We start from the raw sequence: 47,748 nt of genomic DNA, 5'->3' as shown, positions 1-47,748 counted from the left end.
CCCCCCCGCCACGACTCGCCCGCGGGGGCGGACGATCATAGCCCCGCGTACGCGTCGGGCGAAGCGCCGGGGTGCTCGCCCGCCGACACGCGCGCCACCTCTTCGGCGAGTTCAGGATCCGCGCACTCCTTCGCGCGCATGGCCCTGTCCTTCGCGACCACGCGCTTGCGGAACACGAGGCTCAACGCCGTGTAGAGGGCCACCGTCATCGGCGCCACGAGCAGGAACGGCACGGCGAGGTTCCCCGTCGCGTACAGCGTTCCCGCGACGAGCGTGACGATGACGATCGTCGAGACGCCCCGCCAGTTCACCGCCTCGATGTACTTGAGCGACACGATGCCGCGCGTGCCGATCTTAAGGCCTCCGCGCACGATGTAGTAGTCGGTAATGAGCAGGAAGCACCACGACATCGTGAGGATGCTCCCGATGCCCATGAACGCGTTCACGCGGTCAAGGATGTTGCCGAAGATGAACACCAGGCCGATCAGGTTCACCGCGACCACGGCAGCGGGCCATTTCAGCTTGATGCCGAACAGGCTGTCGAACAGGTTCGATATGGCGTTGCTGCTGCTGATGGAGTTCGACGTCTCCACTTTGAGCTGCGAAAGGCAGATGATCACCAAACCCACCAGCCCGAGCGAGAGCACGAACGTGATGCCGGGGTTGGTGATCGCCGCATTCGCAGCGGCCACCTCGTCCAAACCCTGTCCGAGGAAGTACTCGTAGGACACGTTGAAGCCGTAGTAGGCCAACAACGCGCCGAACACGTAGGTGAGCACGGCGAACACGCTTCCGACCACCGAGATGGCGGCCATGTCGCGCTCGCGCTTGACGAACCGCGTGAAGTCCGACGAGAAGAGCGCCATCAAACCCGACGTCATGATGCTGTAGTTCACCGCATAGGCGAAGCCCTCGAGCTGCCCCACGTGCGGGATGAGCACCCCGTGCGTGAGGGCGTCGACGAGGTGCCCGTCCTGGGCGATGCTCGCCGTCACGAACAGGAGCGCGAGGAACAGCAGCACCACGAACACCATGTTGAACCGCGCGATGAACTTCATGCCGAAGAGCGACATCAGCACCCACGCGGCCGAAATGGCCAGGTACAGCACATGCTTCACGATCTCGTCGGTCCACCCGAAGTAGTAGATGATCGCGTTGCCGAGCTGTACGGTGCCGATGGCGAGCGTCCCCACGAGGAGGAATATCCAGATGAGCGAATCGAGAGCGGAGCCCTTGGTACCGAACACGTACAGGCGCGAGGTCACGTTGCTCGGCAGGCCCTCGCGAAGCGATATCCGCCCGACGAAGAACGTCAGAAAGACGCTGAGCGCGAACATGATGGCAGCCGCACCGAGGCCGAAGTAGCACCCGGCGTAGTACGCGACGATGCCGCCGCCCATGAGCTTGGTCAGGCTCGAAACGACGCCCGAGAGTATCGCCGCGACACCCGTCCAGCCGATCTTCTTGTCCTCGGGCACCTTTTCGAACAGGGACACCTGCTCGGTCGCAGAGCCCTTTCCCTCAGGTGATTCCATGGTAACCCAGCCTTCCCCCGTGCGATGCAGAAAGCGCGATTGCCGTTTCGGGCAGTTGCGCTGCCTGCATGCAAGTTAAAAGTCCAAAACCGTACGGCCCCCGCGCAACGCAAGACGCGCGCAGGACCCCGCCCCGTCAAAACCCGATCCGAACGACCTCGCGGCGCAGAACCGACGCCTTCCCGCGCGGCCTTGAGCCGCGGGGCCCCGCACCGCCATGCGGGGCCCCGCGAAAAACGCTTAGACGATGCCGATGTTCGCCATGATGATCATGACCACGAGGGCGCAGAGCCCGGCTCCGATCGAGATGGCGGCGATGTGCTTGTAGGAGTTCTTGTGATTCAAGCCCATGGCGGCCAGCATGCCGAACATAGCGCCGGAGTTCGGCAGCGCGCCGCCGATGGTGGCGGAGGTAGCGATGATCTTAGCAAGCGCCGCCGGATCGACGCCGGTCGCCAGATACGGAGCGAGGAAGTTGGCCGAGATGATGCCGACCGCGCCCGAACCGGATCCCATGACGCCGCCCAGAACAGCTGCCATCATAGCGGCCGAGACGTACGCACCGCCCGGCATGTTGAAGATGGCTTCGTAGATCGCCGTGAAGCCCACCGAAGCGGCGGCGACGGTGCCCACGCCAACGGCGGCGGAGGTGAACAGCGCCGGCCCGAGCGAGTTCTTGGCACCGGCGCCCATGACGTCGCGCTGGCTCGCAATATGCTTGTTGAACACGATCATCGATGCGATGACGGCGACGATCATGGCGATGTACACGACGTTGGCAACCTGCAGCTGCGATCCCACGATGATGATGACGATGAGCAGGATGAGCGGAAGCAGGGCCAAGAACAGGTTCGGAAGCTCTTTGTCCTCGGCAACGACGCCGTCTTCCTCGGCTGCCTGGTATCCCTCGCCTTTGGCCTGGGCGCGCTTGAGCGCGAACTTGATGTACAGGCACGAAACCACGATGGCGATCAGCGAGCCGACGATGCCCATGATGGGAGCCGCGGTCAGCGAGACGCCGCATCCGTTCGCAGCGTTGATCCATGCGATGGCCGGAACGCCGGGGATCATCGCCATGGTGAACGAGCACGCCGCAAGCGACCAGGCGGCGGCGAACAGATGCCACGGGATGTTACATTCCTTGAACAGCGGCCGCGCCAGCGGGATGAGCGCGAACATGGCCACGAACATCGATATGCCCGCGTAAGTGAGGATGGCGCCTACGGCAGCGATACCCAGCAGCACCAGATACGGGCTCTTGGTGCCCACCTTGTTCATGATGGCCTGGGCGATGGCTTTAGCGGCACCCGACTTGTCGATGTATTCGCCCAGAATGGCGGCGCCCATGAAAATGAGCAGGTTCTTCTGGACGAATCCAGCCAAACCGGTCACGTACGACGATTCGTTGCCCACCATGGCGGCTCCGATGTCCATGCCGTTGGTGAGCGCGATGATGATAGCGGTTACGATGGATGTGATGAGAACGTTCCAGCCCTTCATGGCTGCAATGACGAAGAACACGAGGCCGACGATGATGCCGACGACTCCTATCCACTCCATGAAACTCCCCTTTCGTTTCTCGTCCGCCCATGGCGGACGTTCCGATTCGTTGGCGCCCGTGCGGGATGGCCCGCAGGGGCGTCCGGTCCGTTTCCAAAACCGGCATTCGCAGTCTGGCGGAAGAGCGCCCTGCACGCTTTGGAAGCGAATCCCCACGTTGGCAGCGGCGGAAACCGCCGCTGCCGCTCGCAAGCAAAACTGCGGCCGCGCGTTCGCCGATCACGTTGGCCGCGAATCGGCGAACGCCCCTGGCCCGATGGCCGGCAGGGCCTTACGCCATGTCGTTGCGCGTAGCGCGCATGAGCTCGGCCATGCTCTCATGCTTCATGCGAAGCTCGCTGCGGCCGATGGTTCCGCTCTCGAATTCCGTCAGATCCTCCTTCGTTTCGAACATCGTTCCCAGATCGCCGCGCTGGCGGTTAAGCTCGATGGCCCGCTCGGCATCGAAGGGAACGAGCGGCTCCTTCTCGCGCTGCGGCCAGATGAGGTAGGCCGGCTCGGTGATCTCGGGAGACGGCATCCCCTCCGCCCAGCGGATGTCGGTGTACTTCTCGATGAGCTCGTCGAGCGGACCGAAGTCGAACGCCCGCAGGGGGCACGACGCGGCGCACAGGGGCTTAAGGCCCTCCTCCAGACGGTCGATGCACATGGTGCACTTGCTCATCTTCTCTCCCGGATCGTCGGAAGCGAACTTCGGCGCGCCGTAGGGGCAGGCGTCGTAGCATTTGCGGCATCCCGTGCACTTGTCCTGGTCGACGAGCACCGCTCCGTAGGTCTCCTCCTTGTAGATCGCGTTCTCGGGGCAGGCGGGAATGCACGAGGGCTTCTCGCAGTGAGCGCACGAGTACGCAAGCGGATGGATGCGGATGTTCGGGAACGTACCGCTCTCCCACTCGTACACGGTCAGCCATTTCTCGGCGCCCGGGTCGATCGAGTTCCAATCCTTGCACGCGATGCTGCATGCCTGGCAGGCGTAGCAGCGGTTCTGATCGAAGTGGAATCCGTACTGCGTCATTACAGGGCCTCCTTCTCTCCCAGCGCTTTGCGCGAGGCGATCGCCGTCGCCGCACCGCGCATGCCCGAACGCTCGGCCTCGGGACCGTAGCCCTCGACATCGCCGTCGGCAACCTTCTCCACCTCAACGAGTCCCGCCGTGAGCAACGTGCCCAGGATGTTGGGAAGATGCACGTCGTCGAGCAGGATGTTGGGCGCGCCGCGCATGTCCATGCCGTACGGGTTGCGCTCGGTTTTCTTGCCGCCGCCCTGGAACCATGCGCCGTGGTGCACGGCGGCCGTTCCCGGCATCATGCGGTTGGTCACGTAGGCGGCGAGCTCCATCTCGCCCGTCTCGCTGAACACGCGCACCAGATCTCCGTCCTTGATGCCGCGCGCCTTCGCGTCGACGCCCGAGATCCAGACGCCATGTCGGTAGCAGTCCTCACGCAGAAGCGGGTTGTTGTCGTTCGAAGAATGCTGGCGGTACACCGAAACCGGCGTGACGAGCGACAGCGGGTACTCCTTGGCTTTCGGATTGTAGAAGCCGTCGGCCGCCGCAGTGGCGATATCGCCCTCGACGTAGCTCGGCTCCCACACCGGCATCGGATCGAAATGACCGCGCCACCTGGTCTTGGTGAGATCGTTGTTCTTCACGTAGCTCGACACGAACTCGATTTTGCCCGATTCGGTCTGGAAGGGATTCATACCCGCTTCGAGGCAGGTTTTGTACGGGTAGTACGGCGTATCGATCGGGATGCGCACGACGGGGTTCTCAACGAATTCGTCCCACGGCTTGGGATCGATGCCCATGCGCTTGAGAACGCCGGATTTGTCTTCGGCCCACTCCTCGTACGCCTCTTTGTAGATGGCGCGCTGGGCGGCGGTCCAATCCTCCCACGCGACGTCGACCATGCGCGGGTTGTACTGCTCGGCCACGCCGAGGCGCTTGGCGATCTGGGTCCACACCCATTCCTTCGAGCGTACCTCGCCGGGATACTCGCAGCCCGCGTCGCTGAACACGAAGTAGTTGCGCATGCCCGACGGGCCGCTCACGAAGCGCTGATGGCCGTACATGTACTGGTCCATGCCCTCGAACTGCCACACGGGCGCCGGCAGCACGATGTCGCAGAACTCCATCGACGGCTGGTTCTTGTGCCACTGGAAACCCCAGTTGAACTCCGTCGAGGCGAAGCCTTCCATGCGCTTGTTCGTGTCGTGGTGGTTGTTCACGTAATTGTTCTCGATGATGAGCATCTGGATGTTGGGAAGCGGCGAATCGTCGGTCGGCGCACCGATGCGGTGGCGGAACTCGTCTTCGCTCATGCGGCCTTCCCAGTAGTCCTTCTGGCAGGCGAGCGTCTCGGTGAGTTTGTTGTTGTTGCAGAGCACCGGGATCGTGTAGTCGGAGGGCGCCTGCTTAAAGTCGGCGAAGGGCGTGGGGATGCGGCCGGGCGTAGGCAGGGCCGAGCCGGTCTGGCATCCGCCCGGGCACGCGATGTTGCCGGTCATCGTCTGGAGCAGCATGGCCGCCGCCGCGCTGTACTCGCCGAGATGGCGCTTCGCGCAGGAGTAGAAGTACTGCAGATGCACCGGTTTGGTGGTGCCGTAGAGCCGCGCGAACTCGCGGATCGTCTCGGCGGGAACCGCGCAGATGGCCTCGGCCCACTCGGGCGTCTTCGCCACGCCGTCCTCGCCCTCACCCAGGCAGTAGGCGCGCCACTCCTTGAAGCCCTCGGGCTCGACCCACTCGGCCACGTACTCGTGGTCGTAGAGGTCCTCTTCGAAGAGCACCTGCGCCATGGCCAAGAGCATCGCGAGATCGGTACCGGGACGGATGGGAATCCACTGGTCGGCGAGCACTTCGCAGCTCGCGGTGTAGCGCGGATCGACGACGATGGTCTTCACACCGTACTCGTGCGCAAGCTGCATGTAGTAGGACGTCGGGCCGAACCAGTCGACGACCGGATCCATGCCCCACATGATGATGAGCTTGGAGTTGAACACGTCGGACGCCTCGAAGCCGGGAAGCGCCGGGCTCGTGCCGCTCACCATCGATTTGGTGAGGTCGAAGCCCAGGTGGAAGTTCTCGCCTGCGGTGTGGCCCGAGGTCGAATGGTCGCCCCAGAACCCGAAGCTCGCCGGCCACCACTTGGCAAGCGGGAAGCCGTTCTTGCTGAAGCTGCCGTACTGGGTGTGGAAGATGCCGAACTCGCCGTACTTCTCTTTGATCTCGATCATTTTCTCGGCAATGGTGTCGAGCGCCTCTTCCCAGCCGATCTCGACGAAGTAACCCTTGCCGGGGCCCTTCTCGCCGATGCGCTTCATAGGATGGGTAAGGCGCGTCTCTCCGTAGAGCTCTTCCTTCCACGCGTGCCCCATCGAGCAGGGGCGCATCTGCACCATGCCGCGCCAGATGCTCTCCCACTCAACATCTTCGCGGCACATGCCGGCATTGACGGTGTCGTCGGGTTCGACGGCGATGAGCTTGCCGTCCTTCTCGTGGCATTTCAGGATGCAGGCGGAATCCCAGCACCCGTTGTTCGGGCACGACGTATAGAAAATCCGCTCGCCCTTGCGTGCCTCTCGTCTCGCATCGATGATATCTTGTTTATCCACCGATTCCTCCTCGTCTTGCGTCGCTGATACGGCGACTCGATTGCGGTGTCGGATCGCGGAGGCATCGATCATGCAGTGCGGGGTCCCCATCGGTGCGCTCCGGTTCTGACCATGGGGCAAAGAATACGGCGGTTTACGGCGATCGGAAACGTCACCCGCCGATTCGCCGTCGCAATCGGTTTCCGCCGCTGTAAGGTGCGCTTACATGCAGGTTTTGCTTACCGCGGCTGCATAGCGGGCTTGACGGCGGGGCGGCCTGCGAAGAAAACGCTGCGACCCGAGCGTCAGAAAGGCGGCGCCTGCGAAGCGGGAAACGGGAAGCGGGCGCACGGCGGCAACGGGCGGCCACAGCGCGTTCGGATCGCACTGGCTGCGGTGCTCAGGCGTGTTTCCCGAAGTAGCCCTCAGGAACGTTCTCCCTGATGAATTCCATGAATAAACGCGCTTGGTCGGACATGATGTGGCCCGTATGCCACGTAAGATCAACCGGGTAGCGCATGGGGTCGGTATCGACCTTGAACCAGATGAGGCCCGGCTCGTTGCGATACCGCTCCGCAACGCATTCGGGAACGCTCGCCCACCCGAGCCCCGCCCGGGCGCCGTTCACCATGGCCTCGTGCGTATCGAACTGCGCCACCATGTTGTGATCGGTCAGCGATATGCCGTATCGCTCGCGAAAATGGCGGTTGCCCACCATGTGGCGGCCCGAATTCCATTCGTATATGATCATGGGCCACTTGAGCAGCGTTTCGATCGAGACCGGCTGCGGAACCGAATTGAACGGGGGCTTGTCGGGTGCGCAGTACAAAAGGCGCTTGTAGCCGAGCGTTTCGCGCGACAAGCCGTCTTCGAGCGGCTGGTTTTCGAGTATGGCGAAATCGAGCTTGCCGGCTTTGAGCTTCTCCATAAGCTCGGGCTCGTAGCCCGCATCGAGGTGCACGAGGGCTTCGGGATGATCGTCGTGGAATTTCTTGACGAGGCCCGGCAAGAGCGCAACGCCGTCGTTGAAGCTCATGCCCACCTCGATGGTGTTGTCGAAATGCTCGTCGACCGCCGCGAGTTCCGACGCGAGCGCGTTTTCGAGCGTCGATATCTTCTTGGCGAATTTCGTGACGATCTGGCCCGCCGCCGTGGGAACGACACCCGTCGAGGTCCGCTCGTAGAGCTTCGTGCCATAGCGCGCTTCGATGGCGGCGATCTTCTGCGAAAGCCCCGGGCGCGACATGTACAGCCGCTCCGCCGCTTGCGAGAGGCTCTTCGTCTCCGATATGACCATGAATATCTCGATGTCGTCCAGAAGCACGCGGCAACCCCCTTGTTCGAACCGCTCGGGCGGAAAGCATGCCCATTGTACCCTTTCTTGCCGAGACAGTCATACCTTTGGGGTTTCGCGAAGAGAAGCACACCGAAGCCCCAGAATCGGTAACGTACGTTCAACATCTTGGAACATTCGCCCGATTCGATACCGGTATACAATTACCTGCATGTATACTGCCAAGTATCGCTTAGTTCGCATACCGCGCTTCGAATACGCTCAAAGGAGGCAAGACGATGTCGTATCCGCACAGGTTCTACCTGTCGTTTTACTCGTGCGGCTACCGCATCATGCCCGACCCCGAGATAGACGGTGCGCACGTCGAGGCGCCCCGTCCTCAAACCGTGCCGTGCGGCCCGACGCCTCCCGACGAGCCCGAGCCGAAGCGCATCAGCCGCTTCAACTTCACCGGAACCGCGCGCCCGGACAATCCCGCCCTGCTCAGCCCGATCGAGGCATACCGCCAGCGCAGGCGGGCAGGACGGCGGCGCACCGTCGGAGCGTTCGTCGTGCTCGTCCTGCTCATTTGCTTCGGCATCGGAACGGTGGCCTTGGGAGTCGCGCAAAGCAGCGCCGACGCGCTTGACGAATCGAACGTTTTCTCGGGAGCGCTGCCCTTGCTTCCCTTCTCGGACGACCCCAAGGCGGCGAGAGCCGCTACGAGCACGCCGCAGCAGGATTGGAAGCAGGGTACGGTACCGAGTCTGTACCAGAACGATCCGCAGTGGTCCGCCAAGCCCTACGCCTCGTCCACCCTCGGCGCATGCGGGCAGGCTCCGCTGTGCATGGCCATGGTCAACGTCGCGCTCACGGGGTCGCACGACGTCCTTCCCATGGATGCCGCCAAAACGATCGAAGAAGGCGGGTTCGCTTCCAACGGCGCAACCGATGCCTCTTTCATCCCCGAAACGGCAGCCGCCCTCGGTCTCGACGCCGTCGAAGTTTCGGCTGACGAATCGAGCGTGCGCAGGCAGATCATAGCGGGCAAGCCCGTCATCTGCGTTATGGGACCCGGCGATTTCGCCGAAACGCAGAGTTTCATCGTGCTTTCGGGCATCGACATGGACAGCAAGCTCGTCGTCCACGATCCCGCAAGCGACTCGCGCAGCAAAGGCTGGGATTTCGAGACGATTCTCGGCCAGGCCGAGTCGTTGTGGGCGATATCGGCGCCCGCCGCTTCGGCCTAGCGGACGCAAGCGGGCCACCGCGGTTTCGCAAAGCAGGCTGTGCGGCGATGGTACAATGGATATCGGCCGCCGGAAGGCGGTCGCGCCGTAGCCTTGCCACCGATCGCGAAAGTCAACGATATGATTTACGATAACGTCCTCGACGCCATGGGCCGTACGCCTATGATCCGCCTCAACCATCTCTCGGAACCCAACGCCGCGCAGATCCTCGTGAAATACGAAGGCATCAACATCGGCGGATCGATCAAAACCAGGACGGCGTTCCAAATGCTTGCTGCCGCCGAAAAGCGGGGAGAGATCGGACCCGGTACGATCATCGTCGAACCGACGAGCGGAAACCAGGGCATCGGGCTCGCGCTCGTGTGCGCCGTCAAGGGGTACGCCGCCAAGATCATCATGCCCGATTCGGTGAGCATCGAACGGCGCAAGCTCGTACGCCACTACGGCGCCGAGGTCATCATCGTGCACGACGAGGGCGATATCGGCAAATGCATCGCCGAGTGCATCGCCACCGCCGAGCGCATGGCCGAAGAGGATTCCCGCGTCTACATCCCCCAGCAGTTCGAGAACGTCGACAACCTGCTCGCCCACAAGTACCACACCGCGCTTGAAATCCTCGAAGACGTCGAGGGGCCCATCCACGGCTTCTGCGCCGGCATCGGAACAGGCGGCACCATTTCGGGCGTCGGCCAGGTTTTGAAGGCTCTCTACCCTGATGTTTCCATCTGGGCGGTCGAACCCGAAAACGCCGCCATCCTCTCGGGCGGGGGTATCGGCACGCATCTGCAGATGGGCATCGGCGACGGGCTCATCCCCGATATCCTCGATCAGGACATCTACGACGACGTATGCGTGATATCCGACGAGGAGGCGCTTGAGACCGCACGCCAGCTCGCCCGCGAAGAGGGCCTCATGGTGGGCGTGTCGAGCGGAACGAACGTAGCCGCGGCACGCAGGCTGGCGCGCAAGCTCGGTGCGGGCAAAACCGTGGTCACCATCCTGCCCGACACCGGCGAGCGCTATTTCTCGACCGAGCTGTTCGACGAGTAGGCAGTTATGGATCGTCCAGCGTTCATCCCCGCGGAAGAGAAGAAGCGCATCTACCTCATCCTTGCGGACGAATTCGGATTCGGAAACGACACGCCGATGGCAACCGTAGCGTTCTCCCTCATGAACGCAGGCGTCGAGAAAGAATCGTACGGCTATGCCAAGCTCAAGGCCTTTCTAGCCGATCTCGGCGAGTTCCTCTCGTTCACCGATATCGTCGCAGGCGGCGTACCTCAACGCCTGGTTACCATCGTTAAGCGCGAGGAGTGGGAGGCCGAGCGTCTGAAGAGAAACCGAGCGGCAGCTGACAAGGACGGCGAGCGCTCGTCGGCCGTCGACATCACCGCGAGCGCTTCGCCGGAGGAAAACAGCACCATCCGCCAAACGCAGGGCGCACCGGCACGCACCCTAGCCCCGAGCAAAGAACTCGAACGGTTCGCCTGGCTCGGGCCATGGGACGATCTTCTCGAATCGCTCGCCGATATCGCGCTGCCCGAGGTGTGGGAATTCGAATCAGCTTCAGCCGACCCGCGTCGCAAGAGCATTCTGCGAAGCTACCTGTCTACCACGTTCTACCGCCTGAAACTCGAAGACAAAGTGTGCATTGACGAGGATGCGGGGTTCGCGGCGTTCAACACGGGGCTCGTAAACGGCCGCTACGATGACATCTACGCCTGCTTTACGCCCGGCACCGGACAAAGCGCATGGCGTTTCGCGGGATTCTGCACCAGCGGCGCCCGCGGCCTCGGCAAACGGCTCGTCAACCTGTTCAACCCCCTGCCCGAACCAGCCTCCTATTTCAAATGCAAGGACGATCTGCTGTTCGATCTCGAAAAGAACCTTATCATCGATTTCGATCACATCGTGATCGACAACATCCATCGACTTCCGCATTCGCTCCTTGAAGACGAGCTGAGAAGCAATGACGAAGCGCTCCGTTTGCTCGCGGACGCAAAACCCATCGGCAGCGACTCCGAACGGAAAGCATCCTATGCAAAGCTGCGCGAACTCCTGGAAGAAGAAGACCGGTTGTTCAAACGACTTCGGCTGCGCGTCAGCGAAGCGGTGGAAATGGCCCGACGGAGGGTGCGGTGGAATTTCAGGACCGCCATCCCCTCGTACTATCCGCGCATGAATGCGATGAGCCTGCTGCTCCCCCTCTGCCTCGTCGACGAGCTGCACGCCGATGCTGCGCTCGTCGTGCAGCTCATGGCTTCGGGCAATTATCAGGGGCAGACGATCCTCACGATGGAGCAGGCCTACATGAACGCGCGTCTCATCTGCCGCCCCGACAGCGATTGGCTTACCACGCTGCCTTTACGGGAAGAAAACTGAACCGGCGAATCCGATAGGCCGAAAGCGGCTATTCCGCGCTTATCCGCATGTGCTGGTACGCCACTTGAACCCTTGCCGCATGATGGTTGCGGGCAACGATCTCGGCGAGCGCGTCGAGCGGTAGGCGGTACGTGTTGCTGTTCTCGGAAACATGCATGCCAACGACCTGCTCGAGTTCGTTGCAGAGCAGCCGTTCGAGTAGCTCGGCCGATTGTGCGTTGGAAAGATGCCCGCCGTCCGAGGCGATCCTGCGCTTGACCGGATAGGGATAGGGCCCCTCTAAGAGCATCTTCGCATCGTGATTGCTCTCGATGGCGAGGATGCGGCATCTCTCGAGATGCGCGTACGCGGCATCGGTCACGATGCCCGTATCGGTCATGAACCCGAGCGCATCGTCGCCCGATCCCTCGATGCGGAACCCGAACGACTCGACCGAATCGTGCGAGGTGGCAAACGGATGAATCAGCATGCCGCCGAGGCCGATCGCGCCTTCGTCGGAGAACGGTCGGATATCGGCCACCGCATCGAGGGCCCGCACTTCGGAGCTCTGCGCATGCACGCGTTCGCTCACGAATACCGCAGGCTCCAAACCGAGCTTTCCCATCCCGCGCAGCACAACGCCGAGCCCTTTCGTGTGGTCGGTGTGCTCATGTGTAATGAGAATGCCCGCTATATCATCGAGCGCAATCCCCGCCTCGTCGCATCGGGCAAAGAAATCGCGCTTGCAGATACCGCAGTCGATGACGGCGGCTTTGCCGGCGGCGTCGTCGACGACAACCGAGGCGTTGCCCCCGCTCCCGCTCGCGAGCACATGGAGTGAGAGCCCCATGCTACATCCGCGCCACGATGCCGGTTATCAGGCGCTTGAAATCGCCTTCGCGCATCTTTGCGCAATCCATGACTTCCTCGCCGTTCGGGGAGGCGCCGCCGACGCCGTCGACGGATCCCACGCCCGCAGCCATGTTTGATACGAGCGAGATACCGAGCACTTTCATGCCCAGATGGCGCGCCGCTATCACCTCTTCGCACACCGACATGGCAACCGTATCGGCGCCCCATGAGCGAAACGCGCGGATCTCGGCGGGCGTTTCGAAGCTCGGACCCAAGAGTCCCAGGTACACACCCTCCTGTACGCGCACATCGCCCTCGCGAGCCGATTCATGCGCCAGAGCGCGCAATTCGGGATCGAACGAGTCGGTCATGCTGAAGAAGCGCTCCGCCAGCTCGGCCGCTTCGGGAGCAGCTACGGGGTTTCGCCCCGTCATGTTGATCTGATCGGCCATGATACAGAAATCACCTTCACGATAGCTCTCGTTGATGCCGCCCGCCGCATTGGTGGTGATCATCTGCTCGATGCCGAGGCGCGCCATGAGCCAGATCGGAAAGGCAACCTCCTGAGCCGAGTTTCCCTCATAGGCATGCAAACGGCCCTGCATGGCGAGTACCTGCTTGCCGGCCAGCTCGCCGCTTACGAAGCGACCCACATGGCCCTCCGCCGTGCTCTTCTTCATATGGGGGACCTCGCCGAACGCCACGTAGATCGGGTTTTCCATCTCGTTGGCAAGCGGGTTCAATCCCGAGCCCAAAACGATGCCGATCTTCGGCGTACGGCCGTTGAGGCGCTCGCCGACGAACGCGGCGGCTTCTTGGAGGTTTTGGGCGAGAACGTTTTCGGACACGGTTGGCTCCTCTCAGCGGCGAACGTAGCGGATTGCGCAGCGGTCGTCGCCACGCGCAATGGTCTTGGGCAGATCGAGCTCTACGCCGTGCGCTTCGCCGATACCGCGATCACCGCACATGGCGATATCGCACAGTTGGGCGATGCGCTCATCGGAGAGACCCTGCTTCTGCCACGCCTTGACAAGCGGGCAGTAGTGAAAATCGATCGAGAGCTTGTCGTCGGTGCATTCCACCACATCCATCTCGAACACGATTTGCGCGCTCTTGGTAAACAGCACCTTCCTCAAACCCTTAAGGCTCTTGGTTTTGCTCTTCGCGATGATGTCGGCACCCTGGGACAGCCCGCAACGTTTGACGGCCTGCGCAGCGAAATCGTCGGCATCGAGACCCCGTTTCTCGGCTTCTTCCACCAAAAGAGAAAGCCAGAGCGCTCGATGCTCAAGCTGTTCACGCACTTTGACGAACAGCGGAAACTTGTTCTTCGGCTCGTTCACGATCCTGCTCATCGCCCATCCTCGCATTCCCCGCAACCCTTGCGCGCAACCAATACGCGCGGCCTGCCCGTCAGATCCTCGACGATCGTCGTCACCGCAAACCCCGCGTCTTTCGCTGCGGCAGCCGCTTCGTCCAAGCACGTTTCATGCAGCTCGACCGCCAGGGTGCCGCCGGGCCTCAGAGCGCGCGCCGACCACAGAGCGAGCGGCCTGAACAGATCGAGGCCGTCGTCTCCCCCGTCGAGCGCCAACGAAGGCTCGAAGTCCGCTACCTCCTTCGGGATCTCGGCGAGCACCGCGGTGGGAATGTAGGGCGGATTCGAGATGACGAGGTCGAACGAACCCACAAGCCCGCTCGGCACCGCTTCGCCGAGGCTGCCCTCGAGAACCTCGATGCGGTCGGACAGCCCGAGCGCCTCGGCGTTCTCGCGCGCAAGAGACACGGCCTCGGAAGCGATGTCGGTGGCGATCACCCTCGTCTCGGGGTGCTCGTAAGCGATCGAACAGGCAATGCATCCCGACCCGGTGCACAGGTCGGCCACAAGCAGCTCGCGCCTTTCTTCGGGAATAGCCTCATCAACCGGCTGCGCCTCAGGTGCGTCTTCGGGTGCACCGTCCTCCCCGCCGCCATGCAGGCCGCTGCCTGCGAGCCCATGGGCCGCATCAGGTCGCCCATCGCTCTCGCGGAGCGCGTCGGATTCGAAAGCGTCGGCGGCGATCCGCTTCGGCGGAGCCGGAAGCGCGGCCAACCCCTCGCTCACGAGCACCTCGGTTTCGGGCCGCGGGATGAGCACGCCGGGCTTCACCTTCACCGAAATATGGCGAAAACCCACCTCGCCGGTGATGTACTGCAACGGCTCCCCACTGCCCCGCCGCGATACGTAGGCGCGCAGCGTATCGCGCTCCCCCATGCTCAACGGTTTGTCGAAATGGGCGTACAGCTCGATGCGCGAAAGGCCGGTCGCCTCGCTCAAGAGCCATTGCGACGAAAGCCGCGGATTCTCGTCGCCCTTGCGCTCGAGGTAGCCTTGCGTCCAATCGAGCGCTGCTTGTATGGTCCAGGTATCATTCATACATCGATTGTAGCAAAAGGCGGCAGAAAGGACTCAGAGAATCGCAAAGCAGCAGGCGACGTCGACGAATGCCGAGGACCGCCCCGCAAGAACGGCAGCAGGCATCGCAATCACGTTTCATCGTCGATCGCGAACCGCCATGCACAGCTGCACGCCTCCTCGACGACATCGGGAAAACAGCTCACGCATTCGCAGGTTATACGCTCGTCGATCGCGTTCGCAAATCCGGCGTACTCGATCAACCCTACCGATTTGCACGGATGGAATGCCATGCCCTTGCGTGCGCGCGCCGCCTGAACGCGGCACTCAACGACGCGGTAGACGAGCGCATCGCCCTCGTATCGCACGTCGGCCGCACTCGACAGCGTATTGAGCTTGAGGGCCAGTGCGGCTTCGAGGCCGTCGAGCCCCGCCCGTTCGGGCAGGTCGAGGAACCTCTTGAGACGTTTCGCCTCGCTTACCGTGAAACGCTGCCATGCGCGTTCGTCGTGATGCATGGCGGCGTCCATGCCGCACTCGTCCTCGACGGATTGAAACCACGTGCCGTCGATGGCTATGAGGTTCTTCGAGCACAGTTCGACAAGCTCGATAAGCTGTTCTTTGGAAAGGGCTTCGAGAGCCGTGTTCGTGCTCGCAGGATCGCTACCGCATTCGGGCGCAACCACTACACGGCCTGCTCGAGCTTCTTTGCGCGGTCTGCCGCCTGCAGCGCCGTGATGAGTTCGGCGAGGCCCGCGCCGCCCGCACCCAGAAGCACGCCGTTATACGTGCCGTTGTAGCCGATGCGATGATCGGTCACGCGGTCTTGCGGACCGTTGTAGGTGCGGATCTTCTCGGAGCGGTCGCCCGTCCCGATCTGGCTGCGGCGCTCGGCGCCCTCGGCCGCCTGCTGTTCGGCGAGCATCTTCTCGTAAAGGCGCGCGCGCAAAACGCTCATGGCCGCGATCTTGTTCTGCAGCTGCGATTTCTGATCCTGCGATTGCACGACGAGACCCGAGGGGAGGTGCGTGATGCGCACCGCCGAGTCGGTGGTGTTGACGCACTGGCCGCCCGGTCCGCCCGCGCGGTACACGTCGATGCGCAGATCGTTCTGGTTGATCTCGACCTCGACCTCGTCGGCTTCGGGCAGCACGGCCACGGTCGCCGTGGAGGTATGGATACGGCCCTGGCTCTCGGTCTTCGGAACGCGCTGCACGCGGTGCACGCCGCTCTCGAACTTCATGACCGAATACACTTTGTCGCCCTTCACCTTGAACTGGATCTCCTTGAAGCCGCCCGCCTCGGAAGCCGATATGTCGAGCGTTTCGGTCTTCCAACCCTGCTCGCCCGCGAACCGCTCGTACATCTTGTAGAGGTCGCCCGCGAAGATGGCCGCCTCGTCGCCGCCCGCTCCGGCGCGGATCTCGACGATGATGTCCTTGTCGTCGGCAGGATCGGCGGGAATGAGCATGAACTTGATATCTTCTTCGAGCTGCGGAAGCCTCGCTTCGATACCCGCGATCTCTTCCTGTGCGAACTCTTTCATATCGGCATCGGAGAGCATCTCCTTCGCCGCTGCCAGATCCTCGGTTGCCTGCACGTATTCGCGCGCCTTCGCAGCGAGCGGACCCTGGCTCGAGAACTCCTTCGCAAGGCGGTTGTACTCCTTCTGATCGGCGAGCACGGCAGGATCTCCCAGCCTTCGCTCCAGATCTTCGTACGCCTCGATTATCTTTCCAAGCTTCTCTATCATCAATATTCCTCTTTGGCTTCATGCATGGTTGAACGACGCGGGCGGGATACGCCTGCGCGCCCGGCACAGCCCGACGAAACCGGGCTCAAACCGCAACTGGATATGGTATCACGAAGCCAGGTACTCCGCAGCACCCTCCGCAGTATTCGCACCATCGGATACCGCAGTGGTAACCTGGCGCAGCGCCTTCGTACGCACGTCGCCCGCTGCGAACACGCCGCAGACCGAGGTATGTCCCAACTCGTCGGCCACGATGTAGCCCCCGTCGAGTTCGAGTGCGCCGCCGAGGAATTCGGTGTTGGGCTCGGTGCCCACCGCCACGAACAGCCCCGAGCAGTTGACCTCCTCGGTTTCGCCCGTATCGTAATGCTCGATGATGACGCCGCCGAGCATGCCGTCTTTGGCCAAGAGCTCCTTTACGCCCGAGTTCCACACGAACTCGACCGTATCGATCTCCTCGAGCATCTTGTGGTAGATCGCCGTCGCGCGCAACGTATCGCGCCGGTGCACCAGGTACACCTTACGTGCGATGCGCGACATGTAAATGGCATCGGCAACGGCGGTGTTGCCGCCTCCTACGATGACCACATCGCGGTCTTTGAAGAAGTTCCCGTCGCACGTTGCGCAGTAGGAGATTCCGCGACCCTGCAACTCCTCTTCGAGCTCAAGGCCGAGCTTGCGCGGCTTGGCTCCCGTGGCCACGATGACGCTCTTCGCCCGATACGTCGCGAACCCGCTGTTCAGCACCTTGGGGGACGCATCGAAATCGACCGAGAGGATCTCCTCTCCGATATTGTACGCACCGAACCGGTCGGCTTGCTGCTTCATGGAAAAGGCGAGGTCGAACCCGTTGATGCCGTCGGGGAACCCCGGGTAGTTCTCGATATGCTCGGTTTGCCCGAGTTGGCCGCCCGGCGTGATGCGCTCGAACACCGCCACGCTCAAACCCGCGCGTGCAGCGTAGAGCGCCGCCGTCATACCGGCAGGACCGGAGCCGATCACCGCAACGTCGAATACCTTATCCTGAGCTTCCGCTTCCATATGCGCTACGCTCCTTTGCAGACTGTCGTCCATACTGTTGGCTTGCCTATACCTTACCCCGTTTCGCACCGCTTTGCCAACCGCCGACCTCAACGAACGCGTAACGATTCGGGTGAATGGGCGAAGATGCCGCAACGCCAAGGTAACGGTTCCCGCCGCCCGGCCGAAAGACGGTTTAGATAGAAATACGAATCAAAATCACGGAACAGAAGCGCGAACCTGCGGAAAAAGGAGCCTCCATGATGCCCGAGCGATCAACCGCCAAAACCGACGAGGTACAACCGCCCGTCAATCGTCATATGATCTACCTTGCCGGAGGCTGCTTCTGGGGCCTCGAGGCGTACCTGAAACGCCTGCCCGGCGTCATCGAGACGCAGGTGGGCTACGCGAACGGGTCCACCGAATACCCGTCGTACCGCGATGTCTGCACCTACAACACCGGCCATGCCGAAACGGTTGCCGTCGTCTACGACCGCACGGTCCTTCCCACCGCCATCCTCCTCGAAGCCTTCTTCGAAGCGATCGATCCCACCTCGATCGATCGGCAGGGCAACGATACGGGCACCCAGTACCGTTCCGGCATCTATTACGTTGACATGAACGACGTATCCATCATCGAGACCAGCCTGCGAGAACTGCAGAACCGCCACGAAAAGCCCCTCGCCATCGAAACCGAGCCGATCGACGGTTTCTATCCCGCCGAAGAGTACCACCAGGCCTACCTCGAAAAGAACCCCGGCGGCTACTGCCACATCGACGTGCATGCAGCCGATGAGTTCGCGAAACGCAAGGGCCTCGGAAACCGTACCGTGCTGCCGCCCGAGTTCTACGCCGAGGCACTCGACGACGATGCCGATCCGGCCGAATCGGCCCAGGTACCCGACCTCGCCGACACCGAACCGTCCGCAGACGGCCTCATCGACGCGGCGTCTTACCCGAAGCCCGCAGACAGCGAACTGCGCCGCATGCTCACGCCGCTTGCGTACCGCGTCACGCAGGAAAGCGAAACCGAGCGTCCCCACACGGGAGCCTATGCCCGAACGTTCGACAAGGGCATCTACGTCGACATCACCACCGGTGAGCCGCTGTTCACCTCGATCGACAAGTTCGAATCGGGCTGCGGTTGGCCGAGCTTCACGCGGCCCATCGCCAAAGAAGTCGTTACCGAGCGCATGGACACGAGCTTCAACACGCTGAGAACGGAGGTGCGCAGCCGCGCAGGAGACGCTCACCTCGGACACGTCTTCCCCGACGGCCCCGAAGAGGCGGGCGGCATGCGCTACTGCATCAACAGCGCCGCGCTGCGCTTCGTCCCCTTCGACGAACTCGACGACGAGGGTTACGGCTATCTCAAACCGCTGTTCGACGAGTTCGAAGCAGAGGAAAGCGAGCTGCGCGGGCTGACGGCGTAGCATACCCGCGACCCGTCGCTCGATAGCGGACGACCTGGGGCGTCTTGGGAAGCGCGATGCCCGACGAAAGCGGGTGGTGCCGCATGCCGGCGAGACGGGCGAATCCGGCAACGCGACGCTGGCCTCGAACATCCGACTACGATCGCAGACAGCGAAAGAGGCCAGGGCAAAGAGCCGCTGGCCTCCGATTGAACGACGTTTTCCGCAGCCGGGCTTTCTCGGCCCGGCCCCATGGCATTGCCTAGTCGAACATCGCCATGATCTGAGCTTTGGGCTGAGCGCCAACCGTCTGCTTCTTAACCTGGCCGCCTTCGAACAGGATCAGGGTGGGAACGCTCATCACGCCGTAGCGCGAGGCGATCTCGGGGCTCTGATCGATATCGAGCTTGTAAACCTTGGCCTTTCCGTCCATTTCCTTAGTGATCTCCTCGAGCGTCGGCGCCAGCATCCGGCAAGGACCGCACCACGTCGCAAAGAAGTCGACCAACACCGGCTGCTTTTCGTCAAGCACCTTGCTCTGGAACTCAGCCGAAGTGATAACCTCGCTCATTACAACCTCCTTAAGCTGCGGGTCTTTCGTTCCCGCTCGCACGCTCACCTCGCGATTCGCATGCTCATCTTGTATTGAGTCCATTGTAACGGTTCTCTTGTCCCGAGGATACTAGTGTTGCCATTTGGGAAACAAATCGACGTTTTTCCGACGAACGGTAAGAAACGCTATACTATTCGATTGACAGAAGGGACAAGACAGCATGCAAGAAACACCGAAGCCCACACCCGAACAGCGCGTCTGGCAATCGAACCTCCACGAACCCTCCTACATCGGCTGCGAGGTTTCTCCGGTAAACCTCGTGCTGGAAGGCGGCGCCATGCGCGGCCAGTTCACCGCAGGGGTGCTCGACTTTTTCATGGATCAGCGATTCTGGGCGCACCACGTTATCGGAACCTCGGCCGGAGCGCTCAACGGTTACAATTACGTCGCAGGCGAAGACGGCAGGACGTGTTACCTCAACACCAAATACTGCAGCGATTGGCGCTATCTTTCGATGAAGAGCTTCGTGCGCACCGGCAACGCCTTCGGCGTCGAGTTCACCTTCGATACGATTCCCAACGAGCTCGAGCCATTCAATTACGATGCGTTTCGCTACTCCCCCATGAAGCTCACCACCGTCGCAAGCAACCTTGAAACGGGCGAAGCCGACTACTTCACATTCGGAGATCCCAAAGAAGACCTCCCCTACCTCATCGCCTCGTCGGCTATGCCCCTCGTCAGCAAGATCGTCACGTACGACGGAAAGAAAATGCTCGATGGCGGAACATGCGACAGCGTACCGATCCTGTATTCGATGCTCACCGGCGTGAAGAAGCACGTGGTCGTGCTCACCCAGCACGACGGCTACGTAAAGGAGCCGAACAAGCTCCAAGCGCTCGCCTCCCGCCAGTACAGCGATTACCCCCACTTCGTCGAGCGCATGCGCTACCGGCACTTCGAATACAACCGCCTGTACCGTGCGCTGCCGAAAATGCACGATGACGGCAGCGTGTTCGTCATACGTCCGCCCGAGCCCGTAACCATAGGGAGCATGGAAAAGGACGCAGACAAGCTCTTTGCGCTCTACGAGCAGGGCTACGAGACCGCAGCGCATGCCTGGCCCGCCTTGAAACGGTACCTCGGAAGCGATCTTCGCCCGGTCACGGCATAGCCGCTATTCCCCCTCGTGCTCGCCGTCCGTCGGCTCGCGCTTCGCATCTCGCTTTCGATCGGCGGCGTTCGCATCGTCTTCCCTGAACTGCGCGACGAAGCCGGCAGAGAAGATGCCGGCGGGAATGGCAACGACGGCGATCGAGAGCACCATCGTACAGAACCCGATGAACCGGCCGATCGGCGTGATGGGCACCAGATCGCCGTAGCCGGTCGAGGTGATGGTGGTCATGGCCCAGTACATGCCCGTGAACACGCTGTCGAACCTCTCGGGCTGCACGGGGTTCTCGACCTGGAACATGAGCACGCTCGCCGTTACAGTGAGCAGGGCGAGTACCATGAACGCGGCGACGATCTCGTGGCGCCGCTTCTCGAACACGCGGCTGATCGAGCGAATGCCCTTCATGTAGCGGGATATCTTGATGAGACGCACGAGGCGGATGATGCGGATGCCCGAGAGCATCTGAGCCGTTACCGGAACGAACCAGGAAACCATGCCGGGCAACCACGCGAGCAGGTCAATGATGCCCATGATCGACATCGCGTAGCGCATGCGCGCCCGCGCCGGCGTCATATCGGGATGGGCGATATCGGCTACCCAGACCCTCGTCGCGTACTCGATGCCGAAGCATACCGTCGATGCGATGCCGAACACCCAGAACGCGGTGTACACCCAAAGGGGGAACCCCGGCTGCGCCTCCGCGAAAACCAGCAGCGCGTTTGCCACGATGAGCACGAAGATGAGCGTGCCGAAGATGCGGGCGGCAACGCCGCCGCGGCGAACGTCATCGGTCGCGAAGAAGGCGCGCCGTTTCAGCGCAGATGCCTGTGATAGCCGCACGTTATCCGGACCCGCTGCAGTCAACGCCCTACCGTCCCGTCTCTTGTGGGGGCTGCTCGTCGCGCAGCCGGTCCACCAACTCGTCAAGCGCATCGATCAATGCCGTCTGATCGCCTTCCATACAGTATATGGTATCCTGCGCGATAATCGCCATGCCGTCGCCGGGGAACCCCGGATCGAATTGTATTATCCCGCAGCGCGACCCGCTCTCGTCGAAGAAGGAAACGGCCGAGCTGTATCCCCCCACGTAGCCTTCCCGGGATTTGTTCCAGGCACTCACGGATTGGGCGGCGGTAAACGTTTTCCCGTTAACGAGGCCGATCAGGTTTTTTACAGCTGCGGCATCGTTCAGCGAACGCGTACCGCTCGGCCCGAACGTCGGATAGTTGTACACCTCGGCATACGAAACCGAATCTTCGTCGATCTCCACCGTCAACGCATCGCCTTCCAAAGAGAACCATGCGACGGCAGAATCGCCTCCGCGAGCCCCATCGCTCGCTTTCGGCAATCCGTCGGAACGGGGTTGCGAAGGCTCTTGCCCCGTCATCGGCAGAACAGCCCATACGAGCACGGCACCGAGAACAACAAGGCAGGCGCACGCGGCCGCCAAGCCGATCGCCGCACGTTTCAACTTCGATGTTTGCATAGAGGCGAACCTTCCGAAAAAACGCGCTTCGGGCTCGAAGGCCCCTTACTTCGCCGCGAGCGTCACGGCCGTGCCCGAAGCGGTCACCATGAGCATGTTTCCCTGGCCGAGCACCTCGTAGTCGACATCGACGCCGATAACCGCGTGCGCACCCATTCCCTGAGCGCGCTGCTCGAGCTCTTGGAGCGCCTCGGTGCGCGCCTGCATGAGCTCCTCTTCGTACCCGGCACTGCGGCCTCCGACGAAGTTGCGAATCCCTGCGCCAAAATCGCGAAGGAAGTTGATACCCGTGATGACCTCGCCGAACACGATGCCGTAATAGCCGGTAACGGTATAGCCCTCGACTTCGGGTGTTGTGGTAACGATCATGGTTCGTCCTTTCATCCTGTTGCGCTATCGTAAACCATCTCTGGCACCGAGTGCCCCGACCTTATGGCGTTTCACGAAACCCGCAGGGTGACGGTGTATAATCTCCAAACACGCCCGAACCAAGACCGGCCAGAAAGGCTCATCCAGCATGCCCGTCGACCTCATATCGCTCGCCGTCATCGCACTCGTCGCCGCCGTCTCCCCCATGATCGCCCAGCTGATTCCGGGAAAACCGATTCCCGAAGTCGTATTCCTCCTGGTTGCCGGCGCACTCCTCGGCCCCTACATGGCGGGGCTCATCGACATGACCGATTCGGTAGAGCTGCTCTCCGACCTCGGTCTTGCGTTTCTGTTCTTGCTTGCGGGATACGAGATCAATCCCAAGCATCTGACCGGCTCGCAGGGCAAGCGCGGCCTTGCAACGTGGATCGTCACGCTCGGCCTCGGGTTTCTCGCCGTCAGGCTCACCCCGTACTTCTCGATCAGCCACGTTGACGGCATCGCCGTAGCCATTGCGCTCACCACCACGGCGCTCGGCACGTTGCTCCCCATCCTCAAGGAGCGCAATCTCATGGATACGCGCGTCGGCGAATCGATACTAGCCTACGGCACGTACGGCGAGCTTGGACCCGTTATCGCGATGGCGCTTCTCCTTTCGTCGCGCGCCGAATGGAAAACCGTGCTCATCCTCGTCGCCTTCATCGGCGTCGCAGTGCTTGCGGGAGCGTTTTCGGCAAAAGCCAAGAAAGCGGGCGGCGCTGTATTCAGGTTCCTTACGGCCAACGCCAACACCACTGCGCAGACCGCTATGCGCGTCACCGTCTTGCTGCTCGTCGCGCTCGTCGCGCTTTCGGCCATCTTCGACCTCGACATCGTACTCGGCGCGTTCGCAGCCGGATTCGTCCTGCGCTACGTGATACCCGAGGGCGATCACGACCTCGAGATGAAGCTCGACGGCATCGCGTACGGGTTCCTCATCCCCGTGTTCTTCATCGCTTCCGGCGCGAAGATCAACCTATCCGCCGTATTCACGCAACCGGCCCTGCTCGTCGGTTTCATCTTCATGCTGCTGCTCATCCGGGCTGTGCCGATCTTCATCGCCCTCTCGACCGGCAAAGATACGCGCGATATGTCGCCCAACAGCCGCTTGACCGTAGCTCTGTACTGCACCACCGCTCTTCCCATCATCGTTGCGGTCACGAGCGTCGCTGTAAAGGTGGGAGCGATGCCGCAGGACACCGCCTCGGTACTCGTATCGGCCGGTGCGATCACCGTGTTCCTCATGCCGTTTCTCGCATCCATCACCTACCGCGTCGTCGACGCCCAGCCCATCGTCGCGGTTAAGGAGATCAGCAAGAACCCGCGCGAGATCGGCAGCATCCTGCGCGATCACCTGGCCCTCGAGCGTATGCTCGCCAAGCAGGATACGGCCATGCGGGCCGCATCGTTCGGACGGGCGAAAGCAGCCGATTTCCTCGCCCACCATACCGGGCGCGGACCCATGGAGACCTGGCTTCCGAACGATCACATCGACCGCGCGAACGCCCTCATCCAAGGAACCGAGCTCGACCCCGCGCTCTGGGAGGAAATCAAGCGCCAGGGCGATACCGAATGGTCGGCCGCAAAGCACAACGGCGACAAAGCATGGGAGCACCTCAAGACCGAAGGCGACCTGCGGTGGTCTGCCGTTAAAAAGGTGGGAGATCAGACCGTGGAAGCCCAGCAAAGCGGCAACTGGCAGGACAAGGCCGCTGCCCTGCAGAGCCGAACGGCTCTGCGCAACGCTGCCGAGGAGAAGCGCGACGAGCTCGCCCGCAGGGCTTCCGCAGCCCGCGCAGCCCACGCCGATCGCGTGGCACTGCTGTTCGCCGAGGAGCAGAGCAGGCGCCTCGCAGAATTCGAAAAGCTCGGCGATGAGGAGCGGGCGCAAATCGAAGCTGCGCGCGCCAGTCGCCATACGGATCGCCATACGGCTCGCGAAGTGCGCCGCTCCCTCAGGAAAGAGGAAGGCCGCCGGTTCGGGCGTGGCTACGGATCGTGGGGCGCAGGCAGCGGCGAGGGCGACGAGGACGGGCTCGGAGCAGACGATGGGATCGAACGCAAGGCCGATACGCCCGACGGGAGCGCCGACAGGGGAAAAGGCCGCGAAGGCAGATAGGATGCGGGCCGATCTCCGGCGATCGTCCGCCTCAGCGGTGCCCGCCGGAGCGGCACCGTCAAACGAAGCCGTCGGCTCGCGGCTACTTTCTCAACCGAGACGCCTCGGGATGAGATTCGAGGCAGAGGTCGAGCATCGCCTCGAGGTTGTCGGTCTGGTCTTCCGCAGGATCGTCGTATTCGAGCAGCTCCTCGACCGTCATCGAGAACCCGACTGCCCCGTGCTCGTTCCAAAGCCCCTGTAAAGCTTTGTTGGGATAGCTCCCCGCGTCGAGTTTGAATCCGAGGCCGTTGATGAGCGCGGCGGTATCGGTGGCAGACCCGAAGAAAACATCGCCGGTCGCCGCGCACTCGATACGCACGATGCCCATGGGCGGCTTGCGCATTCGGTAGTCTTTGAGCATCTGTCTTCTTGTCTGCCGGTCCATGTCGTTCGCATCTCCCGTCGATTCCCGCCAGTGCGGTTCATTATTCCGCAGGCCGCGCATACGCGCAACAAACGCTCCGTAGAGTCAGCCGTACACCCGCCGAACCAGGTCCTCCTTGCGATTGACGCCCGTTTTCCGGTAGATGTGGCGCACATGGGTTTTCACCGTATTGTCGGAGATGAAGAGTTCCCCCGCAATCGACGCGAAGCTCCTGCCGTCCAACAGCAGAAGGAGAATCTCCTCCTCTCTGCGGGTAAGATCGAAATCACGCGCCGCCATGGCGCACACGATAGCGGGATCCCGTTCCGAAACGAGATCGTCCGATTCGCCGGCCGCACGCGCATCGCCCGCAGCCTTCCCCGCTCCTCCGTCCCCCGCATCGGCAGCAGCCCCGCCCGGAGCACGATGGGCGTCGGGCGCCCGCATGCGGCACATCTGCAGATAGGCCACCGCAGCAGCCGCATCCCGACCCTCCCACCAGCGGGAAAGGAGCAGGTACAGCACCGACGTGGCGAAGCAGAGCACGACGACGAGCCCAGCCGCCCCCGCAGTGCCGAAAGAATCCGATGCAAGGGGACATCCGACCACCGCCGCAGCGAAGGACACGGCCCACAAAGCAACCGCACGATATGCGGCCCTGCTGGGCGATTTCGAGAAAAACGCCCGAACGACCGCCATGCAGAGTCCGGCGAACAGCGCGGTCGCACCGAGCAGCATCAAAGCCAGCCAGCCATCGAACAACATGCACCTCCTGCATTCGCCCTCGCATGTCGGAAGAACAGCGTACCAAAACACCGCTTCGAATGGGACTGGATTCGGGGTGATATAAATCATCATTGCCCGACTTTCCCCGTTCGTGCTAGGGTTTTCGGTGCGAAACAAGCCCGATTTCTGCGGTGCCTGCAAACAGGCAGCAACCGCGAACGACCGATACGGCATCCACGAGCAACCTCGAAGGAGCAGTAGATGAACAGGACCCGAAGAACGGCGCGAACCGCAATCGGCCTATGCTGTCTGGCGATTTCCGTCCTCGCACTCGGATGGCTGGTAGGCCGCTATATCCCCGGCGAACCACGCGAACCGCTTGCAGCCGCACACGACTCCGGAGGCGGTGCGAAGTACTACGGTAGCCTCCTCGAAGCCGACGAGATCGTCGACGTCGACGCCGGAACGGTTTACGCCGTCGACGCGCTGACGTTCGGAAAGAAATACCGCACGGGCGAAAGCGGACTCGCCCGCATGACCGATGCCGAACGGCAGAACGTAACCGCTGAAGAGAGTTGGGAGTTCGATTACCCGAATCTCGAATTTTCGGTCGTTGGCGCCAAAGCGGTGAGCATGGACGCGTTCAAAGAATGGTATCCCCACTTCGCAGCCGTCGAGCAGCGGGCGCTTGACTCCACCCGCCCGACGGCTCGCCCCGAAGCCCGCGTGATTCTCGTCGAAGCGACGGTCACCAACACCGGCGCCGAGGCGGCCGCACTGCCGGATCCCCTTCTATGGAGCGGCGATATAGCCGGAGCCGACGATCGCCTCCTCAACGGAAAGCCGTGCAACCGCGATCTGATCGTCGAGCTTTACGGCGAGCCGTCCGACGAGTTCGTATCCTATACCGTGCTCGACAGCTGGAACGTCATCGAAGCGGGTGAAACGCAGACGCGAACCTATCCCTACGTCGTCTGCCGGGGCGATCTGGCAAGCAGCGCTTCGCTCGACGATCTCGACCTGGCGAATTACTGCCTTGCATTTTCCGACTACGATCCGGCAACGATCTACCGCTTCTGGCTCGCATAGCAAAGGAGCCCCGGAAGCATCCGGGGCCCTTGTCCGTACGCAACAGTCCAAGCAGCCCTTACAACGCCGCCTCCGCGATGATGCCGATGAGCTTCTGGGTATCCCAGCTGCCCAGGTCGCCCTCGTGGCGCTCGCGCACGCTCACGGTGCCGTTCTCCACTTCCTTGTCGCCGAGCACGACCATATAGGGAATCTTCTGGCTCTGGGCCTTGGCGATCTTCACGCGCATCGGCTCGTTCTGATCGTACACCTCGACGCGGCCGCCCGCCGCCTTGAGTTTCCCGACCAGATCGGCCGCCGCATCCTTGTGCCGATCGGCGATCGGCAGCACGGCAACCTGCACGGGTGCAAGCCACAGGGGAAGCGATCCGGCGTAGTGCTCGATGAGGATGCCGAGGAAGCGCTCGATCGACCCGAAGATGGCGCGATGGAGCATCCAGGGACGCTCTTCGGTGTTGTCCTCGGTGCGGTACGTCAGGTTGAAGCGCTCGGGGAAGTTGAAGTCGACCTGCACGGTCGAACACTGCCACGTACGCCCGATGGCATCTTTCACCTTGATGTCGATCTTCGGGCCGTAGAACGCGCCATCGCCCTCGTTGATCTCGTATTCGAGGCCGTGGCGGGCGCATGCTTCTTCAAGCGAGGTCGTCGCATGCTCCCACATATCATCAGAACCGATGCTCTTCTCGGGACGCGTCGAGATTTCGGCCGTGTACTCGAATCCGAACGTGGTCATGATGTGATCCACGAGATCGAGGATGGCGACCACCTCGTCGACCACCTGATCTTTCGTGCAGAACACGTGCGCATCGTCCTGAGTGAACCCGCGGGCGCGCAACAGACCGTGCACCACGCCACTCATCTCGTGACGGTAGACCGTGCCGAACTCGAAGTAACGCAGCGGCAGATCGCGGTAGGAGTGCAGATCGGCCTTGTACAGCATGACGTGGCCGGGGCAGTTCATGGGCTTGACGCCGTACTCGCTCATGCGCGGGTTCTCGTCGTCGCCTTCGTTGATCTCGAAGAAGTACATGTTCTCGTGGTAGAAGTCGTAATGACCGCTCATCTTCCACACGTCGGCGTTGTAGATATGGGGCGTGATGACCTCCTCGTAGCCGCGCTCGTACAGGTCGCGGCGCAGCCACTCCTGCATCGTTCGGATGATGCGCGCGCCCTTGGGCAGATACATCGGCAGGCCCACGCCGGCGAGCGGATCCATCGTGTAGATGCCGAGCTCGCGCCCGAGCTTGCGGTGATCGCGCTTCTCGGCTTCTTCGAGGTTCGTGAGGTACGTCTCGAGTTCCTTCTTGCTGAAGAACGCCGTGCCGTACACGCGCTGGAGCATCTCGCGATCGCTATCGCCGCGCCAGTACGCACCCGCAAGCTTCGTGAGCTTGAATGCGGGGACCTTCGACGTGTCGGGAAGATGGGGGCCGCGGCACAGATCGGTGAACTTTCCGATCGAGTACGTGGTGATGGCCTCGTCCTCGGGCAGCTCCGCAATGAGCTCGAGCTTGAACGGCTGATCGGCGAACAGCTCTTCGGCTTCTGCGCGCGTGACCACGCGACGCTCAAACGGTTCGGCGGCGGCGATTATCTCGGCCATACGGGCCTCGATCGCAGCCAGGTCATCGGGGCCGAGGCTCTTGTCCATCTTGATGTCGTAGTAAAAGCCGTTCTCGATCGCAGGTCCCACGCCGAACTTCACATCGCCGTACAGATCGACGAGCGCAGCTGCCATGACGTGGGCCGTCGAATGCCTGAGGATGTCGATCGCTTCGGGGGTCTTATTCGTGACGATGGCCACCTGCTGGCCCCCGTGCACCTCGCATCCGAGATCGACGGCGACTCCGTCGACGATGCCGGCAAGCGCCGCCTTCGCGAGGCCCGCGCCTATCGACGCGGCCACATCTCCAACCGTAGCGCCGCTCTCAAGCTCCTTACGCGATCCGTCGGGCAAAATGATTTCCATATTTCCAATCCTTTCCTGTGCCGGGTGCATACAAAGCACCTGCACGATCGTTGTGGTGCCGCCTTAGGCAAGCACCGTCACACGAGCCTTGTATCGAGGCCCTATGAACAACGAAGCCGCCAACAGGGCGGCTTCGCGTTGCATACAGTTACGGTTACTGTGCGCTGAGCTCGTCGGCTGAGCGCGAACGTGAGCGAGCCGGCCTCGCTTGCTGGGGAGCCGCAGAATGCGGCGTGGTAGTTGTCGCACCCGAACGGGGCCGCACGGCGCCGCGGCGCGGAGCTCCACCGGCAACCGGGGTGGCGCAGTAAGGGCATACCGTCCAGGACGGGTCGAGCGCATGGTTGCAGGTCATGCACAGGTTCTTCAAGCGCTGATGGCAGTTCGGGCACAGCACGAAATCAGCCTCGACGGGGTATCCGCAGTTGGCGCATTCACCGTACTTCATGAGTTCGCGCTGCTTGAGCGCGATCTCGAGTTCCTGCTCGTCGCGATCGATCTGCAGCAGCGGCGGACGGAGCAGGCAGTAGGCAATTACGCCCACAAGCGGCACAAGCGCAACGATAGCCCAGATGTACCAGAATGACCCACGCAGGTAGGCGTCGCGCACTACCCACACGATGGACAGCACGTAGAGAACAACCAGCAGCACGACCACGATCGTGAACGCCGATTGCAGCTCGGGTGTCCACAGCTGGGACAACAGTTCGTTCATGGTAACCTCGTTTTCCTCGGTCAGCACGTGCGGCAACCTGCCTGATTACACGCGCGAGTCGGCCATCTGCGCCGACACAATGCCCTATTGTAACAAAGAACCTATGCACGCCAAGCAGATACCCCTAATTTCCTCGGAAAACCGATGCCGGAAATGCGCTGCCCATCGAGGGTCACCCAAAACGTTGCAGCGGGCCTTGCCGGACGGCGGAATACGGCGGATCGTCGTACGACGGAATACGGCGAATCGTCGAACAGCGGCGAAGCACAGGCGTCGAATGCGAGCGGCGAGCGGCCCGATAGGCATTGTCGGCCGAAAAACACGGTTTTTGCCCCGAATCCGTGTTTTTCGGCCGACAATGGGCACGCACCGCGCGAAACACGGCCGTCGGAAGCCATCGAACCGCCGAAAGCGCGAAGGTCGGTCTTGCGGGCTTTCGCGGCAGCTTCGGGCGCGTGCAGCTCACGCAAGAAAAAAAAACGGCTGCACCGTCGCCGATGCAGCCGCTCCTTCCTCCGGTCGGCAGCGCGCGCTACCCTATCTCGGCCAGCTGCTCTTCGATGCGGGCAAGCATATCGGTAAGCTCGGCGCACTTGGCGCGATCCTTCTCGACGATCTCGGGAGCCGCCTTCGCGAGGAACCCGGGGTTCGAGAGCTTCTTTTCGAGCTTCGCGGCGTCGGCGGAGACCTTTGCGCGCTCCTTCTCGAGCCGTACCCGCTCGGCCTCGAAATCGACGAGGCCCGAAAGCACGATGTACACCTCGAGCCCCGCCGCTAGCGCGATGCTCGACTCGGCGGGCTTGACCGCATCGGCCGCAATCGTCAGCTCGCCGAGGTTCGCCATGTCGATGAGCAACCGACGCTGGGCTTCGAGCAGCTCGACGTCGTGCGCATCGGCCTTGACCGCCACGGAAAGCTCGGTCTTCGGCGAGATGCCGTAACGCGAGCGGGTCGAGCGGATACCCGACACCGCTTCGGTCACCATCTGGATCGCGCGCTCTGCATCGGCGTCGACGTAGTGCGCAAGCGCAGCGGAATCGGGCCACGATGCAACGATCAGGTACGGTGCGCCGTCCTTGTTGACGGGCAGATCGCGATAGATCTCCTCGGTCACGAACGGCATGATGGGGTGCAGCAGGCGAAGCGCGGTATCGAGCACGAACACGAGGTTGCGCTGGCATGCTGCACGATCCTCGGCCGATCCCCCAAGGCGGCTCTTCGAGAACTCGATGTACCAATCGCAGAACTCGTTCCAGAAAAACGAGTACAGCTCGCGCGTGATCTCGCCGAACTCGTAGGCTTCGAACGCCTCGTCGATGCGCGCGACCAGCCCCGCCAACCGCGAGAATATCCACTTGTCGGCAGGCGTCACCGGCTCGGGATCGCCCGGCACGTACCCGTCGAGGTTCATCATCACGAAACGCGCCGCATTGCGGATCTTGTTCGCGAAGTTGCGGCTGCTCTCGAGCTTCGCCTCGTTGAACTTGAGGTCCTGAGCGCCCGTCACCTGCATGAGCAGACCGAACCGCATGCCATCGGCACCGTAATCCTCCATGAGGCGCAGCGGGTCGACGCCGTTTCCGCGCGATTTGCTCATCGGCTTGCCGTCGGCCGCCATGACGGTCGGATGGATGATCACGTCCGAGAACGGGATCTCCTTGCAGAAGTACGTCGAAGCCATGACCATGCGCGCCACCCACAGCCCCATGATGTCACGGGCGGTCGAGAGCACCTGCGTGGGATACGCGAGCTTGATCTCGGGAGCTTCCATACCCTCATCGGGCCAGCCCATCGTGGCGAACGGCCACAGCTGCGAGGAAAACCACGTGTCGAGCACGTCGTCGTCCTGGCGCACGCGAGCGCCGCATACGGGGCACACCTCGATGTCCTCGACGCTCGCATCTTCCCAACCGCACTCGTCGCAGTAGAACATCGGGATGCGATGGCCCCACCACAGCTGGCGCGAGATGCACCAGTCCTTGAGGTTGCCCATCCAATCGAGGTAGACCTGCTTCCAGCGCTCGGGGTAGAACGTCACCGAACCGTCCTCCACCACGCGGGCAGCCTCGCCCTTCAAGCCGTCGACGGCGACGAACCACTGTTCGGAGAGCCACGGCTCGAGCTTGGTGTGGCAGCGGTAGCACGTCATGACCGAATGGTCGTGGTCTTCCACGTGATCGAGCAAGCCGAGCTCCTCGAACCTGGCAACCACGGCCTCGCGCGCCTCGTCGCGCGTCATGCCCGAGAACTCGCCGTATCCCTCGACGACCACCGCGTGCTCGTCGAAGATGTTGATGCGCTCGAGGCCGTTGCGCTCGCCCATCGCGTAGTCGTTCGGGTCGTGCGCGGGCGTCACCTTCACAAAACCCGTGCCGAACTCGGGGTCGACGTGAAAATCGCTGAAGATGGGGATCTCGCGGTCGACGATCGGCAGCTTCACCGTCTTTCCTACCAGGGACTTCTTAGAAGCATCCTTCGGGCTCACCGCCACGCCGGTGTCGCCGAGCATGGTTTCGGGGCGCGTGGTGGCGACCACGATGTAGTCCATGCCGTCCACCGGCTCGGTAAGCGGGTAGCGCAGATACCACAGGTGGCCCGCCTCGTCCACGTACTCGGCCTCGTCGTCGGCGATGGCGGTCGTGCAGCTCGGACACCAGTTCACGATGCGCTTGCCGCGGTAGATCAGATCGTTGTGGTACCAGTCGACGAACACCTGGCGCACGGCTTTCACGTAGGCGGGCTCGAGCGTGAAATGCTCGTCGGAATAATCGCAGGAACAGCCCATGCCCTTGATCTGGTTCACGATGGTGGCACCGTATTCGCGATACCAGTCGTAGCATGCCTCGACAAACGCCTCGCGGCCTATCTCGAGACGCGAAATCCCCTCGTCGGCGAGCTTCTTGTCCACTTTGGTCTGCGTGGCGATGCCCGCGTGGTCGGTGCCGAGCACCCAGCGGGTCCGATACCCCTGCATGCGCGCACGGCGAATACACGTGTCCTGGATGGTGTCGTTCAGGGCATGGCCCATGTGGAGCGCACCGGTGATGTTCGGCGGCGGGATGACGATCGTGTACGTGTCGTCGGCGTGGCGGCCGAATCCCGGCGTGCGCTTGAAGTACCCGTTGTTCTGCCACGCCTCGATGAGGGGGCGCTCGTGAGCGGCAAAGTCGTAATCGATTTTCTTCTTCGCCTGCTCGTTGTTCTTCTCTTCGGACATAAGTCTCCTCTTATCCCTGAATGCAAAAGGCGGGCGCCAGCTTATACGCCGCGCCCGCCCGTTCTCGCTTTGCTGCTAGGCGCTCTGCTTGGACTTGCGTTTCGATTCCTTGACGGCGACGATCTCGGGACTCGTTTCTCCCGTGATATCGGTTGCCCGCACGGCGACGCGCGACGAGCCTTCCTGTTCGGGAAGGTCGTACATCACGTCGAGCAGCACGCGCTCCATGATGGAGCGAAGACCGCGGGCACCCGTTCCGTGCTCGACAGCCTCGTGCGCGATGGCGCGCAGGGCATCCGGCTCGAATTCGAGCTCGGCATCCTCGAACTCGAACATGCGCGTGTACTGCTTCACGAGCGCGTTCTTGGGTTCGGTGAGGATGCGCACGAGATCTTCCTCGGAAAGCTCCTTGAGCGAGGTGATCACGGGAATGCGGCCCACGAACTCGGGAATCATGCCGTACTTGTTGAGATCTTCGGGCAGCACCTTCGCCATCAGCTCCGCCTCGGCGAGCTTCTTTGTCTTGGGAGGCTCCGCATTGAAGCCGAGTCCCGTTTTGCCTACGCGCTGCGCCACGATGTCGGAAAGCCCCACGAACGCCCCGCCCAAGATGAACAGGATGTTCGTCGTATCGATGTGGATGAGCTCCTGCTGGGGATGCTTGCGCCCGCCCTGCGGCGGAACGCTCGCCTCGGTCCCCTCGACGATCTTCAGAAGCGCCTGCTGTACGCCCTCGCCCGACACGTCGCGCGTGATCGAGAGGTTCTCGGCCTTGCGCGCGATCTTGTCGATCTCGTCGATGTAGATGATGCCGATCTCGGCACGCGACACGTCGAAGTCGGCAGCGGTGATGAGCTTCAGAAGGATGTTCTCCACATCCTCGCCCACATAGCCCGCCTCGGTGAGCGTCGTCGCATCGGCGATGGCAAACGGCACCTGCAGCGTGCGCGCAAGCGTTTGGGCCAAGAGCGTCTTTCCCGAACCGGTGGGTCCGAGCAGGAGGATATTGCTCTTCGCGATCTCAACATCGTCCTCGTCGAGATCCTCGTCGAGGCTGATGCGCTTGTAGTGGTTGTACACGGCAACGGACAGCGCGCGCTTCGNAGGCGGCAGGCGCCGGCGATTCGTGCTCGCCGGCGTTGCTCGCACCTATGTCGCGCATCATCGCATCGGCGCACACCGAAATGCACTCGTCGCAAATGTAGATGCCGCCAGGACCCGATATCATAGCCGAAACCTGGTGCGGTGCTTTTCCGCAGAAGGCGCACGCGATGTCCCGGGGGTCTTGCTCCCCCCCGAAACCCGCGTCGCGCCCGTCAATTCTGTCGTTGGACATTACTCTTCGCTTTTCTTGTCGTCACCGAGAGACGCCTGGGACTTCACAATGTCGTCGACCAGGCCGTAGGCTTTCGCTTCCTCGGCCGTCATGTAGTTATCGCGCTCCGTATCCTTCTGGATCGTCTCGAGCGATTGCCCGGTGTTGTCCGCGAGGATCTTGTTCAGGCGCTGACGGGTCTTCAGCATGAAATCGGCCACGATGGCGATCTCGGTCTGCTGGCCCTGCGCGCCGCCGGACGGTTGGTGGATGAGGACCATCGAATTCGGCAGGCACAGCCTCTTGCCCTTCGCGCCGGCAGACAGCAGCACGGCTGCCATGGAAGCGCACTCGCCCAAGCAGATGGTCGATACGTCGCACTTGATGAAATCCATCGTGTCGAGGATGGCGAGTCCCGCCGTAACCGATCCTCCCGGCGAATTGATGTAGAGCGAGATGTCCTTGTCGGGATCGGAGTTCGCAAGATGGAGCATCTGCGCAACCACCGAGTTCGCCACGTTGTCATCGATCTGCTCACCCAAAAAGATGATGCGATCGTTCAGCAAACGGGAGTAGATATCGTAGCTGCGCTCCCCACGTGGCGATTGCTCGATAACGTAGGGGATGAGCGCCGCTGTGCTTTTGAAGTTGTTCGTAGCCATTGATGCCTCGTTTCCGGCGGGCATGACCCGCCTTGCTCTCATATGCTTGATTTCGGTATCCGGTATGCTCATCTATTCTTTCGCTTCTTCGGCTTCGGCCTTCTTCTCAGCCGCCTTCTTGGCCGGGGCCTTCTTCTTTGCGGGAGCCTTCTTTTCCTCGGCCTCCGCGCCGTCGGTTGCGGCCTTCTTCGCCGCAGTCTTCTTGGCGGGCTTCTTCTCGGCCTTCTTCTCGTCCTTGGCGCCGGTCAGCTCGGTGACGTTCGCCGTATCCATGATCTCGGTGACCGCGCGGGTGCGCAGGATGCCCTGGCGCAGCATGTGCATCTGGCCGTTAGCACGCCACTCGGCTTCGAGCGCCGCAGGATCCTCGACGCCGCTCTTGACGAACTCGTCGGTCAGCTCCTGATCGGTCACTTCCATCTTGGCATGACGTGCCCACGCATCGAGCGCAAGGTCCTGCTTGGCGATGTCGGAGGATTGCTTCTTCACATCCTCCTTGAACTGGTCGGCGGTGATTCCCTGCTGCATCAGGTACACGTCGAAGCTCATGCCCTGCGACTGCAGCTGCTGGAAGAACGATTTCAAAAGATCGGCCTCGTTCGCCTCGACCATCGACTCGGGAACTTCGCCCTCGAGACGCTCGGCGAGCACGTTCAAACACGCGTTCTCCTTCATGCCCGGAAGCACGTCGGCCTTCTGCTTCTCTATCGAATCGGCGATGCGGGCCTTCAGATCGTCGACGCCCTCGAACCCGAGCGTGTCTTTGGCCCACTCGTCGGTCACTTCGGGAAGGATCTGCTTCTTGACGGCAAGAACCTCGATCTCGAAATGGATCTTGTCGGTCTTATCGGCGAGAGAAGACGTCATCATCGAAGAATCCTTGGTGATGTCGATGTCGAAGCCCTTCTTCTGCCCCTTCTTGAGGCCGATGAGCTCGGCATCGAACGCCTCGGGGAACAGCCCCACGCCAAGGCCGTACAGGCGCGACTCGGTCGTCAGCGTCTCAAGCGTTTCTCCTTCGGCGTCGGTCGCGGTCATGGAAAGCTCCGCATAGCCGCCCTCTTCGATCTTTGCGCTGGCCGCTGCGTCCTCGAACGAGTAGTAATGCTCGCGCAGCTGATCGATCTGCTCGGCGATCTCGTCGTCGGTCGCGCCTTCGGCGGGAAGCTCGATGTCGACCGGCTCGTAGCTCGAAAGCTCGAGCTCGGGCTTGACCGTAACGGTCGCCGAGTACGTGAAGGGCTTGCCGCCTTCGACCATCGTGGAATCGTTTTCGAACTGCGGCTGCGAAACGGGATACAGCAGGGCCTCGTCGACGGCGAGCGGATACGTTTCGTTCAGAACCGCATCGGTAACCGTCGCGGGAACGGCTTCTGCGCCGAGTGCATTGTCGATGACCGGACGCGGCGCCTTACCGCGGCGAAAGCCCGGGAAGTTGTACTTGTAGGCGAAATCCTTGTAGGTTTTCTTGATGCGATCATCAATCTCTTTGGCATCGATCGTGACGGTCAGCTTTACTTGGTTGTCCTTCAATGCCTCGACTTTTGTTTCCACGTATGTTTTCCTTCCATTATGTACTTGTTGCCTTGCGGCATAAACGCGGTTCGCAGCGCCATCCGAGGCCGATCTTTCAACCGCCCGCCAGAGCCTTGCAGCACCCCACGTGAAACGTGGTATCCCACGTCTTAAAGCATACCGAAACGGAATTATCGCATATCTGCATAGAATGAGAAAGAACGAACGCACACGAACACATCAAACTGACGATTTGGATATCGTGCGGTTACCGAACATACGCTGAAAGCAGTAGTACCGAGCATTGCGCATCGAAGCGCGCAACGCCAAAGGCGGCTGCGCCCCTCTCGCCGCGATTCGGCCTTCCACCCGAATCGCCGCCGGCGGCGCGGCGGCTTCATCTATAGTAATTTGCTACTTTGACGATGCCCGCGAAACGCCCTGCGGCATCGGTTGCATCCTCGACGCGGACGAGGCGGCCCGAGCCGCCGTTCAGGGGGAACAGTGGACGAGCGCACACCGACATTGACCGAGATCATCCATGATCGAAGTTTCCGCGCGCTGCTTCGCCTTTCCCTGCGCGAGGCCATGACGTGGGATACGTTTCTCCAGCATCCCCTACCCCCGAATATGAGCCCGCTTTCGGTTTGGGACATGCTCGGCAGCATCGGCTCGTGCATCGGCGTGCACCTGTTCCCCGACGAAGAGCAGAACCTCCTGTGGTACCGCAGGACGCACGAGTTAAGCGACCTGGTCGAAGAGATATCCCGAAGAAGCTCGAAGGATTCCCCCCTTTACGAGGCGCTGCTCGATCATGCCGACCGCACGTTCTCCTTCGAGCTGCGGCTTACCGAAGCGGTGGCAGCTTCGAGGCTCGCGGGGATCCCCGTCGACCGAGATCATCTCGAGATGCACGTCAGGCTGGGCACGCCGCCCGAGCAGCCCGCCGAGCGGATCGTCGCGAACGCCGTCGCCATCGACGCCGACCTGCCGTCGCTTGCGGGCGAGCCTTTTTCGGAATCGCTGCTGTTCGAGCTCCACCGCCGATTGATCGAGGGAATCGAGGCCGAGGACATCCGCAGCCTCTCGACACGCTACGGCGATCGCCCCGTCGACGAAGATGCTTGGGCGCTCGTCCGGCAGCAGCTTCAGCGCATCGTCTCCTATGCCGAACGCGAAGACGATGACGGCGAGGATCTCTCGGTGCTACGCGGCAACCTCGTTGCCGATGCGCTTCGCTACCATCGGCCGTTCGGCATTGCGAGCACCCACGTCGCCTCCTTGGCTTCGAAGCTGTTCTACCTCAAAAACAACCTGCCCGTCCTCGCCATCGCCCCCATCTCGGAGGCGAAACGCCGCTGGACGGAAGGCACCCTCGACGAGTTCACGCTCTGCGGCCCCGCCGAATACGAAAGCACGCGGAGGCGGAGCTGCTGCGACCTCACCGTGCACCACACGCTATCGGCGGAGTGCATCGCCCTCGAACTCGACAAGATAGAGAGCCGCATCTCGGGCATCGCCCATCGCGACAGGGCGGCGCGGAGCATGCTTTCGACCGACCCGCGCTTCAACCACCGCCAACGTTCCATTTTGGCGCGTGCGCTGCGCACGCCGCTTGCGGAATTCCATATCCGCTACCACCAAGAGAAGAACCGCATCTCGTACGCGACGGCCCGAAGGGATCTCGTCGAGCTGGCCGACGCCGGCTACCTGCGCGCCGAGCAGCGCGGCAAGGCCTTCGTCTTCGTGGCCGACAGCCGCATCGAGGACCTTTCCCGCAACCTGTAACCTTACCGCCGAGCAGGCGCGTCCGCTCGCGCGCTTTCGCCTTCGCGGCAGTCTGCGTGCCTTCGCCTTCGCAGCAACCTTTATCCCCATTGATCCGCTTGCGTATTCATCGGCTTCGTTTCGGCGGTGAACGGCGCTTGCTTGCCGGCAAAGCGCGCCCCCGATACCCCTAATCAGGCCGATGGCCGAGCAGGGCGCGCGAAACGATGTGCGGGAATCGCCCTGCGGCACCGCTTCACGCTGCATTCTGCCCTGCTTCGCGACTTTACAGCGCGCGTCCGCCGGCCACCTTCCGCCGCTCGCCATCGATGCAGGCGCTTGCTGTTCATTATGAACAGGTGGACACCCGAAAACCGCATCCCGCCGCCGCGCTTTCCGTTCATTTCTGCCACGTTGGGGCTTCGGCCTGCCATTTCTATACTTTTGCCCATGTTCTAGCAGACGAGAGGAGCAGGGATGCAAGAAACGCTTTTGTTCGACCAATTCACCTGGCTCGTATTCGCGGCTCCGTTTCTGGGGTTGTTGGCAGCGGGTTTGAGCAAGCGCCAAGATCCGGTCATCCGCGGAAATCGGGTACTCAGGCACGACGGCCCCGCACGCGTGTCGCATTGGACCCACGCGGTCGGCACGGCGCTCTTGCTCGTGTCGGGCATCATACTCGGAACGAGATTCACCCCCTCGTTCGTCACGGGAAACGATGCGACCGCCACATGGTTCAACGTGCACTTCGTGTTCGCGTTGTTCTTTCTGTTCGGCACGTTTTACTGGCTCGGCAATACGATCATCTCCCGATGGCGATTCGGCGAGCACATGCCCACCAAGAACGCCATCACCTACACGCTGAACCACTACGGCAGCCTGCTCGGCGTCAGATCGTGCACCTATCCCAAAGAGGCCAAGTACTTCGAAAGCGAGCGCATGGCGTTCATCCTCGCCATCGTAGCGACGGTAGCCGTGCTCGTAAGCGGACTGTTCAAGGTGCTCGCCCACGCGCTCGCCCTCCCGGAGGGCTTCATGAACGCCATGACCTGGGTACACGATATCTCCGCGGCGCTGATGCTGCTGTTCTTCCTCGCGCACGTGTTCTTCGGCGCCGTTCTGCCGGTGTCGTGGAAGACGCTGAAATCGATGTTCACCGGCTACGTGCCGCTCGAACATGCGAAGCACGAGCATTCCGCTTGGATCGAAGAGCTTGAGGAGAAAGGCGCGGTCGAAACCGCAACCGACATGACCGGCGAAGCGGGCGAAGCAAACGCGCCGCTGGCCGCACAAGGACGAAAGGATGGTTTGGAACATGTCTGAGAAGAACTCGAACCCCGCCGATGGGCGGGCAGCGGCCAAAACCGTAACGCGCCGCGATTTCGTTGCAGCAATCGGGGGGATCGGCATCGGCGCGATACTCGCGGGAGCCGGGGTTTCGGCCTTCCTCGTAGGCGACGAAGTATACGCGGTCGAGGCATCGGGGGGCTACCTGCTCGTCGACACCAAGAAGTGCGGCGCCTGCGAGACGTGCATGCTCGCCTGTTCGCTCGCACACAGCGGCCGCACGAACGTGAACCTCTCGCGCCTGCAGCTCACCAAAAACCCGCTCGGCTGCTTCCCGCTCGACGTGCAGCAGAACCAGTGCCGCCAGTGCCCGTACCCTTCCTGCGTCGACGCATGCCCCACCGGCGCCATGCACGCCGACCCCGAGACGGGCGTGCGGCTCGTCGCCGAGGGCAAGTGCATCGGCTGCGAGCGCTGCATCGAAGCCTGCCCGTTCACACCCTCCCGTGTGCAATGGAACTACGAGGATAAATGCGCGCAGAAATGCGATCTCTGCCTCAACACGCCGTACTGGGACCAGGAAGGCGGTCCGTGCGGGAAGCAGGCCTGCGTCGAGGTCTGCCCCATGCGGGCGATATCGTTCACCCGCACCATCCCGCGCCAAAGCGACGAGGGATACGACGTCAACCTGCGCAACGAGCACTGGGCGATCATCGGCTTCCCCATCGACGATGCGGGCCGCGTGCGGCCCGACGTTTCGGTTCCAACCGCATCGGTGGTACCGCCGCAACCCGCCGACGCTGCCGAAGAAGAATAACCGACCGCAAGGAGGAAACCTATGTCGCAAGCAACCGGAGGATTCGTCGGAAAGATCCTCATCATAGATTTGACCAACCAGACGGCTGAGACCATCGACTCAGAGCCGTACCAGCAATGGGGCGGCGGCCACGGTATGGGATCGGCGCTGTTCTGGGACTATTGCGAAGACAAGACCGTCGGCCCCTTCGACGAAGGCAATGTGGTCACCGTGTGCGCCAACCCCTTTTCGGGTACGCCGGTTCCCTCGGCATCGGCGCGCGTCGAGATCCAGGGCATCGGATCGTTCGCAGACCCCGAGTGGTTCACGCGCTCCAGCATGGGCGGCAGGATCGCCGGCATGATCAAGGCCGCCGGATACGACGCCTACGTCATCAAGGGCAAGGCTCCCGAGAAGACGTGGATCAACATCGTCAACGACGAGGTCGAGTTCCACAACGCCGACGACCTCTGGGGCCTCGACACCGCTCAAACCCAGGAGACCATCTGGGACTACGTGACGAAGGGAACGCCCGACGGCGAATGGTACACGGTCGGTACGACGCGCGACGGGGGGCGCACCACCCAGAAACCCGCCGTCATGTGCATCGGCCCCACCGGCGAGAACCTCGGGCGCACGGCGACCATCACCCACGATGCGGGACACCACGCCGGGCAGAGCGGGCTCGGGGCCGTCTGGGGCTCGAAGAACCTCAAGGCCGTGAGCTTCCTCGGTACGGGAAGCGTTTCCGTTGCCGACCCGGCGGCGCTCATCGATCTGCGCATCGAGTTCCAGCAGAAATTCGCCTACAACGTCGACGACCCGGTACTCGAAACACCCAACCCCGACGCCGCCGTCTACGGCTTCATCACGAGGCACCCCGGCTTCAACGGCATCTACTGGAACGCGCGCGACATGATCTCGCGTCCCTACGGATGCCAAGGGTGCTTCCGCAACTGCCGCCATAACTTCGACGACGGCGTGGGCAACGGCATCATGTGCGCGGCCTCGCTGTTCTACATGTCGGCCGACAACCTGAAAGACCAGGTGCGCGCCGCAGACCTGCAGAACAAGCTCGGCATGAACGGTTTCGAGACGAGCATCATCTCCTACTGCCGCAACCTCTACAAGATGGGCGTCATGGGACCGGGCAAAGAGATCGAATCGAACCTCCCCTTCGACAAGTTCGGAAGCTGGGAGTTCGCCGAGGCGTTCATCAAGGCGATCGCCTACCGCGAGGATATCGGCGCCGATCTGGCCGAAGGGTCGATGCGGGCCGTCAAGAAGTGGGGCCGCTGGGAAGAGGACAGCGCCAACGGCACCTTCCAGTACCCGCAATGGGGCTACTTCTACCACTACGACCCGCGCCTCGAGGTGGAGTGGAGCTACGCGAGCATCATGAGCGAGCGCGACGTCAACGAGCACGGGCTCAACTGGCACGTGCACTGGATGCCGATGATCTGCAGCATGGTCGGCGAAGAGCCGCTCATCTCCGCCGAGGAAATGGTCAACCGCCTCGCCGCCTCGACGACGCTCGACGATCCGATGTGCTTCGACTACAGCGAAGAGGGCATTTACTCCGACGCCACGATCGAGAAGGTCGCCTGGATGAGGCACTACGGGCGCTTCTGGGTGCAGTCGATGGGCATGTGCGACTGGCTGTGGCCCCACCTCATCGAATATGCCTCGCCGACGGGCGACCCCACCCCCGCCACCCCCGATTTCGAGCCGCGCATGTACAAGGCGGTAACCGGCATCGACATCACGTTCGAAGAGAGCCTCGAGATGGGCAAGAAGATCTACCTGCTCGACCGTGCCATCTGGCACATGCAGGGGCGCCATCGCGACCAGGAGGTGTTCGCCGAGTTCGTGTACTCGCTGCCGACGAGCGCGCCCTATCCGCTGCCGGTCTTCGAGGACGGAAGGTGGACGTACGGCACTTGCATGGACCGTGTGCTCGACCGCGACCGCTTCGAAACCGTGAAAGACCGCTTCTACGAGCACGAGGGATGGGACGTGTCCACCGGCTGCCCCACCCGCGCGGCGCTTGAATCGTACGACCTCGGATACGTCGCCGACACCCTCGAGGCGGCAGGCGCACTGCAGAAAGGATGATGAACCATGGCAGACGGTACTCTGACAATGCCCGACGAAGTGGTCGATCTCTATTCGTTCCCGCCCGCAGATGCCGACGAAGCCCGCTACATCCTGCGCGAGCTCGATTGGGGCGAGCACTTCATCGGCATCGAGATGAACCCCGCTGCAGGCAACCGCGACATCTACATCTACAGCCTGAAGGAAGCCGCTCAGTTTCTTCGGTTCGGAACCGCCGGCATGGGGCTTTCCACGGGCGGCAAGGGCTCCATCAGCTGGTTCGATGTCGACAAGCTCGTTGCCTGGGTGAGAAACAGCCTGGGTGACCCGTCTCTCGCCGACGCGATCGCGCGCGACACCGCGCAGGAGGAGGCGTACTTCGGCAAGGTGCAGAAGCTCGGGCACCTGATCGAGATGCGCTATGCGCAGCTGAGAGACCTCGTCGAGGCGAGCGGCGAGCAGTAAGCCGGACGGCACCGATGCGAACCAACCCCGTGTGGCCCGATAAGGATAGGTGAGAAGGATGAGCTCTTGCTACTACAAGGATTTCCCCGCGCTCCGCGCCTTGGAAGGCGAACTCGGATACGCCCTTCCGCCGCTCGCTTACCTTGACAACGCGGCCACTACGCACAAGCCCTCGACCGTCCTCGAGGCGGTCGAGGGGTATTATCGCGATTGCAACGCCAATCCGTACCGCGGCGTATACCGGACAAGCGTTGCCTCCACACGGCTTTACGAGGGATCGCGCGCCATCGTCGCCGATTTTATCGGAGCAAAGGCGGACGAGATTGTTTTCACGCGCAATACAACCGAGGCGATCAACCTCGTCGCGCACTGCTTCGCCCTCGAACGCCTGAGGCCAGGCGACGAGATCGCCCTTCCCATCTCGGAGCATCACAGCAATCTCGTCGTCTGGCAGCACGTCTGCGAAAAAACCGGGGCGAAGCTCGTCTTTTTGTACCCCGACGAGAACGGAAGACTGCGCGATAACGAGATGGAGGAAAAGATCGGGCCCGCAACCAAGATCGTCGCGATCGCGCATGCGTCGAACGTGCTCGGAACGATCTTCCCCATCGAGAAGATCGTATCCCGAGCCCACGATATGGGGGCCGTCGTCGTACTCGATTGCGCGCAGAGCGCAGGGCATCGACCCCTCGACATGAAGCGGCTCGGCGTCGATTTCGCCGCGTTCTCGGGACACAAGATGTATGCGCCCATGGGGATCGGCGTGCTCTATGCGAGAACCGATCTGCTCGAATCGATGCCCCCGTACATGTTCGGCGGCGAGATGATCGATGCGGTGCACGAGCGGCATTCGACGTTCGAGCCGGGGCCGAAGCGCTTCGAAGCGGGAACCCCCAACGTCGCCGGCGCGATCGGGCTCGCTGCCGCCATCGATTACCTGACCCGGATCGGCTTCGACGAGATCGAATCGATCGAGCGGGATCTCGCCAACCGACTGATCGACGGCATGCGGGCGATCGATTCGCTGCGCATCTACGGCAACCCCTATCCCACGCTCGACCGAAGCGGCGTCGTCGCGTTCGGCGTGGTCGGCGCGCACCCGCAGGACGTGGCCCTCGTGCTCGACAGTCGGAACATCGCCGTCAGATCGGGGTCGCACTGCGCGCAGCCCTTGCATCGCAGGTTGGGGGTCGAACAGTCGTGCAGGGTAAGCCCGTGCTTCTACAACACGCCCGACGAGATCGATCGGTTCCTCGATACGGTCGAAGGCGCGCGGCGCACCATCAGCAGGCGCATCATGTCGGTGTTTCCGTAAGGGTCTTCATGCCACGCGGGGCGAACGGACCAATCGGCGCGCACGCGCGCAGCATCGACGGGGCGAACGCCGAACGCCGGGCGTTTCGCTCGGCGGCGCACAGGCGGCGCGAGCTACCTCAGCCGACGCTTCTTTTCCGTCTTCATCGGCTTTTTTCGGTACTGCGGATGATGCTTGAGAAAAACCGCTTTGCAGACGAGCACGATGCCGAGAGCGATAAGCGTTACCGCAAGGAAGCTCGCCATGATATCGAGTGCGAAATAATTCCGTTCGAGGAGTGCGTACAAGCTCGCAAGCGCGAAGAAGCCCGAGAGGATACCCGTCAGCCACGTGAAGGATTTGATGAGGACTTCCTTGGCCCGGTTGGGTGAAGACCGGTACGAAACCACGAAATAGACCGCAAGCGCAATGATGGCGAGCACGATGACCAACGGTATGATGCGGTACAGTCGAGCGATCACGGCGCCTCCTTGCGTCTTCACGGCCATATTCGGCCTGCGGTCAGCTTGATCAGTCCATGATATCACGACGGTCCCGCGATTTCGGTTTCGTCACGGATCCGAAAATCGAAGCAAGCGCAACGGAATCCAGAAAGCGCAATGCTGCGCGGAAGCGCTCTCGGCCCAACCGCGAAGCGGGGCCGACGGGCCGCCGCCCGCCAGCCCCGCAAGACGTACGCAACCCGCGCAGGCGAATGCACAGGTTGCGGCAACGGCTCGAACAACCTACACCAAATGGCTCCCCTTGAGCAGGTCGCCGATGTAGGTGCCTTCGGTTTTCCGCACGAATCCGTCGACGATCTTCTGCTCGACGAACGGCAGATCCATATCGACGAGCATCTTGCGATCGGACAGATAGTAGATCGAGTTGGCGATGGCGCGCAGATCGTAGGCCGAGGCGAACGTCTCGGGAACGCCGCGCTCGATGTCCAAGAGCTGGTACACCGCCTCCATGGCCGTGCGAACCGAATACTCGGTCGTGAACACCGTATCGCGCTCGGTCTCGGCGAAGTTGCCGATGAACGCGAGGTTCTTGGAACCCTTCGGCACGACGAGCGGACGGTCGCCCGGAGATCGCAGCATGAAGTACGAGGTGATGAAGGGCATGTACACGGGAACGACCGTGCACGACCCGTGGGCCATGGCATCGATCTTGTCGTCGGGCACGCCTAGATGGAACAGCAGCTCTTGCGCGATCTCCTCGCCGGTGCATTCCTCGATGGGCTTCTTCACGTAGTTGCCCGGCACGTTGGAAAGCAGGCCGTACACCCACATGACCGTCTGCTCGCCGCCCTGCTCCTTGAAGTGGGGCTGACGATGGATGGTGAAGCTCATGAGCCAGTTGGAATCCTTCACGGTGATGATGCCGCCCGTCACGATCTTGCCGGTGCGCAGCTCCCGGTGCGTCAACCGCTCGATATACGGGTCGATCTCCCCGTTTTGCCAGGTAGCCGTCGCCGAGACGAACCAGCTTTCCTGGGGCAGGTTATCGCAGAACGCATCGGGGTTGCCGAATTCGAGCGACTGTTTGGCGAGGTTCTTCCACAGGGTCCAGCTGCCGCCCAGATCATGGGTGATGGGAGCGGGCTTGTCGTGGGCGCCCTGCGTGGAGCTTTCGGTGATAGAGCCGTTCGTCACGAATACCAGATCGTTTTCAGTCAACTCGATCTCGGCGGTCTTGCCGTCTTTCTCGGTGAGCAGCTTGCGGGCTACCTTGTTTCCGCCCGTGAAATCGATCGGGATATCCGTGACCCGGATACCGTACTCGAAACGAACGCCCTTGTCCTCCAAAAACGAAACAAGGGGCTTCACGAGGGATTCGTACTGGTTGTACCGCGTGAACTTGAGCGCGGTGAAATCGGGGAGCCCTTTGATGTGGTGAATGAAGCGCATGATGTAGCGGCGCATCTCGATCGCCGAGTGCCAGCGTTCGAACGCGAACATCGAGCACCAGTACAGCCAGAAGTTCGATTCGAAGAACTCGTCGCCGAACACGTCTTCGATGCGTTTGCCCTCAAGCGTGTCCTCCGAGGCCATCCAGAGCTCGACGAGTTCTTTCTGGGCCTTCTTAGACAGCGTGAAATCCCCGTCGTCTTCGGCGCGCTCGCCGCGGTTGCAGATGATGCGGCAGTTGGACGAGTTCGGATCGTCGTGGTCGAGCCAGTAGAACTCGTCGAGCACCGATGCGTCCTCGACTTCCAAAGACGGAATCGAGCGGAACAGGTCCCACAGGCATTCGAAATGGTTCTCCATCTCGCGCCCGCCGCGGGTAACGAAGCTGTCGGGGGCCACGGCTTTACCGTCTAAAGAGCCGCCCGGCACCTCGAGCTCCTCGAGTATGCGGATGCGATCGCCTTTCATATAGCCGTCGCGGATCAGGAACACGGCGGCGGCGAGTCCCGCCAATCCCCCGCCCACGATATAGGCGCTCTTCTCGTCTGCTCCTTCGGGTTTTCTCGGACGAGCAAATGCTTCGTAGTTTCCGTTCGTGTGTCTCATAACGATGCTTCCTTTCCTGCGGTCGCAGCGTATCGGTGCGGCTGTTGGCGGTCGGTCTGGTGCAGCATGCCTCGTGCAGCTTGCCGTATGCGGCTTGAGCCTCGCTGCCCGTTCTCGTACCGAGCCATCGTATTCCCATAACGGTGCCGAGCGCCGAACCGTGACGGAAAGGAAGTCAAGCCGAAAGGAGCGTGTAACCATCGAAAGCAGGGCCGACGAAGGCGCATCGTGGCATCGGCCGCCCTCGCCCATCGTGACGCATCGACCAGCGACGCCGCCGCGCAGCGCAACCTCCGTTCCGCACGCCTTGCCTGTTTCAGCTTGATGCTGGGTGAGCGGGCATCGAAACGCACTGTTTTCCCCAATGTGTTGCGTTTGGAGGCCGTTATGGACGGATCGATGCCCTAAAGCGGCATCCGCAACAAGGGTTCCATCAGAGACAAGTCGGTGATCAGGCGCTACGAATGAGGGAGAAACAGCCGGCAATCTCCATGGGAGCATCCATGCGCCCCGAGCGCAGTACAACGGGAAAAACAGTGCGCTTCAAGGCATTGCGAGGTCCTCGAACGCAACATATGGGAGCAGCATTCGGAAAAGGCTCGCGGAGACGTTTCCCCTAGGCCTCGGCGCAGGTCAGCCAAAACCACGCACGCGCCCATGCGATCACCATGCTCTAGCGCCATCCGCGAATCGCAGCAAATCGCGTATGGTGCGGGCGAAAGGACTTGAACCTTCACACCTTTCGGTACCAGAACCTAAATCTGGCGCGTCTGCCAATTCCGCCACGCCCGCACGTGAGCGATGTGCTGCTTCGAACAGGCGTCTCGCAGCAACACGATATGATACCAAATCATAAGCGCGTTTCCCAAGAGAACATCCGAACGTCAAAACGCCCCCGCCCGAGGGCCTTCGCAACGGCAACCCCGCCGCAGCCCGCTGCCGCCCGCACCCGAAGACCCGCGCGCAACATCCAAAGACCTCGCTTGCGCCTTCGAGCACCCACAGCTGCAAACGCTCGATCGTCTACGAATCCATCGCGCTCCAGAGCGTCGAGACCGCCACCACGTCCAGATCGTTCTGCACGTAAGCGCTTACGATCTCGTCGGTGCGGTCATCGACGATGAGGTCGAGGTAACGCGGCTCGCCCTGCTCTGCCGGAAGCTCGAACGC

38 protein-coding genes, 1 tRNA gene and 1 pseudogene are annotated in these 47,748 nt (G+C 62.0%); 13 read left to right on the top strand and 27 right to left on the bottom strand.

Going from position 1 to position 47,748, the window contains the following annotated elements; all coding sequences use genetic code 11:
* Window positions 1–35 precede the first annotated feature (35 nt).
* From C1722_RS03110 to C1722_RS03090, 5 genes are all read right to left on the bottom strand, one after another.
* Window positions 36–1,535 carry a purine-cytosine permease family protein gene (locus C1722_RS03110; protein ID WP_102377947.1) on the bottom strand — a complete coding sequence of 500 codons (1,500 nt, stop codon included), beginning with the start codon at window positions 1,533–1,535 and terminating at the stop codon, window positions 36–38.
* A gap of 240 nt (window positions 1,536–1,775) precedes the next feature.
* Window positions 1,776–3,095, bottom strand: coding sequence for a GntP family permease (locus tag C1722_RS03105; protein WP_102377946.1), 1,320 nt, complete (start codon window positions 3,093–3,095; stop codon window positions 1,776–1,778).
* A 271-nt stretch (window positions 3,096–3,366) separates the two neighbouring features.
* Window positions 3,367–4,110, bottom strand: a complete 744-nt coding sequence (locus C1722_RS03100) for a 4Fe-4S dicluster domain-containing protein (protein WP_102377945.1) — start codon at window positions 4,108–4,110, stop codon at window positions 3,367–3,369.
* Window positions 4,110–6,707, bottom strand: coding sequence for a molybdopterin-containing oxidoreductase family protein (locus C1722_RS03095; protein WP_244902421.1), 2,598 nt, complete (start codon window positions 6,705–6,707; stop codon window positions 4,110–4,112). The genes C1722_RS03100 and C1722_RS03095 overlap by 1 nt, the downstream gene beginning before the upstream one ends.
* Before the next feature lie 379 nt (window positions 6,708–7,086).
* Entirely contained in the window at window positions 7,087–8,010 is a 924-nt protein-coding gene (locus C1722_RS03090; RefSeq protein ID WP_102377943.1) for a LysR family transcriptional regulator, read from the bottom strand.
* A gap of 248 nt (window positions 8,011–8,258) precedes the next feature.
* Here C1722_RS03090 and C1722_RS03085 point away from each other — a divergent pair, with 248 nt between their 5' ends.
* From C1722_RS03085 to C1722_RS03075, 3 genes are all read left to right on the top strand, one after another.
* Entirely contained in the window at window positions 8,259–9,209 is a 951-nt protein-coding gene (locus C1722_RS03085; RefSeq protein WP_102377942.1) for a C39 family peptidase, read from the top strand.
* Between the two features lie 120 nt (window positions 9,210–9,329).
* Complete coding sequence (gene cysK / locus C1722_RS03080; protein ID WP_102377941.1) at window positions 9,330–10,259, top strand: cysteine synthase A; 930 nt, start codon at window positions 9,330–9,332, stop codon at window positions 10,257–10,259.
* 6 nt (window positions 10,260–10,265) lie between these two features.
* Complete coding sequence (locus tag C1722_RS03075) at window positions 10,266–11,591, top strand: DUF3825 domain-containing protein (RefSeq protein WP_102377940.1); 1,326 nt, start codon at window positions 10,266–10,268, stop codon at window positions 11,589–11,591.
* A 28-nt stretch (window positions 11,592–11,619) separates the two neighbouring features.
* On the opposite strand, the gene C1722_RS03070 is transcribed toward C1722_RS03075, so the two are convergent.
* From C1722_RS03070 to trxB, 7 genes are all read right to left on the bottom strand, one after another.
* Window positions 11,620–12,420, bottom strand: coding sequence for an MBL fold metallo-hydrolase (locus tag C1722_RS03070; protein WP_102377939.1), 801 nt, complete (start codon window positions 12,418–12,420; stop codon window positions 11,620–11,622).
* A 1-nt stretch (window position 12,421) separates the two neighbouring features.
* On the bottom strand, window positions 12,422–13,270 hold the full coding sequence (locus C1722_RS03065) for a purine-nucleoside phosphorylase (protein ID WP_102377938.1): 849 nt from the start codon (window positions 13,268–13,270) through the stop codon (window positions 12,422–12,424).
* 12 nt (window positions 13,271–13,282) lie between these two features.
* Entirely contained in the window at window positions 13,283–13,777 is a 495-nt protein-coding gene (locus tag C1722_RS03060) for an L-2-amino-thiazoline-4-carboxylic acid hydrolase (protein ID WP_102377937.1), read from the bottom strand.
* On the bottom strand, window positions 13,774–14,838 hold the full coding sequence (locus tag C1722_RS03055; RefSeq protein WP_102377936.1) for a N5-glutamine methyltransferase family protein: 1,065 nt from the start codon (window positions 14,836–14,838) through the stop codon (window positions 13,774–13,776). Before C1722_RS03055 ends, C1722_RS03060 begins: the two co-directional genes overlap by 4 nt.
* A gap of 110 nt (window positions 14,839–14,948) precedes the next feature.
* On the bottom strand, window positions 14,949–15,503 hold the full coding sequence (locus tag C1722_RS03050) for a DUF6125 family protein (protein ID WP_102377935.1): 555 nt from the start codon (window positions 15,501–15,503) through the stop codon (window positions 14,949–14,951).
* Window positions 15,503–16,570, bottom strand: coding sequence for a peptide chain release factor 1 (gene prfA / locus C1722_RS03045; protein WP_102377934.1), 1,068 nt, complete (start codon window positions 16,568–16,570; stop codon window positions 15,503–15,505). The genes C1722_RS03050 and prfA overlap by 1 nt, the downstream gene beginning before the upstream one ends.
* Before the next feature lie 108 nt (window positions 16,571–16,678).
* The gene (trxB, locus tag C1722_RS03040) at window positions 16,679–17,611 is read right to left on the bottom strand and encodes a thioredoxin-disulfide reductase (RefSeq protein WP_180995015.1); all 933 of its coding nucleotides are present in this window, start codon (window positions 17,609–17,611) and stop codon (window positions 16,679–16,681) included.
* A 239-nt stretch (window positions 17,612–17,850) separates the two neighbouring features.
* Here trxB and msrB point away from each other — a divergent pair, with 239 nt between their 5' ends.
* Window positions 17,851–19,023: a peptide-methionine (R)-S-oxide reductase MsrB gene (msrB, locus tag C1722_RS03035; RefSeq protein ID WP_102377932.1), complete on the top strand. Its 1,173-nt coding sequence runs from the start codon at window positions 17,851–17,853 to the stop codon at window positions 19,021–19,023.
* Between the two features lie 241 nt (window positions 19,024–19,264).
* Here the strand turns inward: msrB and trxA are convergent, their stop codons facing one another.
* Entirely contained in the window at window positions 19,265–19,657 is a 393-nt protein-coding gene (gene trxA / locus C1722_RS03030) for a thioredoxin (protein ID WP_425319334.1), read from the bottom strand.
* Window positions 19,658–19,775: 118 nt separating this feature from the next.
* Between trxA and C1722_RS03025 the strand changes: the two genes are divergently transcribed.
* A complete protein-coding gene (locus C1722_RS03025) occupies window positions 19,776–20,726 on the top strand; it encodes a patatin-like phospholipase family protein (RefSeq protein ID WP_102377930.1) in 951 nt (316 codons plus the stop codon).
* A gap of 3 nt (window positions 20,727–20,729) precedes the next feature.
* Here the strand turns inward: C1722_RS03025 and C1722_RS03020 are convergent, their stop codons facing one another.
* The 3 genes from C1722_RS03020 to C1722_RS03010 are packed head-to-tail and all read right to left on the bottom strand — an operon-like array spanning window position 20,730 to window position 22,581.
* Window positions 20,730–21,566, bottom strand: coding sequence for an ion transporter (locus tag C1722_RS03020; protein WP_244902420.1), 837 nt, complete (start codon window positions 21,564–21,566; stop codon window positions 20,730–20,732).
* A 28-nt stretch (window positions 21,567–21,594) separates the two neighbouring features.
* Window positions 21,595–22,212: a hypothetical protein gene (locus tag C1722_RS03015; protein ID WP_102377928.1), complete on the bottom strand. Its 618-nt coding sequence runs from the start codon at window positions 22,210–22,212 to the stop codon at window positions 21,595–21,597.
* 45 nt (window positions 22,213–22,257) lie between these two features.
* Entirely contained in the window at window positions 22,258–22,581 is a 324-nt protein-coding gene (locus tag C1722_RS03010; protein WP_102377927.1) for a heavy metal-binding domain-containing protein, read from the bottom strand.
* 148 nt (window positions 22,582–22,729) lie between these two features.
* On the opposite strand from C1722_RS03010, the gene C1722_RS03005 reads away from it, so the two are divergent.
* The gene (locus C1722_RS03005) at window positions 22,730–24,739 is read left to right on the top strand and encodes a cation:proton antiporter (protein ID WP_102377926.1); all 2,010 of its coding nucleotides are present in this window, start codon (window positions 22,730–22,732) and stop codon (window positions 24,737–24,739) included.
* Between the two features lie 82 nt (window positions 24,740–24,821).
* Here C1722_RS03005 and C1722_RS03000 read toward each other — a convergent pair whose 3' ends face one another.
* On the bottom strand, window positions 24,822–25,166 hold the full coding sequence (locus C1722_RS03000; RefSeq protein ID WP_146040591.1) for a GIY-YIG nuclease family protein: 345 nt from the start codon (window positions 25,164–25,166) through the stop codon (window positions 24,822–24,824).
* Between the two features lie 84 nt (window positions 25,167–25,250).
* Complete coding sequence (locus tag C1722_RS17270; protein ID WP_244902419.1) at window positions 25,251–25,910, bottom strand: helix-turn-helix transcriptional regulator; 660 nt, start codon at window positions 25,908–25,910, stop codon at window positions 25,251–25,253.
* A gap of 222 nt (window positions 25,911–26,132) precedes the next feature.
* On the opposite strand from C1722_RS17270, the gene C1722_RS16835 reads away from it, so the two are divergent.
* Window positions 26,133–26,960, top strand: coding sequence for a hypothetical protein (locus C1722_RS16835; RefSeq protein ID WP_180995014.1), 828 nt, complete (start codon window positions 26,133–26,135; stop codon window positions 26,958–26,960).
* Between the two features lie 58 nt (window positions 26,961–27,018).
* Here the strand turns inward: C1722_RS16835 and thrS are convergent, their stop codons facing one another.
* The 6 genes and pseudogenes from thrS to tig form a co-directional block, all read right to left on the bottom strand.
* Window positions 27,019–28,932 (bottom strand): threonine--tRNA ligase, encoded by a 1,914-nt coding sequence (thrS, locus tag C1722_RS02980; RefSeq protein ID WP_102377923.1) that lies wholly within the window; start codon window positions 28,930–28,932, stop codon window positions 27,019–27,021.
* 154 nt (window positions 28,933–29,086) lie between these two features.
* On the bottom strand, window positions 29,087–29,647 hold the full coding sequence (locus C1722_RS02975) for a zinc ribbon domain-containing protein (RefSeq protein WP_102377922.1): 561 nt from the start codon (window positions 29,645–29,647) through the stop codon (window positions 29,087–29,089).
* Window positions 29,648–30,179: 532 nt separating this feature from the next.
* Window positions 30,180–32,864, bottom strand: coding sequence for a valine--tRNA ligase (locus C1722_RS02965; protein ID WP_102377920.1), 2,685 nt, complete (start codon window positions 32,862–32,864; stop codon window positions 30,180–30,182).
* Window positions 32,865–32,939: 75 nt separating this feature from the next.
* Window positions 32,940–34,200: pseudogene (clpX, locus tag C1722_RS02960) on the bottom strand (ATP-dependent Clp protease ATP-binding subunit ClpX).
* Complete coding sequence (locus C1722_RS02955) at window positions 34,200–34,841, bottom strand: ATP-dependent Clp protease proteolytic subunit (protein ID WP_102379506.1); 642 nt, start codon at window positions 34,839–34,841, stop codon at window positions 34,200–34,202. The pseudogene clpX and the gene C1722_RS02955 overlap by 1 nt, the downstream one beginning before the upstream one ends.
* Before the next feature lie 72 nt (window positions 34,842–34,913).
* Window positions 34,914–36,395: a trigger factor gene (gene tig / locus C1722_RS02950; protein ID WP_102377919.1), complete on the bottom strand. Its 1,482-nt coding sequence runs from the start codon at window positions 36,393–36,395 to the stop codon at window positions 34,914–34,916.
* Between the two features lie 465 nt (window positions 36,396–36,860).
* Here tig and C1722_RS02940 point away from each other — a divergent pair, with 465 nt between their 5' ends.
* The 6 genes from C1722_RS02940 to C1722_RS02915 all read left to right on the top strand — a co-directional run bounded on the left by C1722_RS02940 (window position 36,861) and on the right by C1722_RS02915 (window position 44,080).
* Window positions 36,861–38,144: a Fic family protein gene (locus C1722_RS02940; protein ID WP_146040590.1), complete on the top strand. Its 1,284-nt coding sequence runs from the start codon at window positions 36,861–36,863 to the stop codon at window positions 38,142–38,144.
* Between the two features lie 456 nt (window positions 38,145–38,600).
* On the top strand, window positions 38,601–39,446 hold the full coding sequence (locus tag C1722_RS02935) for a cytochrome b/b6 domain-containing protein (RefSeq protein WP_102377916.1): 846 nt from the start codon (window positions 38,601–38,603) through the stop codon (window positions 39,444–39,446).
* On the top strand, window positions 39,439–40,227 hold the full coding sequence (locus C1722_RS02930) for a 4Fe-4S dicluster domain-containing protein (protein ID WP_102377915.1): 789 nt from the start codon (window positions 39,439–39,441) through the stop codon (window positions 40,225–40,227). Before C1722_RS02935 ends, C1722_RS02930 begins: the two co-directional genes overlap by 8 nt.
* Before the next feature lie 21 nt (window positions 40,228–40,248).
* Window positions 40,249–42,321 (top strand): aldehyde ferredoxin oxidoreductase N-terminal domain-containing protein, encoded by a 2,073-nt coding sequence (locus tag C1722_RS02925; RefSeq protein WP_102377914.1) that lies wholly within the window; start codon window positions 40,249–40,251, stop codon window positions 42,319–42,321.
* Window positions 42,322–42,327: 6 nt separating this feature from the next.
* Window positions 42,328–42,765, top strand: a complete 438-nt coding sequence (locus C1722_RS02920) for a hypothetical protein (RefSeq protein WP_146040589.1) — start codon at window positions 42,328–42,330, stop codon at window positions 42,763–42,765.
* Between the two features lie 58 nt (window positions 42,766–42,823).
* Entirely contained in the window at window positions 42,824–44,080 is a 1,257-nt protein-coding gene (locus tag C1722_RS02915; protein ID WP_102377912.1) for an aminotransferase class V-fold PLP-dependent enzyme, read from the top strand.
* 113 nt (window positions 44,081–44,193) lie between these two features.
* On the opposite strand, the gene C1722_RS02910 is transcribed toward C1722_RS02915, so the two are convergent.
* The 3 genes from C1722_RS02910 to C1722_RS02900 form a co-directional block, all read right to left on the bottom strand.
* Entirely contained in the window at window positions 44,194–44,541 is a 348-nt protein-coding gene (locus C1722_RS02910; protein ID WP_102379505.1) for a guanylate cyclase, read from the bottom strand.
* 264 nt (window positions 44,542–44,805) lie between these two features.
* Window positions 44,806–46,578, bottom strand: coding sequence for an oleate hydratase (locus C1722_RS02905; protein ID WP_102377911.1), 1,773 nt, complete (start codon window positions 46,576–46,578; stop codon window positions 44,806–44,808).
* Between the two features lie 707 nt (window positions 46,579–47,285).
* Window positions 47,286–47,370: transfer RNA gene (locus C1722_RS02900), tRNA-Leu, on the bottom strand.
* Window positions 47,371–47,748: the final 378 nt, after the last annotated feature.

Source organism: Raoultibacter timonensis, assembly GCF_900240215.1.
Classification (GTDB): Bacteria; Actinomycetota; Coriobacteriia; order Coriobacteriales; family Eggerthellaceae; genus Raoultibacter; species Raoultibacter timonensis.
Note: the sequence above shows the minus strand (reverse complement) of the source record. Positions and strands in the feature narration are given on the sequence as shown.

Excerpts from the sequence above, each read along its gene's own strand:
- trxB (WP_180995015.1), bottom strand. The coding sequence starts at position 17,611 with ATGGAAGCGGAAGCTCAGGATAAGGTATTCGACGTTGCGGTGATCGGC.
- C1722_RS03055 (WP_102377936.1), bottom strand. The coding sequence starts at position 14,838 with ATGAATGATACCTGGACCATACAAGCAGCGCTCGATTGGACGCAAGGC.
- C1722_RS02930 (WP_102377915.1), top strand. The coding sequence starts at position 39,439 with ATGTCTGAGAAGAACTCGAACCCCGCCGATGGGCGGGCAGCGGCCAAA.
- C1722_RS16835 (WP_180995014.1), top strand. The coding sequence starts at position 26,133 with ATGAACAGGACCCGAAGAACGGCGCGAACCGCAATCGGCCTATGCTGT.
- C1722_RS03005 (WP_102377926.1), top strand. The coding sequence starts at position 22,730 with ATGCCCGTCGACCTCATATCGCTCGCCGTCATCGCACTCGTCGCCGCC.
- C1722_RS02965 (WP_102377920.1), bottom strand. The coding sequence starts at position 32,864 with ATGTCCGAAGAGAAGAACAACGAGCAGGCGAAGAAGAAAATCGATTAC.
- C1722_RS03000 (WP_146040591.1), bottom strand. The coding sequence starts at position 25,166 with ATGGACCGGCAGACAAGAAGACAGATGCTCAAAGACTACCGAATGCGC.
- thrS (WP_102377923.1), bottom strand. The coding sequence starts at position 28,932 with ATGGAAATCATTTTGCCCGACGGATCGCGTAAGGAGCTTGAGAGCGGC.
- trxA (WP_425319334.1), bottom strand. The coding sequence starts at position 19,657 with ATGGACTCAATACAAGATGAGCATGCGAATCGCGAGGTGAGCGTGCGA.
- C1722_RS02955 (WP_102379506.1), bottom strand. The coding sequence starts at position 34,841 with ATGGCTACGAACAACTTCAAAAGCACAGCGGCGCTCATCCCCTACGTT.
- C1722_RS02905 (WP_102377911.1), bottom strand. The coding sequence starts at position 46,578 with ATGAGACACACGAACGGAAACTACGAAGCATTTGCTCGTCCGAGAAAA.
- C1722_RS03110 (WP_102377947.1), bottom strand. The coding sequence starts at position 1,535 with ATGGAATCACCTGAGGGAAAGGGCTCTGCGACCGAGCAGGTGTCCCTG.
- cysK (WP_102377941.1), top strand. The coding sequence starts at position 9,330 with ATGATTTACGATAACGTCCTCGACGCCATGGGCCGTACGCCTATGATC.
- C1722_RS03070 (WP_102377939.1), bottom strand. The coding sequence starts at position 12,420 with ATGGGGCTCTCACTCCATGTGCTCGCGAGCGGGAGCGGGGGCAACGCC.
- C1722_RS03075 (WP_102377940.1), top strand. The coding sequence starts at position 10,266 with ATGGATCGTCCAGCGTTCATCCCCGCGGAAGAGAAGAAGCGCATCTAC.
- C1722_RS03025 (WP_102377930.1), top strand. The coding sequence starts at position 19,776 with ATGCAAGAAACACCGAAGCCCACACCCGAACAGCGCGTCTGGCAATCG.
- C1722_RS02915 (WP_102377912.1), top strand. The coding sequence starts at position 42,824 with ATGAGCTCTTGCTACTACAAGGATTTCCCCGCGCTCCGCGCCTTGGAA.
- C1722_RS03105 (WP_102377946.1), bottom strand. The coding sequence starts at position 3,095 with ATGGAGTGGATAGGAGTCGTCGGCATCATCGTCGGCCTCGTGTTCTTC.
- C1722_RS17270 (WP_244902419.1), bottom strand. The coding sequence starts at position 25,910 with ATGTTGTTCGATGGCTGGCTGGCTTTGATGCTGCTCGGTGCGACCGCG.
- C1722_RS03060 (WP_102377937.1), bottom strand. The coding sequence starts at position 13,777 with ATGAGCAGGATCGTGAACGAGCCGAAGAACAAGTTTCCGCTGTTCGTC.
- prfA (WP_102377934.1), bottom strand. The coding sequence starts at position 16,570 with ATGATAGAGAAGCTTGGAAAGATAATCGAGGCGTACGAAGATCTGGAG.
- C1722_RS02935 (WP_102377916.1), top strand. The coding sequence starts at position 38,601 with ATGCAAGAAACGCTTTTGTTCGACCAATTCACCTGGCTCGTATTCGCG.
- C1722_RS02925 (WP_102377914.1), top strand. The coding sequence starts at position 40,249 with ATGTCGCAAGCAACCGGAGGATTCGTCGGAAAGATCCTCATCATAGAT.
- C1722_RS03015 (WP_102377928.1), bottom strand. The coding sequence starts at position 22,212 with ATGCAAACATCGAAGTTGAAACGTGCGGCGATCGGCTTGGCGGCCGCG.
- C1722_RS03100 (WP_102377945.1), bottom strand. The coding sequence starts at position 4,110 with ATGACGCAGTACGGATTCCACTTCGATCAGAACCGCTGCTACGCCTGC.
- msrB (WP_102377932.1), top strand. The coding sequence starts at position 17,851 with ATGATGCCCGAGCGATCAACCGCCAAAACCGACGAGGTACAACCGCCC.
- C1722_RS02920 (WP_146040589.1), top strand. The coding sequence starts at position 42,328 with ATGGCAGACGGTACTCTGACAATGCCCGACGAAGTGGTCGATCTCTAT.
- C1722_RS02975 (WP_102377922.1), bottom strand. The coding sequence starts at position 29,647 with ATGAACGAACTGTTGTCCCAGCTGTGGACACCCGAGCTGCAATCGGCG.
- C1722_RS03010 (WP_102377927.1), bottom strand. The coding sequence starts at position 22,581 with ATGATCGTTACCACAACACCCGAAGTCGAGGGCTATACCGTTACCGGC.
- C1722_RS03085 (WP_102377942.1), top strand. The coding sequence starts at position 8,259 with ATGTCGTATCCGCACAGGTTCTACCTGTCGTTTTACTCGTGCGGCTAC.